Origin of the sequence: Fundicoccus sp. Sow4_F4 (assembly GCF_052116145.1) — a bacterium.
GTDB lineage: Bacteria > Bacillota > Bacilli > Lactobacillales > Aerococcaceae > Fundicoccus.
Window position 1 is genome coordinate 1 of record NZ_JBQKLQ010000007.1, and the last position, 57,671, is coordinate 57,671.

Annotated in this window: 52 protein-coding genes, 4 pseudogenes and 1 other annotated feature; of the genes and pseudogenes, 19 read left to right on the forward strand and 37 right to left on the reverse strand. The window is 38.2% G+C overall.

Annotated elements, in window-relative coordinates; all coding sequences use genetic code 11:
• Nucleotides 1-1,087: 1,087 nt before the first annotated feature.
• The 3 genes from ACTQ5J_RS10225 to ACTQ5J_RS10235 are packed head-to-tail and all read right to left on the reverse strand — an operon-like array spanning nucleotide 1,088 to nucleotide 3,498.
• On the reverse strand, nucleotides 1,088-2,431 hold the full coding sequence (locus ACTQ5J_RS10225) for a glucose-6-phosphate isomerase (RefSeq protein WP_441752695.1): 1,344 nt from the start codon (nucleotides 2,429-2,431) through the stop codon (nucleotides 1,088-1,090).
• 31 nt (nucleotides 2,432-2,462) lie between these two features.
• Nucleotides 2,463-2,864: a CvfD/Ygs/GSP13 family RNA-binding post-transcriptional regulator gene (locus tag ACTQ5J_RS10230; protein ID WP_441752697.1), complete on the reverse strand. Its 402-nt coding sequence runs from the start codon at nucleotides 2,862-2,864 to the stop codon at nucleotides 2,463-2,465.
• Between the two features lie 49 nt (nucleotides 2,865-2,913).
• Nucleotides 2,914-3,498 (reverse strand): peptidylprolyl isomerase, encoded by a 585-nt coding sequence (locus tag ACTQ5J_RS10235; RefSeq protein WP_441752699.1) that lies wholly within the window; start codon nucleotides 3,496-3,498, stop codon nucleotides 2,914-2,916.
• A gap of 162 nt (nucleotides 3,499-3,660) precedes the next feature.
• On the opposite strand from ACTQ5J_RS10235, the gene ACTQ5J_RS10240 reads away from it, so the two are divergent.
• The 3 genes from ACTQ5J_RS10240 (at nucleotide 3,661) to ACTQ5J_RS10250 (ending at nucleotide 5,945) form a co-directional block, all read left to right on the forward strand.
• A complete protein-coding gene (locus ACTQ5J_RS10240; protein WP_441752701.1) occupies nucleotides 3,661-4,176 on the forward strand; it encodes a divergent PAP2 family protein in 516 nt (171 codons plus the stop codon).
• 225 nt (nucleotides 4,177-4,401) lie between these two features.
• Entirely contained in the window at nucleotides 4,402-5,415 is a 1,014-nt protein-coding gene (locus ACTQ5J_RS10245; RefSeq protein ID WP_441752703.1) for an NAD(P)/FAD-dependent oxidoreductase, read from the forward strand.
• Nucleotides 5,416-5,417: 2 nt separating this feature from the next.
• Nucleotides 5,418-5,945 carry a phosphatidylglycerophosphatase A family protein gene (locus ACTQ5J_RS10250; RefSeq protein ID WP_441752705.1) on the forward strand — a complete coding sequence of 176 codons (528 nt, stop codon included), beginning with the start codon at nucleotides 5,418-5,420 and terminating at the stop codon, nucleotides 5,943-5,945.
• A 46-nt stretch (nucleotides 5,946-5,991) separates the two neighbouring features.
• Here the strand turns inward: ACTQ5J_RS10250 and ACTQ5J_RS10255 are convergent, their stop codons facing one another.
• The 5 genes from ACTQ5J_RS10255 to ACTQ5J_RS10275 all read right to left on the reverse strand — a co-directional run bounded on the left by ACTQ5J_RS10255 (nucleotide 5,992) and on the right by ACTQ5J_RS10275 (nucleotide 10,381).
• A complete protein-coding gene (locus ACTQ5J_RS10255; RefSeq protein ID WP_441752706.1) occupies nucleotides 5,992-6,645 on the reverse strand; it encodes a TIGR01906 family membrane protein in 654 nt (217 codons plus the stop codon).
• Nucleotide 6,646: 1 nt separating this feature from the next.
• Complete coding sequence (locus tag ACTQ5J_RS10260) at nucleotides 6,647-7,417, reverse strand: TIGR01457 family HAD-type hydrolase (RefSeq protein WP_441752708.1); 771 nt, start codon at nucleotides 7,415-7,417, stop codon at nucleotides 6,647-6,649.
• 16 nt (nucleotides 7,418-7,433) lie between these two features.
• A complete protein-coding gene (locus tag ACTQ5J_RS10265; RefSeq protein WP_441752710.1) occupies nucleotides 7,434-8,198 on the reverse strand; it encodes a YutD family protein in 765 nt (254 codons plus the stop codon).
• Nucleotides 8,199-8,201: 3 nt separating this feature from the next.
• The gene (locus tag ACTQ5J_RS10270; RefSeq protein ID WP_441752712.1) at nucleotides 8,202-9,626 is read right to left on the reverse strand and encodes a bifunctional metallophosphatase/5'-nucleotidase; all 1,425 of its coding nucleotides are present in this window, start codon (nucleotides 9,624-9,626) and stop codon (nucleotides 8,202-8,204) included.
• Between the two features lie 119 nt (nucleotides 9,627-9,745).
• Nucleotides 9,746-10,381: a hypothetical protein gene (locus ACTQ5J_RS10275; RefSeq protein ID WP_441752714.1), complete on the reverse strand. Its 636-nt coding sequence runs from the start codon at nucleotides 10,379-10,381 to the stop codon at nucleotides 9,746-9,748.
• A gap of 893 nt (nucleotides 10,382-11,274) precedes the next feature.
• Between ACTQ5J_RS10275 and ACTQ5J_RS10280 the strand changes: the two genes are divergently transcribed.
• Entirely contained in the window at nucleotides 11,275-12,120 is an 846-nt protein-coding gene (locus ACTQ5J_RS10280; RefSeq protein ID WP_441752716.1) for a DegV family protein, read from the forward strand.
• Between the two features lie 165 nt (nucleotides 12,121-12,285).
• On the opposite strand, the gene ACTQ5J_RS10285 is transcribed toward ACTQ5J_RS10280, so the two are convergent.
• The 12 genes and pseudogenes from ACTQ5J_RS10285 to ACTQ5J_RS10340 form a co-directional block, all read right to left on the reverse strand.
• The gene (locus ACTQ5J_RS10285) at nucleotides 12,286-13,431 is read right to left on the reverse strand and encodes an alpha/beta fold hydrolase (protein ID WP_441752717.1); all 1,146 of its coding nucleotides are present in this window, start codon (nucleotides 13,429-13,431) and stop codon (nucleotides 12,286-12,288) included.
• 63 nt (nucleotides 13,432-13,494) lie between these two features.
• Nucleotides 13,495-14,277 carry a hypothetical protein gene (locus ACTQ5J_RS10290; RefSeq protein WP_441752719.1) on the reverse strand — a complete coding sequence of 261 codons (783 nt, stop codon included), beginning with the start codon at nucleotides 14,275-14,277 and terminating at the stop codon, nucleotides 13,495-13,497.
• Nucleotides 14,278-14,468: 191 nt separating this feature from the next.
• Nucleotides 14,469-14,978 (reverse strand): methylated-DNA--[protein]-cysteine S-methyltransferase, encoded by a 510-nt coding sequence (locus ACTQ5J_RS10295; RefSeq protein ID WP_441752721.1) that lies wholly within the window; start codon nucleotides 14,976-14,978, stop codon nucleotides 14,469-14,471.
• Nucleotides 14,979-15,003: 25 nt separating this feature from the next.
• On the reverse strand, nucleotides 15,004-16,008 hold the full coding sequence (gene argF, locus ACTQ5J_RS10300; RefSeq protein ID WP_441752723.1) for an ornithine carbamoyltransferase: 1,005 nt from the start codon (nucleotides 16,006-16,008) through the stop codon (nucleotides 15,004-15,006).
• Nucleotides 16,009-16,028: 20 nt separating this feature from the next.
• Entirely contained in the window at nucleotides 16,029-17,228 is a 1,200-nt protein-coding gene (gene arcA / locus ACTQ5J_RS10305) for an arginine deiminase (protein ID WP_441752725.1), read from the reverse strand.
• Between the two features lie 102 nt (nucleotides 17,229-17,330).
• Complete coding sequence (gene lepB, locus ACTQ5J_RS10310) at nucleotides 17,331-17,852, reverse strand: signal peptidase I (RefSeq protein ID WP_441752727.1); 522 nt, start codon at nucleotides 17,850-17,852, stop codon at nucleotides 17,331-17,333.
• Between the two features lie 131 nt (nucleotides 17,853-17,983).
• Nucleotides 17,984-18,580 carry an alpha/beta hydrolase gene (locus ACTQ5J_RS10315; RefSeq protein WP_441752729.1) on the reverse strand — a complete coding sequence of 199 codons (597 nt, stop codon included), beginning with the start codon at nucleotides 18,578-18,580 and terminating at the stop codon, nucleotides 17,984-17,986.
• A gap of 24 nt (nucleotides 18,581-18,604) precedes the next feature.
• A pseudogene (locus ACTQ5J_RS10320) lies at nucleotides 18,605-18,826 on the reverse strand (GNAT family N-acetyltransferase); the annotation flags it as partial.
• 73 nt (nucleotides 18,827-18,899) lie between these two features.
• Complete coding sequence (locus ACTQ5J_RS10325; protein WP_441752955.1) at nucleotides 18,900-19,514, reverse strand: flavin reductase family protein; 615 nt, start codon at nucleotides 19,512-19,514, stop codon at nucleotides 18,900-18,902.
• A gap of 25 nt (nucleotides 19,515-19,539) precedes the next feature.
• Nucleotides 19,540-20,433 carry a VOC family protein gene (locus ACTQ5J_RS10330; protein WP_441752731.1) on the reverse strand — a complete coding sequence of 298 codons (894 nt, stop codon included), beginning with the start codon at nucleotides 20,431-20,433 and terminating at the stop codon, nucleotides 19,540-19,542.
• 57 nt (nucleotides 20,434-20,490) lie between these two features.
• A complete protein-coding gene (locus tag ACTQ5J_RS10335) occupies nucleotides 20,491-21,450 on the reverse strand; it encodes a VOC family protein (protein ID WP_441752733.1) in 960 nt (319 codons plus the stop codon).
• Nucleotides 21,451-21,527: 77 nt separating this feature from the next.
• Nucleotides 21,528-21,953, reverse strand: coding sequence for a MarR family winged helix-turn-helix transcriptional regulator (locus tag ACTQ5J_RS10340; protein WP_441752734.1), 426 nt, complete (start codon nucleotides 21,951-21,953; stop codon nucleotides 21,528-21,530).
• A 386-nt stretch (nucleotides 21,954-22,339) separates the two neighbouring features.
• Between ACTQ5J_RS10340 and ACTQ5J_RS10345 the strand changes: the two genes are divergently transcribed.
• The 3 genes from ACTQ5J_RS10345 (at nucleotide 22,340) to ACTQ5J_RS10355 (ending at nucleotide 25,501) form a co-directional block, all read left to right on the forward strand.
• Nucleotides 22,340-23,623 (forward strand): ABC transporter substrate-binding protein, encoded by a 1,284-nt coding sequence (locus ACTQ5J_RS10345; protein ID WP_441752736.1) that lies wholly within the window; start codon nucleotides 22,340-22,342, stop codon nucleotides 23,621-23,623.
• Between the two features lie 76 nt (nucleotides 23,624-23,699).
• Nucleotides 23,700-24,629 (forward strand): carbohydrate ABC transporter permease, encoded by a 930-nt coding sequence (locus ACTQ5J_RS10350; protein WP_441752738.1) that lies wholly within the window; start codon nucleotides 23,700-23,702, stop codon nucleotides 24,627-24,629.
• Nucleotides 24,629-25,501, forward strand: coding sequence for a carbohydrate ABC transporter permease (locus tag ACTQ5J_RS10355; protein WP_441752740.1), 873 nt, complete (start codon nucleotides 24,629-24,631; stop codon nucleotides 25,499-25,501). The genes ACTQ5J_RS10350 and ACTQ5J_RS10355 overlap by 1 nt, the downstream gene beginning before the upstream one ends.
• A 220-nt stretch (nucleotides 25,502-25,721) precedes the next feature.
• Here ACTQ5J_RS10355 and arfA read toward each other — a convergent pair.
• Nucleotides 25,722-27,219 (reverse strand): annotated as a pseudogene (gene arfA / locus ACTQ5J_RS10360) (arabinosylfuranosidase ArfA).
• Between the two features lie 285 nt (nucleotides 27,220-27,504).
• On the opposite strand from arfA, the pseudogene ACTQ5J_RS10365 reads away from it, so the two are divergent.
• Together ACTQ5J_RS10365 and ACTQ5J_RS10370 are read left to right on the forward strand one after the other, a co-directional pair.
• Nucleotides 27,505-28,382, forward strand: a pseudogene (locus ACTQ5J_RS10365) (DegV family protein).
• Nucleotides 28,383-28,582: 200 nt separating this feature from the next.
• On the forward strand, nucleotides 28,583-29,689 hold the full coding sequence (locus ACTQ5J_RS10370) for an Ldh family oxidoreductase (RefSeq protein WP_441752742.1): 1,107 nt from the start codon (nucleotides 28,583-28,585) through the stop codon (nucleotides 29,687-29,689).
• 72 nt (nucleotides 29,690-29,761) lie between these two features.
• On the opposite strand, the gene ACTQ5J_RS10375 is transcribed toward ACTQ5J_RS10370, so the two are convergent.
• Nucleotides 29,762-30,244 carry a hypothetical protein gene (locus ACTQ5J_RS10375; RefSeq protein WP_441752744.1) on the reverse strand — a complete coding sequence of 161 codons (483 nt, stop codon included), beginning with the start codon at nucleotides 30,242-30,244 and terminating at the stop codon, nucleotides 29,762-29,764.
• A 373-nt stretch (nucleotides 30,245-30,617) separates the two neighbouring features.
• On the opposite strand from ACTQ5J_RS10375, the gene ACTQ5J_RS10380 reads away from it, so the two are divergent.
• Nucleotides 30,618-31,193 carry a GNAT family N-acetyltransferase gene (locus ACTQ5J_RS10380; RefSeq protein WP_441752746.1) on the forward strand — a complete coding sequence of 192 codons (576 nt, stop codon included), beginning with the start codon at nucleotides 30,618-30,620 and terminating at the stop codon, nucleotides 31,191-31,193.
• A 182-nt stretch (nucleotides 31,194-31,375) separates the two neighbouring features.
• On the opposite strand, the gene ACTQ5J_RS10385 is transcribed toward ACTQ5J_RS10380, so the two are convergent.
• Nucleotides 31,376-31,693: a PTS cellobiose transporter subunit IIB gene (locus tag ACTQ5J_RS10385; RefSeq protein WP_441752748.1), complete on the reverse strand. Its 318-nt coding sequence runs from the start codon at nucleotides 31,691-31,693 to the stop codon at nucleotides 31,376-31,378.
• A 260-nt stretch (nucleotides 31,694-31,953) separates the two neighbouring features.
• Between ACTQ5J_RS10385 and ACTQ5J_RS10390 the strand changes: the two genes are divergently transcribed.
• Nucleotides 31,954-32,373 (forward strand): UTRA domain-containing protein, encoded by a 420-nt coding sequence (locus ACTQ5J_RS10390; RefSeq protein WP_441752750.1) that lies wholly within the window; start codon nucleotides 31,954-31,956, stop codon nucleotides 32,371-32,373.
• Nucleotides 32,374-32,702: 329 nt separating this feature from the next.
• On the opposite strand, the gene ACTQ5J_RS10395 is transcribed toward ACTQ5J_RS10390, so the two are convergent.
• Nucleotides 32,703-33,449 (reverse strand): sugar phosphate isomerase/epimerase family protein, encoded by a 747-nt coding sequence (locus ACTQ5J_RS10395; protein ID WP_441752752.1) that lies wholly within the window; start codon nucleotides 33,447-33,449, stop codon nucleotides 32,703-32,705.
• Nucleotides 33,450-33,682: 233 nt separating this feature from the next.
• On the opposite strand from ACTQ5J_RS10395, the gene manA reads away from it, so the two are divergent.
• A complete protein-coding gene (gene manA, locus ACTQ5J_RS10400) occupies nucleotides 33,683-34,636 on the forward strand; it encodes a mannose-6-phosphate isomerase, class I (RefSeq protein ID WP_441752754.1) in 954 nt (317 codons plus the stop codon).
• 64 nt (nucleotides 34,637-34,700) lie between these two features.
• Here the strand turns inward: manA and ACTQ5J_RS10405 are convergent, their stop codons facing one another.
• The 4 genes from ACTQ5J_RS10405 to ACTQ5J_RS10420 form a co-directional block, all read right to left on the reverse strand.
• Nucleotides 34,701-35,915, reverse strand: coding sequence for an MFS transporter (locus tag ACTQ5J_RS10405; protein WP_441752756.1), 1,215 nt, complete (start codon nucleotides 35,913-35,915; stop codon nucleotides 34,701-34,703).
• Nucleotides 35,916-36,129: 214 nt separating this feature from the next.
• Nucleotides 36,130-36,930, reverse strand: a complete 801-nt coding sequence (locus ACTQ5J_RS10410; RefSeq protein WP_441752758.1) for an APH(3') family aminoglycoside O-phosphotransferase — start codon at nucleotides 36,928-36,930, stop codon at nucleotides 36,130-36,132.
• A 4-nt stretch (nucleotides 36,931-36,934) separates the two neighbouring features.
• Nucleotides 36,935-37,570, reverse strand: a complete 636-nt coding sequence (locus ACTQ5J_RS10415; protein WP_441752760.1) for a GyrI-like domain-containing protein — start codon at nucleotides 37,568-37,570, stop codon at nucleotides 36,935-36,937.
• A 10-nt stretch (nucleotides 37,571-37,580) separates the two neighbouring features.
• Entirely contained in the window at nucleotides 37,581-39,116 is a 1,536-nt protein-coding gene (locus ACTQ5J_RS10420; RefSeq protein WP_441752761.1) for a DUF1295 domain-containing protein, read from the reverse strand.
• A 403-nt stretch (nucleotides 39,117-39,519) separates the two neighbouring features.
• Nucleotides 39,520-39,772: a binding site (T-box leader), on the forward strand.
• A 59-nt stretch (nucleotides 39,773-39,831) separates the two neighbouring features.
• Between ACTQ5J_RS10420 and ACTQ5J_RS10425 the strand changes: the two genes are divergently transcribed.
• The gene (locus ACTQ5J_RS10425; RefSeq protein WP_441752763.1) at nucleotides 39,832-41,034 is read left to right on the forward strand and encodes an argininosuccinate synthase; all 1,203 of its coding nucleotides are present in this window, start codon (nucleotides 39,832-39,834) and stop codon (nucleotides 41,032-41,034) included.
• Nucleotides 41,035-42,369, forward strand: a complete 1,335-nt coding sequence (gene argH, locus ACTQ5J_RS10430; protein ID WP_441752765.1) for an argininosuccinate lyase — start codon at nucleotides 41,035-41,037, stop codon at nucleotides 42,367-42,369.
• Nucleotides 42,370-42,508: 139 nt separating this feature from the next.
• Here the strand turns inward: argH and ACTQ5J_RS10435 are convergent, their stop codons facing one another.
• From ACTQ5J_RS10435 to ACTQ5J_RS10460, 6 genes are all read right to left on the reverse strand, one after another.
• Complete coding sequence (locus ACTQ5J_RS10435) at nucleotides 42,509-43,081, reverse strand: xanthine phosphoribosyltransferase (protein WP_441752767.1); 573 nt, start codon at nucleotides 43,079-43,081, stop codon at nucleotides 42,509-42,511.
• Nucleotides 43,082-43,325: 244 nt separating this feature from the next.
• Nucleotides 43,326-43,520: a RidA family protein gene (locus ACTQ5J_RS10440; RefSeq protein ID WP_441752769.1), complete on the reverse strand. Its 195-nt coding sequence runs from the start codon at nucleotides 43,518-43,520 to the stop codon at nucleotides 43,326-43,328.
• 430 nt (nucleotides 43,521-43,950) lie between these two features.
• Nucleotides 43,951-44,988, reverse strand: a complete 1,038-nt coding sequence (locus ACTQ5J_RS10445; RefSeq protein ID WP_441752771.1) for a Gfo/Idh/MocA family protein — start codon at nucleotides 44,986-44,988, stop codon at nucleotides 43,951-43,953.
• 50 nt (nucleotides 44,989-45,038) lie between these two features.
• Nucleotides 45,039-46,007: a sugar phosphate isomerase/epimerase family protein gene (locus ACTQ5J_RS10450; RefSeq protein ID WP_441752772.1), complete on the reverse strand. Its 969-nt coding sequence runs from the start codon at nucleotides 46,005-46,007 to the stop codon at nucleotides 45,039-45,041.
• Nucleotides 46,008-46,038: 31 nt separating this feature from the next.
• Nucleotides 46,039-46,749 carry a ThuA domain-containing protein gene (locus ACTQ5J_RS10455; RefSeq protein WP_441752774.1) on the reverse strand — a complete coding sequence of 237 codons (711 nt, stop codon included), beginning with the start codon at nucleotides 46,747-46,749 and terminating at the stop codon, nucleotides 46,039-46,041.
• A 25-nt stretch (nucleotides 46,750-46,774) separates the two neighbouring features.
• Entirely contained in the window at nucleotides 46,775-47,851 is a 1,077-nt protein-coding gene (locus ACTQ5J_RS10460; protein WP_441752776.1) for a Gfo/Idh/MocA family protein, read from the reverse strand.
• 486 nt (nucleotides 47,852-48,337) lie between these two features.
• Here ACTQ5J_RS10460 and ACTQ5J_RS10465 point away from each other — a divergent pair, with 486 nt between their 5' ends.
• From ACTQ5J_RS10465 to ACTQ5J_RS10475, 3 genes and pseudogenes are all read left to right on the forward strand, one after another.
• Nucleotides 48,338-48,520 (forward strand): hypothetical protein, encoded by a 183-nt coding sequence (locus ACTQ5J_RS10465; protein ID WP_441752777.1) that lies wholly within the window; start codon nucleotides 48,338-48,340, stop codon nucleotides 48,518-48,520.
• Nucleotides 48,521-48,844: 324 nt separating this feature from the next.
• Complete coding sequence (locus ACTQ5J_RS10470; protein ID WP_441752779.1) at nucleotides 48,845-49,153, forward strand: hypothetical protein; 309 nt, start codon at nucleotides 48,845-48,847, stop codon at nucleotides 49,151-49,153.
• A 34-nt stretch (nucleotides 49,154-49,187) separates the two neighbouring features.
• Nucleotides 49,188-49,875: pseudogene (locus ACTQ5J_RS10475) on the forward strand (transposase); the annotation flags it as partial.
• 150 nt (nucleotides 49,876-50,025) lie between these two features.
• Here the strand turns inward: ACTQ5J_RS10475 and ACTQ5J_RS10480 are convergent.
• Genes ACTQ5J_RS10480 through ACTQ5J_RS10490 form a run of 3 tightly spaced genes read right to left on the reverse strand, consistent with a single transcriptional unit; the run spans nucleotide 50,026 to nucleotide 53,971 of the window.
• Nucleotides 50,026-50,892, reverse strand: coding sequence for an AraC family transcriptional regulator (locus tag ACTQ5J_RS10480; protein ID WP_441752781.1), 867 nt, complete (start codon nucleotides 50,890-50,892; stop codon nucleotides 50,026-50,028).
• Nucleotides 50,893-50,943: 51 nt separating this feature from the next.
• Nucleotides 50,944-53,301 (reverse strand): DNA internalization-related competence protein ComEC/Rec2, encoded by a 2,358-nt coding sequence (locus tag ACTQ5J_RS10485; protein ID WP_441752782.1) that lies wholly within the window; start codon nucleotides 53,299-53,301, stop codon nucleotides 50,944-50,946.
• A gap of 1 nt (nucleotide 53,302) precedes the next feature.
• Nucleotides 53,303-53,971 carry a helix-hairpin-helix domain-containing protein gene (locus ACTQ5J_RS10490; RefSeq protein ID WP_441752783.1) on the reverse strand — a complete coding sequence of 223 codons (669 nt, stop codon included), beginning with the start codon at nucleotides 53,969-53,971 and terminating at the stop codon, nucleotides 53,303-53,305.
• A gap of 333 nt (nucleotides 53,972-54,304) precedes the next feature.
• Between ACTQ5J_RS10490 and ACTQ5J_RS10495 the strand changes: the two genes are divergently transcribed.
• Entirely contained in the window at nucleotides 54,305-55,846 is a 1,542-nt protein-coding gene (locus tag ACTQ5J_RS10495) for an ATP-binding cassette domain-containing protein (protein ID WP_441752784.1), read from the forward strand.
• Between the two features lie 297 nt (nucleotides 55,847-56,143).
• Entirely contained in the window at nucleotides 56,144-57,526 is a 1,383-nt protein-coding gene (locus tag ACTQ5J_RS10500; protein ID WP_441752786.1) for a L,D-transpeptidase family protein, read from the forward strand.
• Nucleotides 57,527-57,671 lie beyond the last annotated feature (145 nt).

Here is a 57,671-nt window from a genome sequence, read left to right on the forward strand (position 1 = left end):
GGTCATCCAGTGTCTCGAAATTTATTCGGTTGTGTTTATCAGCCGTAGCCAATAAACTCTTACACATCTTGGTGTTTATCTTTGTTTAGTTTTCAATGAGCTTTGTGTCAGTTGCGAATGTTTTGTTTCGCTGTGACAACTTTTATATAATAACATGAGTTGTTTTAAGTTGTCAACACTTTTTAAAAAATGTTTTCGTCTTAATGTTTCATATTTTTTGTTTGCTTGTTGAAATGCTTCCTCAACAAGGTCTTAATCTTAACATTTACTTAATAATTATGTCAAGTGATTTTTTTAATTTTATTTAATTCTTTTCTTGTCGTAGTGGGCTTTGTTTTTCTATGCCCTCGTGACGACAAGGAATAATATAACACGAGTCTCTATTTCATGTCAACCTTTATTTCAATTTTGTTTAAATATGTTTTTGAAATAGAAATCAATAAAAGAGAGCCTCTGAATTTCAGAGACTCCCTCCGATTAAATAGACGATCAATTGTGTGACTCAAATAGTCAATATTACCCGAACCTTCACTCTGTCTCATCTATTTAACTTCCGTGAAAATACGTTCATATAGTAGTACTGATTTTATTACTGTAATGCTACGGAGTTTTTCATTTGTTAATTCAAATCTGTCTGTTCATTTCTATTACATGTTTTTGCTTTCCTTTTCATTAGAAAGTAAATCATTTGAAATTTCAAAGCGTGACATTCTAAATCTAACTTACTACTTATATATATATCCGTCAGTACTACTTAGTATTTTCACTACTACACGAAGAAGTATTCTACCTCTCCTGCATATTTATAATACCATGTAAGCGTTAACAAGGCAAGGTTTTTTCTTCATTAACTATCAGTTTAATGAATTCTTTAAACTTAAGTGAGTGTCATCTATTTATTTCCACTCTATTGATATTGATTGACTGCACTAGATTAAGTTCGCCTATCTCTTTGAAATTGATGCAATCAAAAAATCCACACTACCAAGAACATGCGCATTTTTTTAACATCTACTACTTTATTGGAGATTAAACAGTTTTTGATAAATAAAAAAAGAGTCGGAAATTCCGACTCTTATCCATAGCTTTATAAGCGTTCGTTTAATTCTGCTGCTAACTCTTCAAATCCTGGTTTACCTAATAAAGCAAACATGTTGCGTTTGTAATCTTCTACACCTGGTTGATCAAATGGATTTACTCCGTTTAAGTAACCAGAAATTGTCACTGCTTTTTCAAAGAAGTAGATTAATTGTCCTAGAGAATGCTCATCTAGCGCTGGGATGTTAACTAATAAGTTTGGTACATTTCCATCCGTATGTGCTAATAAAGTCCCTTGGAATGCTTTTTTATTGACGAATTCAATAGTCTCCCCTTCTAAGTACTGTAAGCCGTCCAAATCTTCTTTCATAGAAGGAATAGAAAGTTCATGGCGAGATTTCTCTACATTTATCACTGTTTCAAACAAATTACGAGTCCCGTCTTGAATACTTTGTCCAATTGAATGTAAATCAGTCGAGAAGTTAGCGCTCGCTGGGAAAATCCCTTTGCTATCTTTACCTTCTGATTCACCAAATAATTGTTTCCACCACTCCCCGAAATACTGAAGTGCTGGTTCATAGTTTGCAAGAATTTCGACATCTCGCCCTTTACGATATAACATAGTACGTAAAGCAGCATATTGATAGGCTTCGTTTTCCTCTACTTTTGATGAACTATAATTATTCATGGCAAAAGCAGCACCTTCCATTAATTTATCAATGTCGCCTCCGGCTACAGCAATTGGTAATAAGCCTACCGCTGTTAAGACTGTAAATCTTCCACCAACACCATCTGGAATAACGAATGATTCGTAACCTTCAGCGTCTGCTTCGCCTTTTAATGCACCACGAGCTTTATCTGTAGTAGCATAAATACGTTTTACAGCTTCTTCGTGACCATACTTTGCAATGAGTTTTTCTTTAAAGACTCTGAATGCAATCGCTGGTTCTGTAGTTGTTCCGGATTTAGAAATCATATTCACTGAGAAATCACGATCGCCAATTAATTCAACTAAATCATTTAAATAAGTCGAACTGATACTGTTTCCAGCAAAGAAAACTTGTGGGTTTCCTTTTTGACCTTTATGGATGTTATAGAAAGAGTTGTTTAAAAATTCAATTGCTGCACGCGCACCTAGATACGATCCACCAATTCCAATAACAACTAAAACTTCTGAATCTTGACGAATCTTTTCTGAAGCTGCTTTAATAGCTGCAAATTCTTCTTTATCATAATTTTCTGGTAAGTCTACCCAATCAGTATAATCACTACCCGCACCAGTTTTGTCATGTAATTGCTTGTGCGCTAGTTCAATGTAAGGTGCTAATTGTGTTAATTCATGTTCACGATAAAATGGTGTTGCTTTTGAATAATCAAATGTCAATTTTTCCATTTTTCCCACTCCTTAATAACTTCTATTATAATTAAACTCTAACTTTATCAGTAAAATCATCTTGCTCTATCTCTTTAAGAGCTTCGTCAATCCATTGCGGCATCTTTTTGGCTAGGCTACTAAATCCGATGTTAGGTGCGTAACGCTTGCGGCGTCTTTTTGAACGCGCAGGATACGGCGGTATATTTAATTTTTGCAGAACACGCATTGACAAACTTATTTTATTAGTGAATTCATCGATATCGATAATCATTACTTTAAGTTTTTGGCCAATTTTGACAAATCCATCAATTTCCGTCATATAGCCGTGACGGCATTCTGAAATGTGAATCAGACCTTGTTCGTTTTCTGATAAACTTATAAAAACGCCATAATTTTGTATTCCTGTTACTTCGCCTTCAATAATGTCGCCAATTTTAAATTTTGTAGTCATTATTGATACTCCTTTGATGTCCTTGTAGTGCTACTATTTATCGCTGGAATTACTTAACGGTAATACTTTCGATTATAATATCTTCTTTGGGTTTATCCATGAAGCCTGTTTCACTGTTTTGGATTGCTTCAACAATGTTCATTCCATTTAACACGTGGCCAAAGACAGTATGTTTTTGGTCTAACCAAGGGGTGCCGCCTTTTTCGGAATAAGCTTCAATAATAGGCTCTGGAAAACCAGCTCCTTTTAATTGGCTTAACATTTGTGCTGGTACATTTGGTGCCGTAACAATAAAGAATTGACTTCCATTTGTGTTAGGTCCAGCATTGGCCATTGATAATGCTCCGTATAGGTTGAATAAGTTTGGAGTAAATTCATCTTCAAAAGATTCACCATAAATGCTTTCGCCACCCATACCTGAACCTGTCGGATCGCCACCTTGAATCATAAAGTCTTTAATAATACGGTGGAAAATAATTCCATCGTAGTATCCTTGTTTTGCAAGTCCAACGAAGTTTGCTACTGTTTTAGGGACTAAGTCTTCAAACAAGACTAACTCAATGTCCCCTTTATTAGTATGTAATACGACTTTTCTTTCAACACTCGATAAATTTAATTGCGGAAATTGTTCCATTTTGTTGTATGCTCCTATTCTCTAATTTAATGGGTTCATTCAAAAATAAACACTCATTAGTAGTTTACACTAAATGTTAAAAGATTTTAATAGTTATCGCCCTTTATTTTTGATATGATTAATTTAATAAATAAAATCTATGAAAAAGGATAATGATTCTAGATGAACTTACCATTATTAACTGCTTTAATAGCAATCTTCTTCACCCAACTAATCAAATATCCCATTTCTCTTTTTTTTAATAAAAAAGGTGCAAAAATTGATATTGTGACTTCCACTGGTGGTATGCCGAGTTCTCATTCGGCTGCTGTAACCAGCTTAATCACAGCACTTATTTTTGAATATGGTTTCTCTTCCCCTCATGTAGCCATTGCGACAATTTTCGGGGTCATTATTATGTTTGATTCAATGGGTGTACGTCGCCAAAGTGGAGAACAAGGAATTGTTCTCGATATACTAATCCGTCGTCATTTAGCAGAAACTGGTCAGCTAGTTGAAATGAACGACTCTTCATATTTCAATACGAATGAGGATAACCCTGTTTTGAATCAATACCATATAGAAGATTACGAACACATGATCATCAAAAAATACCTTGGACATAAACCAACGGAAGTCATTGGTGGTATTATGACTGGTGGTGTCGTAGCTTTTGTTTGTCGTATGCTGTTTGCTTAAACTTTGTATACCTTATCTATAGTAACCTACTGCGGTTTTTCAGTAGGTTTTTATTTTTTTCAATTTTGCTTTTCAATCGTCCTTTCTGTATTTTTTTAAGAGTGATTTCTTTCATCTATAAATGGAGCCACCTTTCTTAAAACACTTCTTGATTTGCAGCCAACAGAAATGTTGCTATAATCAAGGCAGAAGGATTTTGTAATAATTGATAGAAAGAGTGATTCCTTGAATCCTAATGAAAATATGTATGATATCACAATTATCGGTGGTGGCCCTGTCGGTTTATTCGCAGCTTTTTATGCGGGTATGCGCCAAGCTAAGGTTAAGGTCATTGATAGTTTAGAAAATCTAGGTGGACAGCCTGCACACCTTTACTCTGAAAAATATATTTATGATATTCCTGCTTACCCTGCCATTACAGGCGAAGCATTAACCAATAATCTAATTGAACAATTGGAGCGTTTCGATACGACCTTTTGCTTGGGAGAAGAGGCCTTAAGTGTCGTAAGATTTGAACCTGAAATTGATGTGCCCTATTTTGAAATTGAAACATCCATAGGTAAGCATTTCTCGCGTTCGATTATTATTGCGGCAGGTAATGGCGCTTTCCAACCTCGTAAATTAAATGTGGATAACGCCACTCAGTTTGAAAACGGTAATTTACATTATTATGTTAATAATTTAGAAAAGTTTCGTGATCGTGTGGTGGCGATTTGTGGCGGTGGTGATTCAGCTGTCGATTGGGCACTTACTTTAGAGCCTATCGCTAAGAAAGTTTACATCGTCCATCGCAGAAATAAATTTCGTGCCCTCGAACATAGTGTGTCGCTCTTAAAAAGCTCCTCTGTCGAAATTTTGACGCCTTATGTTCCATTGGAATTACAAGGTGAGGGTCAAATAATTGACAAGGTTATACTAAACGAGAGTCGTACAGATAATGTACTCGCTTTAGACGTTGATGATTTCATTGTCAATTATGGTTTCTCAACTTCAATTGGCAAAATAAAGACTTGGGGTTTGGATACTGAACGCAATGCAATTAAAGTCAATCAACAACTTGAAACAAATATTCCAGGAATTTATGCGATCGGTGATATTGCTGATTATGTTGGGAAAGTAAAAATTATTGCCTCTGGTTTTGGCGAAGCGCCACAAGCAGTCAATAATGCGTTGCTATATATTGATCCAGAAAATGTTACACCGTCGATTCACAGTACAAGCCTATTCGAAGGAGAATGATTATGAGTCCAAATGAAAAATTACTGAAAAAGAATATTTTACGCGAGCATGCTGTCTCACTTTTAAACAAGCGAGGCGTTGAAATTACCGATATCGCTGATATTGTCTTTGAATTACAGAAAGTTTACGTTGATGATTTAACACATGAATTTTGCGTTCACAATATCAATAAAGTTTTGGATAAACGTGAAGTCCAAAACGCTGTAATTACAGGGATTGAATTAGATATTGCGGCTGAAGATGGACATTTGTCTCCTGTCTTGAGCGATTTATTACTTCGTGATGAAGGTTTATATGGTATTGATGAAATTCTTTGCCTTAGTATTGTTAATGTCTATGGATCAATCGGACTGACTAACTTTGGTTATGTCGACAAATTGAAACCAGGGATTATTGGCAAGTTAAACGATGAGAAAAGCAATAATTGTAACACATTTATCGATGACATAGTGGGTGCCTTAGCTGCTGCAGCTGCTAGTCGAATTGCACACTCACAGCCTCAGGTCGAAGATCTAAGCACTGAAAAGTAATTATTTTAAATATTTAACAAAAAAAGGTGGAGCACATTATGTGTCTCTACCTTTTTTGTCGTCTTTTGGGTTTGTTTTCATATAGAGCAAACACTCTGAAAACATAAATAATTAGTTCATATAATAAAATGGCTATGACGAAGAATAACATAAAGAGCCCTTCAGGTAAGACAGTGATTACTGGGTCTGTTACCGGACTAAATAGCCATAAATCATTTCGAAATAATAACTCATGGAATAAAATGAACACTTTGTCAAAGGCAATCACAATAAAGAAAAGTAAAATTAATGGGAAGCTAACCGCTAATAAGAACCAGCGTTCCATCCATGCTTGTTGCTTGGTTTTATGTAGCCAGAAAATAGTAGCGATAGACACCAATAAGCCAATCACTGCTAGTACAAAGCACATTAGAAAAAGAAATTTCACTTCTTCAAAGTGAAACAAACCACCTTCAGAACTACTGAAATACTTCATCTCTAGTGTCTCAACTGCTGGATTCGTCAAATAGCCTAACAGTGTATGATAGTTATCCATTAATTGTTCGCTCGTTAGGCCAGATATCGTTGTTAAATCAAAGCCTTCAATTGCTAATCGGTAAACTAGAGGAGATGCAAATACTACTCCAGTTACTGCCATCGCTAACGCTGTGAGAATAAAACTTAGCGTGGCTAAAAATTGCTTCGTATAAAAAATAATCATACTAAAACACCCACTCAGATAAATTTTCTAATACATAGGTAGGCTGTATTGGTAAACTTGGGACATCGTCTCGACGGGTCACCCCCGTCAATACCAATAAGGTATCCACCCCTGCATTAATACCAGCCAAGATATCTGTTTCATATTTATCGCCAATCAATAAAACGTCTGTTGTCTTTAAGTTTAATTCTTCTAAAGCTGCTTTAACGATTAGAGCGTTCGGCTTGCCCATTACTAACCCCTTTTTGCCAGAGGCTACTTCTAAGAATGCTGTTAAAGCGCCTGAACTTGGCATAATCCCTTTTTCAGTTGGTATTGTTTGATCCGCGTTAGTCACCAAAAATTCGGCTCCATCACGAATTGCCGTCGCTGCTAAAGCAAGCTCTTCATAAGTTGCTTGACGATTTAAACCTTGAACAACCACATCAGCTTTTGTATCAAGCGTTAATTGAAAGCCCGCTTCTTCCACTTGTTGATGTAACGCCAGTTCTCCTACAACATGCACTACTTTCCCTAAACAATTCTCCTTCATATAGGCGATAAGAGCTTGTGTCGAAGTGTAGACATTTTCTGAACCAATTGGCAGCTCATAATTTTCACGTAAGTTTTCAACGATTTCTTGGGTTGTTCGAGTCGCATTGTTTGTTAAAAACAGGAATGCTTGGTCCCGTTTCTTCAATTCACGGATAAACTGTTCCGCTGACGGAATTCGTCTTGTCCCGTAATATAACGTCCCATCTAAATCAATTAAATACCCCTTATATTGCTTCAATCGCTCACTCCTAAATTTAGTTCTCCACTTTGGGATTTGCTTTCTTCTTAATAACGAAGGCTTTTTTATTGACTGTTTGCGACTGCCCTTTAGTCTGCTTCGTCTTTTCAGTCGTCGGTTTAGCTTCAGTTGCTTTGATTACATTGTTTCCTACTTTAGTAGGCAATGCTTTACGAGCAGATTGGTTCACTTGATTTCGAATTTGAAATTCCTCTTTTATCTCTGTCGTTTGTGGCATCGATGCATTACGTCCTCTCTGCTGACGTTTTCGTCGACGATTCTTCTGATTAAAAGAAGGCGCTTTTGTCGCAACAATTGGCTCATTTGAACTTGCAACATCTGCTAGAGGGACTGTATTCGTTTTAGTTCGTGATACATATTGTTGATATTTTTCAAGTGCTGAATCTTTCGCAATCACAAAATACTGACAGCCAAAATTACAGTACTCTTTTAAATAATCATCTAAAAAATTAATGGTTTGGTCACGTGGCACTTTTCTCTGATTCACTTGGTAAAAACCTCTTAGGCGTAACTGCTCATAGCCCCAATCACCCACGATAAAATCAAACTTATCAAAAAAATCTTGGTAACGTTGTTCAAAGGCATCAATTTTAAAGCCTTCGCGATAGTTAGTCACGATTTGGTAGCTTTGATTTTTAATTTGAATATGATCATCATCAATTTGATGTATGTCTTTTGTTATTTCTGTTGTCTCATTGGCAATGTCTGTTAAGATTGCTTCAAGTTGACCAGACATACTATTTTCTATTTGTTTAGACATCTTTTAGTCCTTTCTTGTATCTGTTAATGGATATTTTTTTCGTATATAATCCCCTACAACATGACGAAGAAATTCTGGGAATAATAATTGAGGTGAACCATAACTCGCAATTGTAGGGAAAAATGGAAGGAACCAGTAATGATCAACTGCCGCCACACGGTAGGTCTGGCGTTTATCGAGTGCTTCTTCGCCAGCATACCACTGACGGGATTCTTCTTGATAAGTTAAGCCTTTCAAGACAAATTCGCCAAAGATTTTCCCACGAAAACCCATCCCACTAATTAAACGGTATCGTAAGTCATCCTCTTGACTCAATAGTTCATCTATTAGTTCAAGCAAATGCTCGCCAGAAAATGTCATCACAAGCAAATGCATAGAATGTGGTAAAGCTTCATGCAAGTCATTCTCTGTCACAAGGCCAGCAGGTAAATCTGATAAAAACAGACCCGAACTCAACACGCCAATGCTTGTATTCGTTGAATCACAAATAGCATCGAGTGCGAGTTGGATAAAAGAATGAGTCCCTTGCGTCTGTCCTGCAGTCATATAATGTGGTAAATGTGCGATTGGTTGTTTTTGTAAAAACTGTCGCCCTTGTGCTTCAAAACTATCCGAAATAGGGATTTCGGTTAAGTCTCTCAATTGCTCGATAGATGTCACACGACACTCAATTTTCCAGCGCCGCTTGCTCTTTTCCCACATTGCTTGTCGATTATTTGGGAGCAGTTCTAACTCAATATGTCCGACATAATGTCCATATTTACCAGCGGCAGCTAAGGTCGAATGATGAACTTCTTCACCCTCATGTAACACATGATGAGTATGACCCCCAATAATCAAATCAAGCTGGGGGAATTTTTGAGCTAATAGGCGATCATCCTTTAAGCCCAAATGAGATAAGACAATAATTAAGTCAACTGCCTGATTCGACCGTTGAATATTTCTTAATTGTTGTTCCAAGGCATCAAACGGATCTACTAAATCATATTGATTCAGCGTATAAGTTGCATAAGGTGCCGTCAAGCCTATAAACGCGATTCGATGTCCTTCGATTTCACGATAGATTAATGGACTAGCCCAACGAGGGTAGTCATAAGTTCGACTGTCCAATAAGTTCGCAAGCGTTACTTCAAATTCTGCATGAGAGTATAAATAGTCTAATTGATTATTTGTAAAGTTTAAGCCCTCGTTATTACCTATCGTTACAACATCATAAGCCGCCTCATTAAATAAATCGACCATGACCATACCTTGACTCGCTTCAACCATTGGATGAACGGTATCTAAAGCATCACCAATATCGACCAATAAAAAGGGCTCATGTTTTTGAGTGAAATAGGCTTGTTGAAGTTTAAGATACTCACGGATGATAGGCCAATTTTCTAAGTGCCCATGTAGATCATTCGTATGAAGAATATTAAGTTTCATCACATTCGCCCCTTTCTATAAGTTTATTATATCAGAATTTCCAGGCAATTCACTAACATTGAAAAATCAAATTGGGCCCTACTCACATTTGTGAATAGAGCCCAGGTAATTCATGTCGATTAAGCTGTTGGTGCTGGAATTAAACTTCCAAGAACGATTAATAAAATAATAACTAAAATCCCAACGCCAGCTAGAGGCAAGATATATTTGTTCGGAATTTTAGGAATTGGATACGTGATTACAAAACCTGCACCTAAACCGATGAAAACGATTGCCCAAATATATTGGAAAATCTGCAACTCCATCACATAACCTAATAAAGAGACTAAAGGTAAAGCAATAGCGGCAACTTGTAGAGGTAAACCTTTATAAGCGTTTTCTGGTAATTCCCCTAGAAATCTTTCAGAACGATTGAAATGTGCTAAACGAATGGCAACTGCTAATAAGTAAAGAGCCATAATGAAAACGCCCGCTACTGATTGAAAGGTTAATTGTACAAGTAAAGCTGATGGCAATAGACCATATACAACCATATCTGCTAAAACGTCTAATTCTAATGCGAAAGAAACTTGTGCTTCATCTCTTTCAAAAGTTGCTCCCAATCGGTAAGTAAAAATACCAATAATTGCCGCTATAATCAACGACACTAGCGCATATTGAGTCTCACTAATAAAAGCAAAGCCGACACCCACTGCACCGAAGAATAATCTGAGTAAAATAATTACATTTGATTGATGTAGATTTCCTAGGAACATTTACTCCACCCTTTCTCTATATAACTTGCTTTTTATATTCACACCTTTATTCTACTCTGTTTTAACCGCTTTACGCAAGCGTTTCACGCTCTTTTCCACATCTTTAACACAACTGTAATTAATAATTGGTTAGAATTCGATATAAACCATGTTATTTTTATTTTCACTAACTTTTATAATTTAACAAAGCCGCTGACTATGCCTCCCTCTATTGAAAGAGTTTATCCACATCAGCCAACCTTTAAACCAATTAGGTATCACTGCCTGACTTATGCGAACTATCGGCTTAAAATCCGTAACGAATCGCAGCTGGATAAGTCATGGTATTGACGTATTGACAGACTTCTCCCAGGTGATCCTACTGGTTGGATGGTAACCCTAGAAGTGGGCGTTGACAGTGCCTGATCATTAAGCAAATGATAGAAAGACTGAATGTCCGCTTGATTGACCTGCATGAACACGCATTTACTAAACAACTGTTTAGCGTCGAATGTTGTGTCATAAATACTTTACCCACTTTTGCCGGTATCTCAATAGCACAATTGAAGGAACACCTAATCAAAAATGCTCGCATTAACCTACTTACTACTGAAGAATACTTAACAGTTTACTAAGTCACATCGCAAGATAGTGACAGAAACAAGCAAAACAAACACGAATATTTGGACCAAATAGACTATTTAGCTGCCCTATTAAACAAAGAAACATTAGAATAATCATTATGCACTAAGTGTGTAACAAAGATATTTACTGCACTCCAATCCCTTTACTCAGCAAATGCACAAAGTTCAAATGCTTTCTAGCTATAAATTATGTGTTATAATAGAAGTGTACATAGGATATACATGATTAATGTGTATTTAAATAAATAAATTTTAATTGAGGTGCTATATATGAAATGGAAAATTGTCACTGATTCAGGTTCTGATCTCAGACAAATTGATAACTTAAACGAAGACGTAGCATTCGAGTCTGTTCCTTTAATGTTAAACATTGGAAATAAAGTATACGTCGATGATGAAAAAATCGATATTTCAACTTTAATGGATGCAATGGAGGGAGAGTCGGCTGCCGCTTCTAGTGCTTGTCCTGCACCAAATGCTTATGCTGAAACTTATAAGGGCGCAGAAAATGTAATCGCCTTTACACTTTCGTCCAACTTATCTGGTAGTTATAATAGTGCGTCTTTAGGACGCGATTTAATTTTAGAACAACATCCCGAGGCTAATATTTTTGTTTTTGACTCACTATCTGCTGGTTCTGAGATTAATATGCTCATTCGCAAAGCAGTTGAGTTAGCCAATAAAGGCGTCACCTTTGATGAAATGGTTGCAGAATTAAAAGCATACCATGAACATACGACCGTCTCTTTCTTACTAGAATCAGTTGATAACTTAGTAAAAAATGGACGTGTTAATAAGATTGTTGGACAAATGATTGGCTTACTAGGTATCCGTTTAGTTGGACGCCGAACGGAAGAAGGTAAAATCGAACTTGCCCATAAATCTAAAGGAACTAAACGCGCAATGCGTACCCTTTTTGATGAAATCATTTCTAAAGGCTATCAAGGTGGCACAATGGAAATCTCACACGCAATGAATGAAGAAGGCGCTGAGACATTTAAAGCCTCTGTTCTCGAGCGCTTCCCCAATGCAGATATTACAGTTATTGGCATGAGTGGTCTATGTAGTTTCTATGCCCAACGTAAAGGGTTGATTATCGGTTACGTCACTAAATAGCCATTAACCAACTGGAGATCCTATCTCCAGTTTTTTGGGGGAAAACAAGTTTCCCTTATGAAGGTTTTCGATTTTCAATCAAAGATGTCGTGCCCTTACACTGACGCCTCTTCGTTGCTTAACAATATAATAGCCAAAACGAGGACCTGATAAGGCCCTCGTTTTTTATACACTATAGATAAAACCGATTAATTTATTTACGTATGATTTCAAAGCGTTGTCGTGATCTAAATAAGTTTGGTGTTTGCTCTCTGGGATTAAAACGCGTTCAACATTAGGTAAATAATAACCTGCAGTAAAAATCCCCTCTTTTTGGACTACATTATCCTCTCCTGCTCGAATCAACAACACAGGTATGTTTACTTGATTTAAACGATCTGGTTTTAAAATCTCATGAGTCGTATCAAATGCTGTCTTAAGCCAATTCAAACTCCCCCCTTGCGTTGGTAAAGTATGGTTCGTCAAATTCACTTTATGAAAATATTCTTCACGAATCTGTGAATTAGAAATCGCTTCTTCTGGTGTTTCATTATAAACTGTATGACGACTTGGCTCAAAGGCTTCCGTAGTTGGGATATAATGACGACCATAGCCCAGTTTTGTCATCAGTTTAGTATACAAATACGTAAAGGACTGGGGATACCTGCCTGTATCAATCATAAACATTGGCGTATTAAGAATCGCTCCATCCACTTCATTGGCATATTGTTCAATGTAAGATGTGGTGACTGCTCCCCCCATTGAATGACTGAAGATAATTAACTTTTGCCCTTTGAGTAAGATGGGGCGAGCAACTTGATCAATGACTGCTTTAAGATCTAGGACATATTCATTGAAGTTTTGAGAATCTATTTGCGTCTGTTGAGGTGTTAATTTAGAGGCACCGTGGCCTCTTTGATCATAAATTATCACTTGGATCTTGCTTTGTAACAAGTAATAAATAATTTCTTGAAACTTTTCTTTATATTCATTAAAACCATGAACAATCGTAACCGTCGCTACCGCGTCATCAAGAACATAAGCGTCATACGCTAATGTATAGTCTCCACGCTTTAGCTCTCCCTTTTGGACTCGCTTTGATAAATAAGGTACTACCTTCTCATTCATTTCAATTGTATAGTTGGCTTCCATTACCCAATCCAGAGCCAATTCATTACTCATAGCCTCATCTTTAGTGACTTTTAGAATGTGTTCATCTGGTTCATCAACTATTAATGGATACTTTCTTTGATAGTAAGTGTGATATAAGCCTGCACTAGCAAGTCCTAAGCTTGCAATTTTTGATAATGTTTTAACTGTTTTTTTCGGCATGTCAAAATCCCCTTTGATTAAAACTCTATAGTATGAACCAATGCTTTATTCTGTGATCGCTTTCTACTCAATTTGAGTATCTAATAATAAGACAACTACAAGACGAACATAAGACGCATTTTCCATTTGGTAATCACTTGGCTCAGCATGAACCCATGCATAAATCCCATGATAATTTTGATACAGCTCTGTTTCTAAACTCTCTTGAAAGACTCCATATATATAATCAGCTAAAATCTCACTATTTTCCCAAGTTTCCAAATGAATATCTTCTGCGGCTATATATAATTCATACAAATTTTCTCCCAAGCGATATTGTGGTTCGATAATCTCAGGAAACAAACTATAAAAGGAGAAGCCGTCAACTGTACTAGAAGACAAATAGTGATAAGTGCCTAGTTCTAAGGCTCTTGCTCGCGAGCCATCCGCAAGATAGCTTGCGACCGAACTATTAGTTGAACCATACTCCATTCGAAACTCGTTAATCTTATTTGTTAAAAAGTCGTTCACTTCTTCGGCATTAAAATTTTGATTAAATCTCTGCGCTCTTTCTATGGCTAATTGATAATTTGGATGTGCCTTCACCTCGTCAGAAATCCGCTGTGGTTGTGTGTTGCCCGGAAAAGATATCATCTCAGACGATGTTCCAGTAGGTTGGTCAAGTTCTATATTCCCTTGCATTCCTAAGACACTTTGTAAAATCACATTCACGGATTCAATAGTTGATAAATTTTCATCTGCAAATGTCGCATCAATCAGTGGACGATTATATAAATAGGTAACACCTAATATTAGCAAGATAAAAGTCAATTTAAAATAAAAACTTAGCGGTACTTTACGCTTCATAAACCCAATCCTTTTACTTATTTTATCCTGATTCAGCTATGAATTTCAGATAAATTCTTCTCTATTATTTTAACACATACATATGAAAAAAAGATGAACTAAATAAAAGCTTATTGCTTACGCACCACAAGACCATTGCTTGCTGTAGATAAAAACAGCACTTAGCTTTTTATGCTAAGTACCGTCTATCTTTATCGTTTAAACGTCATTTTCTCTATTGCTAATAATGTACGTTTCATCTCTAGTCCCCCGTTATAACCACCTAAGCGTCCATCTTTAGTCAATACTCGGTGACAGGGTACTATAATCGATAGGGGATTTTTCCCAATAGCTGATCCGACTGCTCGAACAGCCTGTCGGCGGCCAATAGCTTGAGCCACTTCTGAATAACTTGTCGACATGCCGTAAGGTATTGTTAACAAGTGATTCCAAACCGCTTGTTGAAAGCTAGTTCCCCATTGAAAATCTATGGGACAAGTAAACGTTTCTCGCTTTCCACTTAAATAATCCTCTAACTGATCAACAGCATATTGCGTTTTGTTGGCGTCAACGATCCATTCAAAGCGTATTTTACTTTCTAGTAATGCCTGCACTTTCTCGAATGGTTCCGCAAAAGATCCGATATAAACGATGCCTTCATCACTGACAACTACAGGAATTGAGTAGTGTTTACTCCGGTGGACATATAGCTTTTTCTGCATTTTAACTCATCTTCTTTCTACGCTTTTAAAAAGATAAAGGCATAAACAGATTCCCATTCGTTGCTGCCATAACGGCTTTAGCAGTATGGAGTCTGTTCTCAGCTTGAGCAAATTGTCTAGCGTGTTTCCCTTTGAAAACTTCATCCGTGACCTCCATCTCGCCTATCCCAAACTTTTTTAAAGCCATTTGAGAGATCACTGTCTCATTATTGTGGAATGCTGGAAGACAGTGCATAAAGATTGCCTGGTCGTTTGTTAAATCCATTAATGCTTGAGTGACTTGGTAAGGTTTCAACAAATTAATTCGTTCTTCAAATTGCTCTTCCTCCCCCATCGACACCCAGACATCTGTATAAATGATATCTGCTTGATCCACTGCCAGACTAACATCTTCTGTAATCTGAATATGTGCACCTGAATTAAGAGAAAGTTGCTTAGCTTCATCTATCACATCCTGATTTGGAAACAGTAAACTCGGTGCAGCAATCGACACATTGACTCCTAGTAAAGCTCCCGTCACTAAGAGGCTTCGTGCAACGTTGTTACGTCCATCTCCGACATAAACTAATTTTAAGCCAGCTAATTTTCCAAACTCTTCTTTAATCGTCATATAATCAGCCAACATTTGCATGGGATGCCATAAGTCCGTCATCCCATTCCATACTGGAACGCCAGCGTGTTCTGCCATCGCTTCAATAAATTCCTGGCTAGATACTCTATATTCTATCCCATCAAACATACTACCAAATACTTTGGCAGTATCTTCAACCGTCTCTTTCTTGCCTAATTGAATATCATTAGGTCCAAGAAACTCAACCTTTGCACCTAAATCATTCGCCGCTACGACAAAAGAAGCGCGTGTCCGCGTCGATGTCTTATCGAATAATAAGGCAATATTCTGTCCTTTTAAATACTCATGAGGGATTCGTTCTTTTTTTAGACGTTTTAAATGAATAGAAAAATCAATTAGGTATTCTATTTCTTCACGACTAAATTCTTGAATTTTTATAAAATTTCGACCTTGGAACACGTGATCACTACTTTCTTAATTTAATCTCTCCAAATTGGCATACTCATACATCTGGGGCCGCCCCGACCTCTTACTAATTCACTTCCTTTTAGAACATGTAACTTAATTCCTGCTTCTCTCAGTTTCTGATTGGTGACTACATTTCGGTGATAAACGACCACTTCACCTGGGGCAATCGCTAAAGTATTTGAGCCATCACTCCACTGTTCTCGTGCTGCCACCACTTCGTCTCCGCCACCACCTCGAATCAGCGTTATTTTTTCAACACCTAAAGCTTCTGCTAAAACAACGGCCGCACCTTTATTAGTTACTTCTTCAACGTCGTCCCCCTGTGTTTCCTCAATGATAAATAATTTCATATCGCGTTCTATTTCTGGATGAATCACAAATTTATCATAATCCAACATTGTAAAGACTGTATCCAAATGCATAAACTGACGCTTGGCACTAATTTCAAAAATAATGATTTTACTAAACTGCGTCTCTTTAAATAGTGTATTCGCTAAGAGTTGGATAGCACTCAATTCCGTTCTTTGTGAGACTCCAATTGCTAAGACAGTTTCTGATAAAACAAGTATGTCTCCACCTTCAATACTTGCTTCCTTCGCTCGGTCATAATACACAGGAACCTGGTGATTACCGAAAGTTGGATGATGACGAAAAATCATTTCACCATATAAAGTTTCTCGCCTACGCGTGACAGAAAACATTCGATTAATTGTCACCCCTTGCGCCATTGTTGCGAATGGATCGCGTGTGAAATACAAATTAGGCATCGGATTTACAAGAAAGGAAAAGCACTCTGTTGGGGTAACCTCTGGGAATATCTCAGCACGTTTATAGCCTTCAATCGTTTTAGAAACGATGGCTTGTGTGTCTTTTAAAGAAAGTAAATGATTACGAATTAAATGAAGCGTCTCTTTATCCTCAATGGTCGTTTCTTCTAGCCATTGATCAACAAATGCTTCTGTTGCATTGGCAGCTTCTAGTGCTTCAACGACCAATTGATCCAAATATAAAACCTCTACACCATTCTCTTTTAATATAGCCGCAAACTGATCGTGCTCTGTTTGAGCATCTTCTAAAAATGGAATATCATCGAACAATAACTCTTCCAAATAGTCCGGCACTAAGTTTTCTAATTCTTTACCAGGACGGTATAAAATGACACTTTTTAATTTACCTATTTCTGACTTAACATTTATCTGTGACTGTTTCATCAAAACACCCTTTCTGACTTACCGGCATGAAGCTGATTAAATTCATCATATCATAGTCATTTCCTGGGTAAAAACAATAAGAATTTAAAAACCTAATAGAATCTACCTAATAACTCTCATTTGATCTAAGGGCCAGTAACTAAAAAATAATTCTGCATAAATGTCTGCTTCTTCAATCAAACCTAATTCTCGACTATCTGTTGAATTGCGGCGATTATCTCCTAATACAAAATAATACCCTTCAGGAATGATCTCTTTCACTTCAAAGTCATTAGTGAAGGAATGGATGTATTCTTCTTTCTTTAATTCCAAATAAGGTTCAGCATAAGCAATATTATTGATATAAAGTTGGTCACCTTCGTATTTTATTTGATCACCTGGTACTCCAATCACACGCTTGACATAATCTTTTGCTTCATTTGGTGCATTGAAAATCACAACATCGAACCGTTCAATGTTAAAATGTTGGAAACCCACTACTCGATTTTGGTCTTGAAGCGTGTAATCCATAGAGGCTCCTTCAACAATAAAATTTGCGAAAAAGAATTGACGCGCAATTAATAGGAATAGAATTAAGCCAAACATTAGTTTATACTCGTCTAACACTCTTAATATTTTTTGCATATCTAGGCTCTTTTACTTTATAGGCGTTTCATTCATAGAACAATTATATTCTATCATAAAATTAGAATTAAATGAGAGATTAATTAGTCTTATTCGCGAAAAAACACTCTGCTCGAAAGCAGAGTGTGTGTTTATTTATTCGCTAACCATTGTCTACCTGCAGATATAACGTGTGGATTGATTTCATGGCTTTTTACCCAAATGCCTTCTATTGAAGCGTTTCGCTCATTGAAAATCTCAATCACACGTTGACTTTCAAAAAGCGGAACAATTGGATCACTTTCTCCCATAGAAAGAAAGATTCTTACATCCTTTAGGTCATAAACCTTATCAAGTTCAACTGGATACATCGGCGCGAGTAACATCGCCTGTTTAAACAGGTTATTTTTACGTAATAACATGTTAATCGCAATGTTTGAGCCATTAGAAAAACCTAATAAAATCACGTCTTCCATAGAGAAGTTATATTTTTCACCTAATTCTTCTATGAATGCTAATAATTCTTGGCCTCTGACTTCTAGATCTGCTAAATCATAAATGCCTTCAGCCGTACGTTTAAAGTACCGGTTCATACCATTTTCATTGACTGTTCCTCGAATACCAATTACACCGTATTCAGAGTTCAATGCTTCAGCGACAGGAATTAAGTTATACTCGTCGCCACCTGTCCCATGTAATGTGATAAAGATTGGTTGACCTTCTTTACCTGGTTTGTAAATATACTCCATTATTAATTACCTCCTTACTGTTAGTTAGGCTAAGACATCTCCATATTTGTCTGGAAACTTAGCCATTCTTGCTTTTACGAATGGGCATAATGGAATCACCTTCAACTGATTTTCACGAGCGTATTCGACGACTGCATCCAATAATTGATCGCCAACTCCTTGTCCACGAAATTCGTCTCCAACACTCGTATGATCAACAATTATTTGCGAGTGACCTGTCGGTACAAAGGACATTTTAGCGCGTGTGTTTTCTTCATCGTTACCGACATAATCATATTTAGGCCTTTTTTAATTTGTTTAGTCATTTTTTCGTCTCCTTTTAAGAAGGTCGGATTAGTTCAAATACTTCTCCTAAACCTGCATAATCATTACCCGCTAAGCGACTGACAGGGGCTAAGACGTCAGCATCAACATAGCCTGTTTGTGGATCATAAACCGTTTCATCTAAGGAATAATGTACTACTTTTAATAATAACAAATCCGTAGTCACTTGCTCGTCTTCTTCAATGACCACATGATCATATAATTCTGTTTCGAAACGAACTTTTGCTTCTTTGATTCCTGGCACAGCAATTATTTGTGAACTTTTCAGGGTAAAGTTTGTTAATTCTAACTCACTTTCTTCTGGACCTAAAGCTGCAGAGGTTTTATTTGCTTCTTCTACATTGGATTGACTAACTATATGAACAACCGCTTGACGATTCATGAGAATATTCCTGGCAGTATCCTTCATCTCCCCTTCAACTCGTTGAACTGAAACAGAAACAATTGGCGGTCGATAAGTTACGATGTTAAAGTAGCTGAATGGTGCGATATTCACAATGCCTTCTTTCGACTGACTGGATACTAAAGCAATCGGACGTGGAATAACTGAGCCAACCATGATCTTATACTTTTCTTTTGCAGTTAGTTGTTCCGGTTTAAAGTTTAACAGTTTACTTCCTCCTCTATACACTTAATTAAGCATGTAATTCTGGTAAAGCCGCTTCGTAAGTTGCTCGATGAGCTTCATACCATGGTGGCAACATTAAACTAGAGCCTGCTTCTTCTTTCGTTTCATCAATGAAGAAGCCAGGGGTATCTGTCGCATATTCAAAGACGACGTCTCCTTTTTCTTTTAAATAAATCGCATCAAAATAGTGTCTTGATTTTATTTCTGTGACTCCGTAGCCTTCACGAGCAAGCCTGTCTTGCCATTGGCGATGACTTTCTTTATCTGGAACACTCCATGCAATATGATGGACTGTCCCTACTCCCCAACGTCCGTCGCGCAAGGCTTCACGTGGAATAATAATATGGTGTCTTTCTTCACCAATTGTCTCAAAGTGATAATAGTAATCGGTAGTCCCTGCTTCAACCAGTCCCATATCAGTCGTTAAGGTGTTAGCTGTTAGATCTGGCTGGCTAGATAATAAAACGGAGCCGTGGAAACCAATAATTTTAGTCGATTCTGCAGTTTCTTCTCCTTCAATAAGTGCTAAAGCAAGACCATGACGGTCAGTAAATTCAAGGGTCGGTTGATTAAATAAACCAGTCAATCGTGTATGTGTGTCATGTTTTTCTAAATGGCTTTGCCACTCATCAAGCGAATCTTTCGGGATTCTAAAAGCAATTCGCCCCACTTGACCACTTCCTACACGTCCATCATGTGCATTAACCCAGTTAAAAAAGGTCATAATTGTTCCTGGATTTGCATCGTCGTCTCCGAAGTATAGATGATATACCCCTGGATCATCAAAATTTACGGTTCGTTTGACAAATTTTAGTCCTAAGACATCTCTGTAAAACTCTAAGGTTGTTTGGGGATGACCGACGATTGCTGAAATATGATGTATTCTTTTAATGGCTTCCATACTCTATGTTCCTTTCTATATAACGAGTCTATTGACGACTTTTAGTTCAAGTCGTTTTTAATGTGGTCTAGTTGTATCAAATGGGCGGATCGTTGCTTCAATTTCTTCACGCTGTCCTTCTAAGAATGGAGGTAAAGATAAGCTTTCTCCTAATGTCTCATAAGGTTCGTCACCCATGAAGCCTGGTCCATCTGTCGAAAGTTCAATTAGAATATGTCCAACACGAACATAAAGAGCTTCGAAGAAGAAGCGATCGACCCAACCTGAGTGTCTCAGACCAAGTTCATTATATTTCGCTTCCCAAACTTTAATGGCTTCACGATCTGCTACACGGAAGGCTACATGGTGAACTTGTCCATAACCTTGTTGACTTTGAGGGCCATTTTCGTCACGACGTAAAATCAGTTGTCCCCCGTTACCACCCAGTCCTTGTTCCAGAACAACCACATCATTTTCAGTAATGATCGTTTTCATGTCGTAAATCACTTCCATAAGATTTTTAAAATCATCGAAATAACTTACCGTTATTTCAATAGGTCCTAAGCCGTGAATCGCATATTCAACAGGTATCGGTCCATTCTTCCAAGCATGACCTGCTTCAACCCCCTCATCATTTTCATCTGAGAATAGTTGATAAGTTTGGCCATCTTCTTCCTCAAATGGCAGTACTTTCTTACCAAATAATTCTTGGATGCCATCATGTTTTACACCAAACTCATCGAAGCGTTTTAAGTAATAGTCTAAAGCCGCATCGGATGGTACTCTTAAACCAATTCGACTAATCGAGTTGGTCCCGTTTAATCCACGTGGATTGTTTGGAAAATCAAAAAATGTTAAGTCGGTACCAGGTGAACCAAAGTCATCCGCAAAAAATGTATGGTAAGTATGAATGTCGTCTTGGTTGACTGTTTTCTTTACCAGTCGCATTCCTAATACATCCGTTATAAATTTGTAATTTCTTTCGGCATCGTTTGTCATTGCTGTGACGTGGTGAATTCCAATTAAGTTGTGTGTCATTATTTTTTCCTACTTTCATTTAAGTTTTTAGTATAAGTGCCTTTGTCTCGAAATCGAGGTATTTACTCAACTTAAAATTAGCCGTGACGGCTAATTTTAGCTAGAGTTGCTTGGAGCGCTCTTAGTTCTTCATCTGATAAACTCGCAAATCGATCAGCGATATGTTCTGCATGTTTCGGGAAAAGGCCATCCATCACTTCTTTACCTGCTGGAGTGATAGTTGCATAGGTCACACGTCGATCTTTCGAATCCGGTCGTCTTTCAATTAAACCTTTATTACACAGTTTATCGACAACATATGTTGTACTACTACTTGCGATTAAAATTCTTTCGCCTATTCTTTGAATCGGTTGTTCGCCACGATTGTATAGTAATTCTAAAACGGCAAATTCTGTTACGTTTAATCCAATTGTCGAAGCATCTGCTCTAGCAATCTGACTTAAAGCATTATTTGTACGCATAATAGCAATAAATAAATTTAACGATTCTTTTGTACGATCCATCTTAATATCCCCCTTTCAAGAAAATTATTTTTCTCTCAATTTCGAAATGATTATATCTCGAATTTTAACGATTGTCAACTCATTTCGATCTTTTTCGATAATCCAAATGTTATTCTCTCGAATTCAAACTAATTATATCTCGATTTTGAACTAATATCAAGAGAATTATCACTTACCCAATTATGTCTTTTTTAAAGCCTGAAAGTTTCCAAAGTGTCAAAGTCGGCCATTCAGTATGATATCGCTTCAAATGTTAATGATCCTTAAACGAGCCACATTTTGTTAGCGGTAACAATATTTACGAAAACGATTGCATAATTCTATCGTTAAGTTATAATATAGTTGTAAATGGTTAAGTAGTAAAAACATTTTAAGGAGGAATTTTAATGTCAAAATGGTTTAGTAAGTTGACGAAAGTCGCTTTATCAGCAGGTTTGTTAGCAACAATGGGTGGGTCTACAGTTCAAGCCGCTTCAGATGATGCCAATGCATTCACTCTTTATTCAAATAAAAGTGAAACGCAAGAAGCCTTAACTTCGTACGCTGCAACTTGGGGCGAAGCAAATGGTGTCGATGTTACTATCAAAGTATGTTCAGGTGCTTGTTCATTAGGTGACCAATTGAAAGCAGACTTTACAGCTGGTGAAGGTCCAGATGTTTTCGTTATTGAAGGACAAAGTGGTTACGACTTATGGGCTGATATGTTACAACCAATTTCTGGTGATTGGGTAGATCAAACTGAATTTGAATACATTCAAAATGACGAAGTTTATGGTTTCCCAGTTTCTGTTGAAGGCTATGGATTGGCTTATAACGCTGACTTATTAGCTGAAGCTGGCATTGATCCTGAAACATTAAATTCTTTCGAAGCTTTAGAAGCAGCTTTTGCTGATTTAGATGCTCGTAAAGATGAATTAGGTTTAACTTCTGTAGTAGCTAATGCTACCATGGAAGGTGAAACTTGGATTATGGGGAACCATGACTTTAACGCATTCTTAGGTAACGGCTTAGCTAACGGTGACCGTACGGTAACTGAACAAGTTGTTGCCGGTGAAACTGATGCTGATCGTATGGCTGGCTATGCTGACTGGGTTGAATTATTATTCAACTACACAGACCCACAAATGTTAACAGTAGGAACACAAGATGACATGGATATTGCATTTGCATCTGGTCAAACTGCCTTCTTACACCAAGGTAACTGGAAAGACCCTAACTTAGCAGAATTAGAAGCTGACTTTGCAATGGGCTTCATTCCTTACCAAACATCACGTGAAGAAGCTGCAGATGGTCTATTTATCGGTGCTCCTTCTTACTACGTAGTTAACAAAGATACAGGCGCTTTAGACTCAATCAACAAATTCTTTGAAGATATGGTTGCTACTCCTGAAGGACAAGACTACATGGTTAATCAAGCAAATATGATTTCACCATTCTCTTCTACTGAAGAAACACCCTCTGCACCATTATCAGGTTTCTTAGCTGAATGGATTGCAGCAGAGAAAACAGTTTACTCATTTGACAACACTTACTTCATGCCAGATGGTTTTGGTATGAATAACTTAGGGCCAATCTACGGACAATTTGCTCAAGGAAATATTGATAAAGCTCAATTCATCGAGTTAATGACTACTGAAATAGCTAAAGTTCCTGAATTATTGGGTAACTAAGCAACTCGGTCAATGAAAAGCAGCTAACTGGGCAACCTAGTTCAGCTGCTTTTTACCTTTAGAGAGGAAGAATTTTATGGCAACAAAAGCTCCTAAAAAATTCAATCGAAATACTCGTGAAACACGAAATTTCGCGTTCTTAGTTGCTCCGGCAGTGTTTGTGTTTTTACTCGTGATTGCGATCCCTTTTATCTTAGGTGTATATTATTCATTCACCGATTGGGGGGGGATTACACAATCCAACACAAACTTTGTTGGCTTCGCTAATTATATTCAAAGTTTTACTGATACAAGGTTTCAATATTCATTAATGATCACTATCGTGTTCGCTATTATCAATGTTATTGTTATTAATTTAGTCTCCTTCGGACTCGCATTAATGGTATCTAGTGCGATTAAAGGTCGAAATTTTTATCGTGCTGGTTTCTTCCTACCAAACTTAATTGGTGGGCTCGTGCTCGGTTATATCTGGCAATTTATCTATAATCAAGTATTCCCAGCTGTCGGTAGTACGATTGGTAGCGAATGGCTCATGACTAATTTGTTTTTAGGTAAACCAAACTTAGCTATGTCAGCTCTAGTCATTACGAATACTTGGCAGTATGCCGGTTATATTATGATGATTTATTTCGCTGGTCTCCAAAGCGTTCCAGAATCTTTATACGAATCTGCCTCATTAGATGGCGCTAATGGTTGGCATAAATTAATTCATATCACGATTCCAATGGTTATGTCATCATTTACAGTCTCACTATTCTTAACTATTAATAACTCGTTTAAAATTTTCGATGTGAATGTTTCTTTAACGGGTGGTGGCCCTTCTATCATGTGGCAAGGACAAGCTATTAAAGGAACTGAATTTATCACGATGAACATCTATAATACCGCTTCTGTTGAGAACCAATTAGCGCGTGGTCAAGCTCGAGCCGTTATTCTTTTCATGATATTAGTGGTCATTAGTTTGACTCAAACTACTTTAACTAAAAGACGGGAGGTTGAAATGTAATGAAAGCAAAAAAACGTGGCTTATTCGTCCTAGAGGTTGTTGCCATTCTGGCCTTCATTCTTTTCATTAGTCCTTTTTTCCTGATCATCATTAACTCAGCAAAATCCTCAAGAGAAATCCTGTTAAATCCACTAACGTTACCACAAGATTGGAGCGTTTTTATTGATAATATTGTGTCGATTTGGAATAATCCTTCCATCAATTATGCGCAAAGTTTTATTTCCTCGATTATCATCACGGTCGTATCTTTGTTAGTGATTACCTTAGTCGCTTCCTTGGCTGCATGGGGTTTAGTAAGGCGTAAATCAAAAATGTCTACCATCATCTTTTTAATGTTCGTTGCTTCGATGGTTATTCCATTCCAAGTAGTGATGTATCCATTAATCTCATGGTTTAGATTTTTACAGGAAAATGTCACTCAACCTCTGTTCAATTTTAACTTATTACGATCCTATTGGGGTGTTTTCCTCGCTTATGCCGGTTTCGGTATGGGAATGTCAGTCTTTATGTTTCACGGTTTTATCAAGTCAGTTCCAATTGAAATTGAAGAAGCAGCAGAAATTGATGGCGCAAATAAAATGCAAACATTTTTCTTTGTTGTGTTGCCATTATTAAAACCAATTACTGTAACAATCTTAATATTAAATGGAATTTGGATTTGGAATGATTACTTACTGCCTTTACTATTACTTGGTGTTGGAAATGATATTCAAACACTACCAATCGCAGTTGCCAACTTCGCAGGTTCGTATACTAAGCAATGGGACATGATTTTAACATCCTCTCTAATGGTCATTGCGCCTGTTATTATCCTCTTCATTTTTGCTCAAAAGCATATTATGAAAGGTATGGTTGACGGCGCGATTAAATAGCGTCTGATGATCCATAATAATAAGTGACCGGATGAATAAACTCTTTCCTTCTTTGTATAACATACTAACTATCCAAATTCGACTTCGTCTGTTTAACAAAACAAATTGAGTCTATAAAAACGCCTCACTTTATCGCCAACTAATAAATGGCTTTAAAGGAGGCGTTTTCTTTATCAGCAGGAAATGATTTCAATAATGCAAACGAACGCATTTAATTATTTCAGCTGATAGCCAATCGAATGACGTTCCAAGACAATGGTTCCAGTGTCGCAAAAACCTTATCTGCTTTCAATTCGATTGCTTCACTTAAGGTGGGATACACTCGTTCATTGTCTTTATCATTTACCTCTTTAATACCAAAGCCACTCATTTGACTAAATTCAACAACTGAGGTCACTTTGATTTCACTTAAGTTTGCTTCAAAATTTATAGCTTCTCCTTGCGATCGATTCACGGCAAAAATCACTAATTCTCGTGCGTCTTCATTTAATACAGCAATTGACTCTAAGTACGGAACATCCTCAAAGTCTTTGGAGGTATAAGATTCCACATCAATGTGTTGCATTAATGCAACGCCTCGACCGTGATTTGATACTTGCTTAAATGGATAGAAGATTGTTTGTTTCCAAGCCTTCCCTTCTTTTTCGGTCATAATCGGTGCGATTACATTGACTAATTGAGCCAAGCCGCAATTTTCACTCGGTCACTGTTTTTTATTAACGTGATGAGTAAACATCCCACAAGTAAAGCATCCTCAAAATTATAAACATCTTATAAAATTGGCGGTGCCACTTGCCAAGGCGCAGTATTTGTCGTTTCCTCATTTGAATGATACCAAACATTCCACTCATCGAAGGACAGATTAATGGTCTTCTTACTTCGCTTTTTGGCTTTAATATAATCAGCAATGGCTGTGACACTTTTAATGAAAAAGTCCATATCAAAAGACTTGGCTAAATAATTACCTAGGTCATTTTCTTCGTTTCCATAGTAACGATGCAGTGAAATATAATCGATATAATCATAAGCATGATCCAACACTTCCGCTTCCCAAGATGCAAAGGTAGGCATGTCAGAACCTGAACTCCCACATAAAACTAACTCAATTGAACCGTCGACATGTTTCATAAGTTTTCCAGCTTGAGCGGCTATTTTTCCGTAATCTTCAGCCGATTTTTGACCAATTTGCCATGGTACATCCATCTCATTACCCAAACTCCATGTTTTAATTGCAAAAGGCTCTTCACGACTATTAGTTTTTCTTAAATCGCTCAATGTTGTGCCACCTGGGAAATTACAATACTCAATGAGTCGCCTCGCATCATCAATACTGCCTGTCCCTAAATTCACTGCCATATTCACTTGTGAGCCAACTTCCTGTGCCCACTCAATAAATTCATGTAGTCCAACCTCATTCGTCTCTATTGTTAGCCAAGCCAAATCCAAACGACGTGGGCGTTTTTCACGGGGCCCAATGCCATCTTCCCATTGATAGCCAGATAGAAAATTACCTCTTGGATAACGTAAGAGTGGCACATTTAATTCTGATACGAGCGCCTTTACATCATTACGGAATCCATTCTCATCGGCAGTTTCATGCCCCGATTCATAAATCCCCTCATAAACTGAGCGCCCCATATGCTCAACAAATGAACCGTAAAGCCTTCATCAATTTTGGAAATTCTGTAATGACTTGAAATCCTCATCTTTGCATCCATACAACATCTCCTTTTTTCTATTTACCCTGTCTATAATTCAAAGTTCATACAGACCAAATATAAATGTTAACCATAAAGTCGAAATGATTTCTTCTATAAAATGTCTACTAATATCTTTATCATACGAAACTTCAGAAAGCGTTGTCAATGGCGATGTCATAATTCTTTGTCTCTAATATTATTCCTTGATTATTTACACCCAATATCACGTCAAAAATTACTTTTATTCATAAATCATATTAAGCTAAATCATAATTAGTACATACATTGGAAAGGAAGAAATGCATGAAAGTAGCTATAATTGTCGACAGCACCGCCGGCTTATCTATAGAAACGGCTGCCAATCCTAATATATTTCAACTGTATTTGAGTACGATTTTTGAAGATGGCACGGTGTTTGTCGATACCGTTGAAGAAAACCTAACTCAGAAGTTTTATGATCGAATGGATACTGAAAGTGAATTACCAAAATCATCTCAGCCTGAACCGAAACAAGTCTACGACTTACTCGAGCGCATCATTGACGAGGGTATGATACGGTCTTTGGTTTATTCTTATCTGATAAAATCAGTGGGACTTATCAAACAGTGAAGTCGTTATCTAGAGAGTATGAAGATAGATTAAACATTCACCTCATTGATACAAAAGTCACTTCCTTTGTATTGGAAGCTATGACACTTAATCTTGTGGAATTACTCAATCGTGGCTTAAAGCCAAGTGAGATTACCGAGCAGCTGAATGACTTATTAACTCAATCAGTCTTTTACTTTGCACCTGAGACACTGACTAACCGCGTGAAAGGTGGCCGCTTAAGTTCCCTTAGTGGCTTATTAGGAAATTTATTAAGTATTAAACCTCAGATAACAGTGAGCCAAGCAACTAACGGGGAAGTCCATGTGACGGAAAAAGTTCGCTCAATGAAAAAAGCCATCAATCGATTATTCTTCTTAGCCAGCGAAGCAATTGATCAGTATCCCAATCATGCTTACATTACAATTGGTCACACGGGTGCGCCGATGGATGCTCAAACATTATGCGATCGTATTCTAGAACAATATCCACGTTGTTCTGTACGAGTTGGTTTTATTACGCCTGTGTTAGGGACTCATGGCAGTCGTGGGGCCATTTCGATCAATGTTGCACCGCTTCTAGAAAGTATTTAAAAATTTGCATTCTATTATTTACACGCCAGAACAAGTGTTTCATCATCACTTGTTCTGGCGTTATTTTTGACTTAATTAAGTGGAGAAAGGTTTGAGAAATATTTGAGATAACTTTCACGATTTGTTCTTGTTTTTAAGTATCTAATATGCTACCTTTACACTATAGGAAGCGGTTACAAATTTTAATAGGAGGAATTTAGATGAGTCAAACATTTACTGTTGAGTGGCAATGGATTACCGACTTTGTCAATAAAGTCTTTATGAGCTATGGAATACCGGAAGAAGACGCAAAAATATGTACAGATGTACTACTCGCATCTGATCGTAAAGGAATCGAATCGCACGGGGTCAACCGTTTTAAACCAATTTATCTCGATCGTATTAGAGATGGCATTCAATCTCCTGAAACGACATTCGAAGTGATTCGAGAAACAGCTACAACTGCCGTGGTTGATGGTCATGATGGTATGGGGCAAGTCATTGCTTATAAAGCAATGCAAATGGCAATAGATAAAGCAAAAGAATTTGGTATGGGAATGGTCGCTGTAAGAAACTCAACTCATTATGGCATTGCAGGCTACTATACAGAGATGGCTGCTGAGGCTGGCTGTATTGGTATGACTGGTACAAATGCACGTCCTTCAATTGCACCGACTTTTGGCGTTGAAAACATGCTAGGAACGAATCCTTTAACTTTAGGCTTCCCAACGGATGAAGAGTTTCCCTTTTCATTAGATTGTGCCACTTCCATCAGTCAGCGCGGTAAAATCGAATACTATGCTCGTGTTGGCCAAGATACACCGGCTGGCATGGTAATTGGGCGAGATGGCCAGGCAATGACCGATTCACCAGCTATTCTAGAGGCGCTAGTGAATGGCGAGGCAGCTTTGGCTCCTTTAGGCGGGATTGGTGAGGAGTTAGCTGGTTATAAAGGTTATGGTTTTGCTACCTTCGTTGAAGTTTTATCTGCTGCTTTACAACAAGGCAATTTCTTGAAAATGTTGACGGGAATTGGTGAGAATGGTGAAAAGCAGAAATTTCATCTCGGGCATTTCTTTATCGCGATTGATACTGAAGCATTTATGGGCTTAGAAAGCTTTAAAAAAACAGCTGGTGAAATATTACGTGCCCTACGTGCTTCTGAAATTGCACCAGGAGAAAAACGCATTTACACTGCTGGTGAAAAGGAATATCTAATTTGGCAAGAACGTAAGGAAAAAGGGTTACCTTTAAACGAAGCCGTTCAAAAAGAATTAATGGCGATTCGTGACGATTTAGGTTGGGAAGATAAACTCCCCTTCGAATAAAATATTATCATTTATTAAAAAAACAGCGCCCACCTTGTAATGCTAAGTGGACGCTGTTTAAAATTGTTCCCCTTATTGGTAAACCGATTGATAATACTTTCCTGGCAAAGTCCCTGCTTCATTCATCAAGACGACGACGCCTTCAATTTCTACCTCTTCACCTAAAGCTTTTGTCATATACTTGATTCCAGTCATCGCAATTTCGTGTTCCTCAAAGGGTGATCCTGTAATATTAATCCCATTTAAATACCATGAGCCTTTACTACAGATAGCTTCTTCAGGATATTTAATAATCGTTGAAACGACTAACTTCGAAGGGAAAATCAACAAAGTATCTACTTCAAACTCCATATTGTGTATTTGGAAAAATTGATTCGTTACTAATTCGTACTCTATCTCATGGTTAGAGAACTCTTTTTTAAACATCTTGTCGTACTCAAGTTGACCTTCATAGCGAGCTTCAAGAAGTTGTAATCTCAATTGACAATCTTCACATATCTTACGATGTTCTTTCTTCTCTAATAATACCTCATGTTCCATTGTTTTATTACGCATATTTTTTCCTCCAAAATTGTTATTGTGAGATTTTTCTCTCTATCTATAAATACGCAAAAAAGGACGAAATATGCTTTTTTATTTGAACTTTTCCTATACCAATATCTCATAGTTTACAACGCATTTAATAACTTAAAGTAATGATTACTTAGAGTGTTATCTAACAACCTTTTACTTTCTCGCTGTTAAATGACTAACAAAATGATTGACTCAGTTAAAGTTTAGCAATCAGATGACAAATTGAATGATTTACTTAAATACTACCTGAAATTTACACTAAATTAATGTTTATGTATTGCTAATTTTCTAAACTTATTTATAATAATTTGAGGACAATTGTATTTGATAGTTATCTGAATAAGGGGGGATTATTATGGTGTTTACCATGACAACAACAACAACAACAGTTATAAGAGAAGCAATGCTTAGTGACGCAACAAAAATCCAGGAGATTTACATGCCGTATATATTGGAGACACCCTATAATCTTGATACTCTAATCCCTACGCTCGACGCTTTGCAAACAAGAATTCATCATGCATCAACCAAGTACCCTTTTCTTGTGGCAGAGCATAATCAAGAAGTGATTGGCTTTATCTATGCTAGTAGTTTTTATGAATACGGATTCAAAGATGCTTGCTTATTGAGTATCTATGTTTCGAATAATACTGACGTACGTGGTGTGGGAAAATTACTGTATGATCACCTAGAAGCACTACTTATTTCAAATGGTATGCATTACATTGTTTCTTCTATTGTAGAAGATAATACGCGCAGTATTAAATTTCATCAAAAACAACACTTTATTGAATTTGTTCGCTTTCCAGAATTAGTGACGAAACATAATCGCTTCTACACTATTGTATGGATGGCGAAATCTTTAGAACCAGCCTTAGAATATATTTATTTACCTAGCGTGGTTAATGAACAAGAACTGATTAGTCGCTAAAAATAAAAAAACAAGCACGCTCCCTTCTCAAAAATGCTAAAGGGGCGTGCTCGTTTAACGTTCATTCAATTTATTTATTACCTGTTCATTAGGTAGCTTTAATCTAATGTATTATTCAAACAGTCATTGATAGTCTATACTATAGACACAACTAAATTATACCGGCCTAATGTGTCACTTATCTAATGCTGAATGCTCTCGATAAACGCACATAAAATTTCGGTACCTTTTCCATTTGCTACGTAAGCTTGAGCAGGAAGGATTTCAATCGCTTTTCCCCGCTTAAGGGCTGATTTAGAAAGTTCATCAAAATATTGACGCGTCTGCGGACTCACAAGATATAAATCATACTCATCACTTGCGATAGATTTAATACCAGCCATTACACTTGAGGATTTAACAATCGTTTCGATTGTTTGGTTATGAAAATGCTCTGTAGCCTTCTTCGCAATTAAAGAAGAAGATATTCCAGCAGCACAAATAATAAGAATTTTTTTCATCTCGAACTCCTTTGCTTGGCTCGTGCCCAAAGGTTGAGCAACGAGCAGTATAAATTAAAATATGCTATGATTCTATTATACTTTATTCATATTAATATGGTAGCACTAAATAAAAAATAATGGATGTAGATAATAAGGTGGACTGATATAATGCCAAAACACCGAGAGATAGCCAATGCTATTCAATAATATATTTTAGAAAAACAATTAAAACCAATCAACAACTCCCTATCATGGTTGATCTGATGGAACATTTCAACGTGAGTAATAGTACGATTATTAAAGCTCTTGAGTCATTAGATATTAAAGGGATGATTTATCAAAGACGTGGGAGTGAGGCATTTGTAAGAGCGCCTAAAATACCTTCATATATCAACTTAGTGCATCAATCAGGAACCGATAAAGAAAAACAGGACTTTACTATTTCTCAAAACGTCATTGGTGTGACTATGATTCAAGCCGTTGAGGAGATTTCTCACAACCTTTTAATAGATGAAGGGAACTCTGTTTTTAGAGTTAAGCGTGTCTCCAGCATAAATAGACAAAATTCTGTATATGAGACATCTTATTATAATGCCAGTGTCGTTCCTTATTTAGATGATGAGGTTGCTCAACAGTCTATTTTTGAATATCTGAAAAGCAAATTAAAGTTTAAATTTGCTTTTACTGATACGCTTTAAAACCAACTAAACCTACTAAACACGTTGCAAAGTACTTAGAACTAAACAATCCTGATAAAATCCTTCCACTTTGAAGATGTTTATCATTTATCCGATGGCTCACCGATTGTTTATTCGAATAGGTACTATAGTCCCGACAGAACCAAATTTTATAGTTATGGAAATCGTATTGAACCATAAGTGGCTCATTACCAAATAAAAAAGAGTTCGCATCCAGTTAAGGGCTTTAGCATCCTTGCTCGAGACGAACTCTTTTTATTACGGGGCATTTTACTGTAAAAAGCTGTCTGTGTGATGAGGACAGTACGATTCTTGTTTTAGTGTATGATTTATAAAAGTGCTTTTAAATTTGTGTAATTAATAGCCGCACTTTCCATCGGTGTCAGTGTTTGGAATGCTTCTTGCTCGACGATTAACCATTCTAGACCTTGTCTGTGCGCAAAGTCGATATAGTTTTTAAGTGGTAAGATTCCAGAACTAATCTCTGTACTTTCGAAGCCATCCTCTGTTTCTTTCATTTCTTTAATATGAAGTAATTCAACTTTATCTGCATGATTTTCCAACCATTTGATAACTTCGCGATCAGCATATTTTAACCAGTAAGTATCGACTTCTAATAAGAGATTTGGTAAGGCTTTAGTCATTTCGTCAATGACATCTACGCCTTCAATTGTAGTAAATTCATGAGCATGATTATGATAGAGTAATTTAAATTCATCCTTTGGTAATTTCTCTTGGATTTCACGCAAGCTTTCAAAATGCGCTTGCCACTCTTCTAGAGTCTCCCCTTCCATAAATGGTATGACAAGTCTTGTGTTGCCAATTTTTCTTTCATAAGCGATCGTTTCTTCAAAGTTATTTTTAAAAGCTTCGTAAGGTATATGAGATCCAGCTACCTCTAAGTTTAACTCGTTTAATAAGGCTTTTAGCTCTTCAGCTTCCATGCCATAATAACCAGCAAACTCCACGCCTTCGTAACCCATTTCTGAAACTTTTCTTAATGTACCAGGAAAATCTTTCTCACAATCATCCTGGATGCTCCATAGTTGTAAAGCAATGTTCATTTGTTTTGTCATTCAAGTACTCTCCTTTAAAATATTTACTGTTCATTTTCTGCTTAGAATTTTGCCGCCAACGGAATGTAAGCGCTAAAATGAATAGTTAAGATAATTATAACGTAAATGTTCTATAGTGTCTTCATTAACTGTCTAAATTTAGCTTATCGTATGAATGTTGGCTATTGTCGCCTACTCTATGATAAAATAACTTTATAGTTATTCAATTTTTTAACAGAAAGCAGGCGATTTTTTTGCAACCAATCTTTTTAAAACCTGTCCTACAGGAGAAAATTTGGGGCGGCTCTAAGCTCCAAACACAGTTTAATTTAGATCTGCCAAATGATTCAATTGGTGAAGCGTGGTGCATTAGTGCGCATCCCCATGGTGTTTCGACTGTCACGACACCTTCTGAGTATCAAGGCTTAGGTTTAGATGAGCTGTATGAGAACCATCCCGAACTGTTCGGTGAAAATCATCCAACACCTTTCCCCTTATTGATTAAAATTTTGGATGCGAACGATGACCTCTCCGTGCAAGTGCATCCCGATGATAGTTATGCAAATGAACATGAAGGTGAAGGCGAATTAGGTAAAACAGAATGTTGGTATATTATTTCGGCTGAACCTGGTGCGTCCATTGTGTATGGTCACCACGCACACAGTCGTGATGAGTTTGAAGCGATGGTTGAAGCTGGAAATTGGGATGGCTTATTACGTCGCATTGAAGTTAAATCAGGAGATTTCTTCTATGTTCCTCATGGAACGATTCATGCGATTGGCGCTGGCATTGTGATTTTGGAAACTCAGCAAAATTCAGATACAACTTACCGTGTTTATGATTATGACCGCCGCGATAATAAAGGTAACCTACGTGACTTACATATAGCACAATCTGCGGATGTCACTCATTTCCCACATCAAGATGCTGATACGACTGTAACGATTCAAAAAGATCAACAATCTGCGGAAACTCACTTACTTTCTAATGAATTTTTCAGTGTTTATAAATGGCAAACAGCAGGTAAATTAACAATTGATTTAGCAAAAGATTATTACTTAGCAACCGTTGTTGATGGATCAGGCGAATTGATTATCGATGGTCAAGGCTATTCATTAAATCTTGCGGATTCATTTATTTTGCCTCATGGTGTAGATAAAATTGAACTGTCAGGAACAATGACAATTATCGCTTCTAATCCAGAATAATAAAAAAACCAACGAGACCCATCACGATAGTGAAGTGAGTTGTCGTTGGTTTTTATCATTTAATTTATTTAATTGCGTGTGCTTTGCGTTTTTGAGGATAGATTAAACCAAAGAAATAAGCAATAACACCTAAAAGACTCATGATGATACAGAAAAACAGGCCGTATTTCACATCGTAGCGATTAATCAACCAACCTCCAATTAAACTCCCAAAAACACTTCCTAGTGTATGAGCCGTCGTCACAAGCGATTGCCCTTTTACTTTATCTTCAGCAGCCATTTCTTGGTTCACATAATATACGGAAGACACAATATAAAGTCCGAAAGATAGAATTTGAAACACCTGTGCAAGATAGACGCCACCTACGGTCATGGCTGTAAAGGTTAAAGTTGTTTTCACAAAAAAGAAAATCCCTGTGACCATCATTAAAACTCTGCTTGGTACGTAACGATTAATTCGCGTAAAGAAAATCATGATCGGCATTTCTGAAATAGCTGCTAAGGCGATTGCATTCCCCATGTTTTCAGTATTGCCCCCTACGTTTTCGACAATTTGGAGCATAAACAAATTGATAAAATTATGACCGACAAAGAAACAAAAAGAACCAAAAACAATGTACTTGAAGTGAGCGTATTTCTTGAAGAATGACACTTCACTGGCTTTTAAAGCGACTTCCACTGTATTTAATTTGACATTGTCGATGTGATGATTAAATAAGGCTTGTAAGTAATGTTTAAATAAATGACGCAACATAAATAAATATAAACTGTAACCAATAATGGCCATCATTAAAATACTGTTATGTCCCATTCGAGTTATTAAAATCCCTAAAATAGTCGAAGTTAAGGCAAAAGAGGCACTTTCGACCGCTCGGCAAACGCCATAATTCAGTTTAAAACCGTTATTCATCAAGAAGACACCCGTGGCACTCATGAAGGGCATTAAGGTGGCTTGGAGCATTAAAACCAGTGTATACATAATGGCAACGAGCAAGAAAATTTTCTGGCTAAAAAACAGGCCTATTAATAAAGCTAAACTAGGAATAACAATCATGACATTCACATGCACCAGATTCAATCGAACGCTTCGGTCCACTTTACCTCCTAGCCAGGGTTGAATAAAACTAGCTAATAAATTGGCTAAAGATGTGACCATTCCAATTTGAAACTCATCAAAACCATTCGCTACTAAAAAGACGACACTATAAGCTGAAATTGAGCCGATTATGATATCATAACTTCCCATTAAACCTGCAAAGCTAACATTTATTTTTTTCACATGCCACCACCTCATTCGATCATAGTCATTAAAAGTATCATATCATGTTATCAGGTAAATAGTTCACTATTTTTTGGATAATCTGTCTAAATTTTATCTTACTATTAGTTTGCTCGAAGTAAAAAAAACACGCCCTTTTGTCTCAGCAGAAACTGCCTTGGCAGAATCAGCTGACACATAAAAAAGGCGTATTTTTAGTCTTGATTGCTAATAGTTAAAAGAATTCATCCAACAAAATATAGTACTTTAGTTTCTCCCAATCGGGTTCTAGCTCCAAATAAGAAAATAATTCAGCTGGATCAGCATGTGTTATCGGCTGATTATCGTAGACTCCAGCAAAATTATGCGATAGGCTACGATAAACTAACGCGATGTCACGGTATTTATCCGCAATGCCGGCTCTACCAAGGTCGATATAGCCGCTGACTCTTGTTAAATCATCACTGAAGAAAATACTTGGCAGGCAAAAATCACCGTGTGAGAAAACTAAGTCTTCTTGAGGTTGTTGGTCTTCAAGCCACTTTAATAAGGCTTTGGGATCTTTAAAACCATTCGGTCCGAAAGTTTCTTTTTCCGCTTGAAGTATATCTACCCTATTTTGCAATAGGTTGGTTCTGGCTTGTTCTAACGTTTGGCTAAGTCTTTGGTCACTGGGACATGTAGTGATATCCAGAGACCAGAGTTGTTTTAAGGCTTGAGCGAGGGCTTGCATGAGTTGTCGCGCGTCTTTTCTAGCGCTTGGCGCTGCTGCCGAGAGGCTGTTTAGGCGTTCCATTAAGACAAAAACGTGGGACTCATTTTTGGCAACCTCAATGATACTTGGCACTGGCAATTTGCCTGGTAACCAGTCTTGTAACATGAAGGCCTCATTCAGTGCTTCGGCTGACAGAGTTGAAATCTTCAGTGCGTATTTTTCAGTCAATAAAATGGTTGAATCGGATAAACCAACGTCATCCAGTGTAAAGTATTGGTCTCGTAAATATTGGCGGATTTGTTGTGGCATGACAAAAGGCATCTTGTCACCTCTTTTCTCGAACACGCAACCTTAAGGTCGTTTTATACTTTTCAGGAGGAACGCGGCGCGGATCACTGAGATAAATTTCTCTATGTACGTATTCATCCATTATCCACTGTCTTTCAAGCCCTTGCTCAGCCATAAAGGCCTCCAGCAAGTCGAAACTCGCTGCTTCATCGTCATAAGGCCCATGGTGCATGATCTGAGCAACCTGACCTTCTGTGTACGTTTCAAAAGCAACTTCTTTTATCAAGGGATGACCTGATTTTTTTAGTGCTTCTTCTTTGGCAAGTTGAAAGTCCTCTTGTGTCACTTGAGCCGGTTGTCGAATCATCAGTTTGTATACAAACAAGTCTTTGTTCAAGGGTCCAAGGGGATCATAGTCTTCTTGCGTCCATAGGCCCTCGAGCGGGTAAACAGTATACTCAAAGGCTGCTCCTGCCAATTCGCCTCGCTTGAGTTTGAAGCGTAAATTGTAGGCTATCGGATAAAGTGCCGCAATTCTTTGAGCATAATCGTCTTGATTAGGATTACCTTTGCCTGTAATTGTGATGAACTTCATCTCAGGAATCTCAAGTAGTGTCGGTTTTATTTTAGCTAGATAGAGCTCTTTTTCAGCTTTGCGCCATTCATGTTTCATATGGCTACTCCTAGTTATATGAATTCTTTTGTAAATCGTCATTTCCGTCTGCTTCAGGCTCAGCTTCAAGCATGTCCGCCACGATTTCTTCAGAAACTTCTTCTTTGGCGGTCTCGAGTGAGTCGTCTACAGGTGTTAAAGCGTCTACCAACTCGCCATTGATTGCTTCAGTCGGAATAGCTGTCTCTTCTATTGACAGGTCTGCTGCCACAGAGGCTTCAGTTGTGTCTGTTGTGTCGTCACCGAGCGTGTCTTCATCTGCTAAAATTGCTTCGAACAAGTCATCGTCCTCAGTCGCCATGCGATCTTCTTCCAATTCATAGCTAGCCCTTACGCCGGTTTGATCAGACAATGACTCGTCCTCAGATAATTCTCCTGATACTTTTGTGTCAGCTAATTCTGTTTCGTAAGTGACGGTTGTTTCATCATCCAAGCTTAGTTCCGATTCCGTGACAGAGGCTAATTCCTCGGTTGGAATCTCTTCTTTGAACCAGTCTTGCTCGCTCGCGTCTGCTTCGCTTGTCGTATCGCTTGCGAAATTCGAGGATAGTGTAGCTGCCGCTGTGGTAGTGGTACTGGCTGCAGCTTCTTCTCCTAATTCTGAATCAGTCAATTGGCTTGTGCCATCTTCAAGCGTCGTTTCGTCTTTTTTACGCGAATCTTTTGCTTTTTTAGCGGCAGATGATACTGCACCTGCAGAAGCTTTCGTCATTTTCGACACACCGCGTCCTAAGCCTCTTCCTAAACTTGAAAGAGCTCGCCCAATTTGAGCGGAGAATGGTAAGAACTGTGAGGTTTTTCGAGTATAATCTTGTAACTCGTCACGCTCTTGATATTTCAATTCACTACTTGAGCGGCTTGCTAGGTAGATGGCAAATAATGTCATCATGATAGGACTTAAGATGCCCAATAAATTGTTCCAATCTACGATTGAAATGAAGTAAATTCCCCACCAGACAATCGCCGTTCCAAAATAATGAGGATGTCGGGAGATGCGCCATAAGCCTTTTGTTAACATTTGGCCTTCATTTTCTGGTTTACTTAGGAATTTTTTTAATTGGACTTCTGAACCAATTTCAAACAACATGCCGAGTGCCCATAGAGCCACCCCCACATACTGCCACCAACTAAGCGTTTCTTGCGAGTCCAAAAAGCCAATGCTTAAAATCATTGAGACAACATAATACACAAGTAACGGGGCAATAACCAAAACAATTACAGCTTTTAAGCCAGAAAGTTTGCCTTCCCATGCTTGGCGTAATCGTTGGTAACGACTACTCTCCGGTTGATTCCAATAGAGTGTATACAAGTGAAAGGCCAATCTCAGTCCCCAAATTGTCACTGTTAAGACGAGTAAACGACGGTAAATAGATTGCGCGCCGAAAAGTAAAAAACTAGTCCAAACAACGAATACTAGTGATAACGGCCACCCTATTTCAAGTAAAGAATAATTCTTTTTTCTAAAGGCGTAGAAAGACCAGCCTAGTATAAACACTAATAGTACTAAGGCATTATAAGTAAACAATGTACTGACTCCGGATATCATAAAATCTCCTCCTAAATATTTTCGTTTGAACACATTTTTAGCGCTTTCTTATAACTCATTTTAGCACTTCTAACTTTTTAAGTAAAAATAATTCCTCTTCTATTTGGAAATCACGCAGAAGAGAAATGACTTTAATTTTCTAAAAAACTGAGGGCCGCCCCTTGCCCAATTTAGGGCTTCCTCTTATTTAATCAGACAGCTGACCAACATAGATCAATTGGGCGATTAATATGAGACTGTTACTTAACTTGATTTTGGTGGACCCAACTTTAACTTCTTGGGCGGATTCACGGTCAGTTTTATGAATAAACGCTTAGGTTATTTGAGTAAAATGAAATTATTCTCATTTTTGTGTTGACATTCCCTTCCAACCAGTCTAATATACTAATCATAATTTAATATTAAAATATCGATGATGAAGAGAGTAAGTTCGAAGTAACTCACAGCGAGTTGGGATAGAGTGGAAGCCCAATGTGTAACTAACAACCGAAACGCACTTCTGAGATGGAGAGACAAAATTTGAGTAGTCTCTTCCGCCTTCAAGCGTTAAGACAATGAGTTGGATTCGCCTTATTAATTATTTAATTATTTAATTATTTAATTGGGCCGATCAAATAGAGTGGTACCGCGAGCATATAATATGACCCGTCTCTTAGTTAAGAGGCGGTTTTTTTGTATTTAAAAATAGATAAAGAAGATAAGGGAGCGTTATAAAATGGTAAAAGAAAAAATAGTTCTAGCATATTCTGGTGGTTTGGACACGTCGATTACAATTCCATGGTTAAAAGATAATTATGATAGTGAGATTATTGCAGTCTGTGTGGATGTGGGTCAAAAAGAAGATTGGGATCTAGTCGAACAAAAAGCGTTGGCTTCGGGTGCAGCAAAATTTTATAATCCGCATGTGAGTGATGAATTTGCGGCTGATTTTATTTATCCAGCAGTGGCGGGCAATGTTAAATATCAAGGGACCTATTTATTAGGGACTGCCTTAGCTCGTCCATTAATTGCCAAAAAGCTAGTTGAAATCGCCCATGCTGAGGGGGCTTCAGCCATCTGTCATGGTTGTACAGGCAAAGGCAATGATCAAGTTCGTTTCGAAATGGGAATTGCGGCTTTTGATAGCGAGATGACCATCATAGCGCCCTGGAGAATCTGGGATATTAAATCACGGGAGGATGCGATTGATTATGCTACCTTAAAAGGCGTGCCAATCACATCAACCAAAGAAAAGATTTACTCAGAGGACGAAAACTTAATGCATATTTCTCATGAAGGTGGCAATATTGAAGCACCTGAAAATGCCGTCAATTATGCAGATATTTTACATATTACAGCGGCACTTGAAGATACACCCAATGAAGCTGAAATTGTGACGATTGAATTTGCCCAAGGTAATGCGATTGCCGTCAATGGTGTGTCCATGACGCCTTTCGAGGTAGTTGCTGAATTAAATGCTTTAGGCGGCAAACACGGCATTGGCGTGTTAGACTGGATAGAAGACCGGACGATTGGTATGAAATCGCGTGGTATTTATGAAACGCCTGGGGCGACCATTTTGATGGAAGCTCATCAACGATTAGAAAGTTTAACGCTAACCAAGGAAACAATTAAAATCAAACAACATATTTCGATGGAATATGCTGAATTAATTTACAATGGCCAATGGTACTCCCAAGCTAACGAAGCCATTCAAGCTTTTATCACCAAAACCCAAGAAACAGTTAGCGGAACAGTGGCTTTAAAACTATTCAAAGGAAACCTATTGCCGCATGGTTTATCATCGCCTTATGCCCTATTCGACCAAGATGTCAGTGGCTTTGGTGAAGACGATTTATTCACACATCATGATGCACAAGGCTACATCAATGTTATTACGTTACCTACAAAAATTCAGAAAAGAAAAGGATTGATTTAAATGGCACAACTTTGGGGCGGACGTTTTCAGAACACAGCATCTGAACTGATGCAGTCTTTCAATGAATCTTTCTCCTTAGATAAACGTTTGTGGCACGAAGATATTACGGCTAGTATTGCACATGTCACGATGTTAGGTGAAGCTCACATCCTTACCACTGAAGAAAGCACGGCTTTGGTGAAGGCTTTAAACAGCCTTCACACTGACATTGAAGCTGATCCTGCGATTCTTTCTGGCCCTCATGAAGATATTCACAGCTTTGTTGAAGCCAAAATGATTGAAGAATTAGGTACAGTTGGTAAAAAGATGCACACTGCCCGCAGTCGAAACGACCAAGTCGCAACCGATATGAAGCTCTATGTGAAGCAAAGCTTAACTCATTTAGCCTCTCTCATCCAACAGATGATGGAGACTTTCACTAGTAAAGGCGCGTCACTAGCAGATGTATTAATGCCAGCCTATACCCACTTGCAAAGAGCTCAAATCGTGCCCTTCTCCTATGTGCTAGATGCTTATGTGGCGATGTTCGAACGCGATTACGCCAAAATTAACAGCGCCTTAGCTTCAATGGACGAGAGTCCACTAGGTGCTGGTGCTTTAGCTGGCACAACCTATGCGATTAACCGTGAGCGCACGGCTGAACTCTTAGGCTTTAGCGGTGGCCCACAAAGAAACTATCTCGACAGCGTTAGTTCACGTGACTTTATTATCGACGCCCTCGAATGCTTTGCCAGTACGATGATGCATATGAGTCGTTTTGCCGAAGATTTTATCATCTACTCTTCGCAAGAATTTGGCTTTGTAGAGTCTTCGGATTCCTTTGCGACCGGCAGTAGTATGATGCCACAGAAGAAGAATCCAGATGCATTAGAACTGGTTCGTGGTAAATCGGCTAAAGTCATTAGTCTTCTTAATGCTATGTACACGACCATGAAGGGTCTACCTTTGAGCTACAACAAAGATATGCAAGAAGATAAGGCCATTTACTTCGAGGCTCTAGATACAACCGTTGCTTGCGTGCAAATTCTAACGGGTGTGGTTGAAGAGTTGCAGGTGAACAAAGATCGTCTGCAAGCGACGATTCATGAAGGCTATCTTAACGCAACAGAATTAGCTGATTACCTCGTTAGAAAAGGTATTGCCTTTCGTGAAGCGCATGAAATCGTCGGTGCAATGGTTCTACATGCCATCAATGAAGATAAGCAACTTCATGAACTATCGCTTGCTAGCATGTTGACTTTCTCACCAGAAATCACTGAGGACATCTTCGATGCACTGAATCCTGAAACGATTCTCAATCAAGGCATCAAAGCAAATATGTGGCATAAAAACTAATCCACCATCAAAATAGGACCCCAATCAGTCTGGCAACGCCAACTAATTGGGGGCTTATTTTGACTGCTATAAATTACCTTAAACTCTTTCATGTAAAACAACTCTCTTGCATCCTGCAAAAGAGTTCATCGTTTACTTTCTAAAGGAAGGTTACTTTGCCGTCTTCTAAAGACTGAATACGACAAATTGAAAATACATCAATGCCCTTATCTTCTAATAATTGTCTGCCTGGTTGAAATGACTTTTCAATACAGATGCCCACTCCTACTGTTTGAGCCCCTGCTTGTTCAACTAAATCGACTAAACCTAGGGCTGCTTGACCATTCGCTAAAAAATCGTCGATGATTAATACCTTGTCAGAAGCTGATAAGTAATCCTTCGAAATTAGTACATTACTTGTCACATTTTTCGTATAACTATGAACCGGTGTCACATATTGATCTTGTTTGATTAAAGTTGAAGGTAATGCTTTCTTAGCGAACAGCATCGGCACTCCAAAATGATGGGCGACTAATAAAGCCGGTGCAATACCTGATGCTTCAATCGTAAACACTTTAGTTACTTTTTCATCTTTAAAATAGTGATAAAATTCTTTCTCAATTTCTTCAATGACCACTGGATCAATTTGGTGGTTTAAAAAGGAATCCACTTTTAACACATTGTTCGGAAAAACTTCTCCATGTTCAATAATCATTTCTTTCAAATAACTCATCTTTACACTCCTAATCACGCTCAAGTATTCTTATTATAAGTGACTGTCGATGATTTACAATTGAATTGCGTATGAAATGCTACGAGGTAAAGTCCAACGTTCGACTTTCAGTGTGTTGAGTCAAACGTAATATTTGAAACTTATTCTTTACTTGCGATGACCTCATTATAACTAAGCCGACCATTGGTAAAGCACTGACTTGGAATGCACTACGTGCCGGATAAGCTTGCGAAAACTGTTCAGCTTAAATCGTGTTTACGGCTGCAAAGTTATTGATGTCAGTTAGAAACACCGTCACTTTAATAACATTTTTTAAAGTTAATTTCGCTTCTGATAGGAGATAGTTGATGTTTTTTAAAGCTTGGCGTGTTTGAACTTCCACTTCTTCTATTGCGCTTGTTACTTGATTGCTTCCAAGTTGGCCAGATAAGAATACCATTTGACCTGTAGCGATTGCTTGTGAATATGGTCCAGCGGCTTCTGGTGCATTGGTTGATTTGATTTCTTCATGATAATGCTCCTGTCTATTGAATTTTTTAGCATAGTGATGCTTCTTTAGGCTTGTTCTTTATCGCAGATAACACCTCTCTTCTGAAAATACTGAGTGTAGTCTAATTTTTGGTATGTAGACATAGAAGCATAATTTTTTAGCATTTGCTTTTGCTTGATTCATTTTGGTAAGCCCGATATTGAAATATGATTATAAATTTCGTGGGCTCGCGAAAGTCGCCAGGATGTCTGGGCCATGTTTCACATCATGGCTCAAGTCGCGACGATGTAAGCTTACACAGATTTTTTTAATAGTCTCTTCCGCTATAATATACAAAAAACTTGCTACAAAACCTCTTTGGTTTTGTAGCAAGTCTCGTTTATTTCACTTTTGCTGCTTCAAAAATATCTTCAATTAATTGCATAACACGGCGAACTTCTGTATTCTTCACAATTGGCTCAGCATTGTCGCGAACAACATGATAAAAGTTGCGGTAGAAGTCATCGTATTCAGCTTCAGCTTCTGGAAACTCAAGAAATTCAGTTGCCTCTTCAGATGGCGGAGCCATTGTTTTCGTTAAGCCAACGCCTGCTTGAATTGGTGTCGGTGCCGCTATATCAGTACGACCTGTCGCACGAACGATTTCTCCATTTAAGTTCCAATCGTGAATTGTCGCACTTCCTTCGACGCCTTGAATGTACCATCTTGGTAAAGTGGTAAAGTTTGTTGTTCCAACTTCAACCACAGCACGCACGTCGTTTTCAAATGTAATGTACGCTAGGAAACCGTCATCAACTTCGTCACCTAGTACATAACTCAAGTCAGCATGAACGTTTTTGACTTCACTATCAACCATCCATAATAACTGATCGAGTAAGTGAACGCCCCAGTCTAACAACATACCGCCACCGTGAGCTTCTAGATGACGCCAGTCGCCTGGAATTCCGTTGGCGCCTTGGACACGTGATTCTATTTTAAATAAATCGCCGATGGTTTTATCTTGATATAAACGGCGAATAGTTAGAAAATCTGGATCCCAACGACGATTTTGATGAACCATAAATACGCGACCAGTCTCTTCAGCCACCGCTAGAATTTCGTCCAGCTCAGCCACATTCATTGTCACTGGTTTTTCACAAACCACATGTTTACCGGCACGTAAAGCCGCAACCGCTAAATCTTTATGAGAATCGTTAGGTGTAGCGATTAATACCGCATCCACTGATTCATCTGCCAAGACAGCTTCATAACTTTCATAAGCCTTATGACCTAATGTCTCAGCCGCCAATTGACGGTTTGAATCAATATCGTAAGCTCCCACTACTTTTAACAAACCTTTTTCGTGTGGAATTAAAGAGTTGGCATGGTATGCCCCCATTCCCCCATACCCCACAACGACAAAATTAATTACTGACATAAAATCCCCCTAAACAGATTTATTCCTAATAGTGACTTGTAAAAAAAACGTTATGCCCACCACATCTCAGCAGGTTTATCGTTAATCATGATTGAACGTAAGTTAGTAATCGCACGATTTAGGCCTTCATCAATTGACATGATTGGGTCTTCGTGTTCAATACTTAACACATAATCATAACCATAAATACGTAACGCTGAAATCATATCTGACCAGTCTTGTAAACTATGTCCACAACCTACTGAACGGAAAGTCCAAGCACGAGTCTTAACATCAGAGTAAGGTTGCATGTCAGTTAAACCATACATATTAATATTATCTTGGTCTAAGTAAGTATCTTTAGCGTGGAAGTGATTAATTGCTCCCGCTTCACCTAAAATCTTGATGGCAGCAACAGGATCAATGCCTTGCCACCATAAGTGAGAAGGGTCAAAGTTACAACCAATCGCCTCTCCAGCACCGTCACGTAATTTCAACATTGTATAAGGTGTGTGAGCTAGAAAGCCTCCGTGTAATTCGATGCCAATCTTAACACCCGCAGCTGTTGCGTCCGTGTTAATACTTTTCCAGTAAGGTATTAATTTCTTATCCCACTGATAGTTATAGTTATCATCGTACTCTGTTGGCCAAGGTAACACAGGCCAGTTCACTTGTGTATCAGTAGCGTTACCGCCAGATACACCCGAGAAGCCGTTAACTACTGGTACATTCATTAATGACGCTAATTTAATTGTTTTGCGTAATAATTCATCCGCTTCTGTTGCGACTGATTGAATCGGTGAAATGGGATTGTTGTGTGCACTTAAAGCTGAAATTTCTAAACCTTTGTCTGCTAATTTCGCTAAATATTCACCACGTGCATCGCTACTTGCTAATAATTTATCAATATCCAAGTGAGCGTTACCTGGTGAACCACCTGTTCCAATTTCAACCGTTTGTAGTCCCTTGCATGCAACAACGTCAATCATCTCTTCAAAACTTAAGTTATTGAATAATGGTGTAAATACGCCTAGTTTCATTCAAATCCCTCTTTCTAATAATAGTTTCGTGCTATTTCTCCAAACTTTCAAAATGACCATAACGCGGATAATGGTTTTCTGTTGGAGAACTCCAGTTAATTGCATTCTTAATCACGCGTTGGACATCTTTGTTATAGTAACTTGGATAAGTTTCATGACCTGGTTGGAAGTAGAAAATCTTTCCATTTCCACGACGATAAGTCATTCCACTACGGAAGACTTCCCCACCTGGGAACCAGCTAACAAAAATCAATTCGTCTGGAGCTGGCACATCAAAGTGCTCACCATACATTTCTTCTTGCTCCAATTCAAAGTATTCGTTTACACCTTCCGCTATAGGATGGCTTGGGTTAACATTCCAGACACGTGTGTGTCGGCCGTCTTCACGCCATTTTAAGTCACAAGATGTTCCCATCAATTTTTTGAATATTTTAGAAAAATGAGCCGAATGAAGGACTACTAAGCCCATTCCTTCAAGGACACGTTTTTGTACTCGTTCAACAATCTCATCGGATACTTCATCATGAGCCATGTGTCCCCACCAAATCAAGACATCTGTTTCGTTTAATACATCATCTGTTAAGCCATGTTCAGCTTCGTCTAAAGTAGCTGTTTTCACTTGAAAGTGATCTTCTTTTAGGAAGGCTGCAATTTGACCGTGAATCCCCTCTGGATATGTTTCTTGTACGACTTTATCCGTCTTTTCATGACGGTATTCGTTCCATACTGTTACTTGAATCATTACTTTCTCCTTTCAAGCACATTTACTATGCTAAATGAACTGGTGCTCCTGTTTGAGCCGATTTATAAATCGCTTCTAAAATTTCAGTTACTACTAAAGCTTCTTCAGGTTTTACAACTGGTTCAGTGTCATTAACGATTGCATCAATCCAAGATTGTGCTTCTAATAGTTCTGGGTCAGTGTCTGCCCCTTCAAAGAAGTCAACGCCTCCTGGGTTCAGTACAATTTTCTTATCAAATAAAGTCCCGTGCTCTTCACCATTAATTCTTAAGCCATCTTCCATATCGGCTCCACCTTTAGAACCCATTAAAGTAGTCTTAGCTTCTTTAACATCTAAAGTATTCAATGCCCAACTAGATTCTAAGAATATTGTTGCACCGTTTTCCATCACAACAAAGCCAAATGCCGAATCTTCGACCGTAAATTCATCTGGATTCCAAGGACCAAATGCATTAGCAGCATTGCGATTGTCAGCTAATTTACGGTAAGTATTGCCTACTACGTATTTCGGTTTGTAGTTATTCATCATCCATAATGTTAAATCTAAGGCATGGGTCCCGATATCGATTAAGGGTCCGCCACCTTGTGCTTCTTCATCTAAGAATACTCCCCAAGTAGGCACTGCACGACGACGAACAGCATGAGCTTTCGCAAAGTAAATCTCACCTAATTCACCATTAGATGCCACTGTATGTAAGAATTTAGAATCTTGACGGAAACGATTTTGGTAACCAATCGTCAATTTTTTTCCAGTACGTTTTGATACTTCAATCATTTCGCGTGCTTCTTCAGTTGTTTTAGCCATGGGCTTTTCACACATAACATGACTGTCTGCTTCCATAGCGGCAATCGACAATTCAGCATGTGTATCATTTGGTGTACACACGTGGACAACATCTAATTCAACTTCGGCTAACATTTCACGATAATCTACATAAACTTGTGCATCTTGAGTTCCGAACATTTCTTTGGCTTCTACTGCTCGTTCGATGATTAAATCACAAAAGGCAACAATTTCTACCCCTTCAACTTTAGCTAAAGCCGGCATATGTTTCTTTGTTCCGATGCCACCGCATCCAATTACAGCAATTCTTAATGTCATTTTAATAACTCCTTGTTATCGTTTTCTTAATCTTATTATATCGAATACGTTTTCAAGAATCTTCCTAGTTCTTTTGCAAAAGTTCCCGAATATTGCCCTCGATTCAAAAATAGGCCGTTAGATCGTTCGGCTAGTTAATGAAACCACATCAAAAGTAACTTCAACAATAAAGTAGGTCAAAAAGGCTTCTACACCCTACTCTTAAAGAAATATCTAAACCACTCATAAAATATAACTGGTGATCAGTCGATCCTTGCTCATGATATTCTAGGACGGAATCTTTATCATACTTATTGGGAGGAAATAAGCATTTGAAGCACAGAATCCTCCCCGTCTACAAGGTCTATCAGCTCTTGTCGTCTAAAATGTAAAAAAAATGATTGCTATAATTTATAAAAGGGCTTTATGGAGTGGTTTTCATGTGTTTAAAGCGATTCGAATGCTTATAAGGTATTTTATTCATATTGTTTAATTAAACGTGTGTAATTGAATGAAAAACGAATGCTTTTTGAAATCATTGAAAGAAATAATCAATTAATCGAAATCATCAAAGCTTTAATAATTGATAATCTAGAAAAAGAAGTATTAAGAAATGAAGAAGAAAAATATTTTATTGCACGAATAAACATGGGAAGAATTAGATCAATTGAGAAAAGAAGAACATTTTAATTCTTATCGAGAAGTGATTAAATGTTTAAAGGATGATTATAAGTAAGAGGGAAATGCTAATAATATGTCAAATATTATTGGAAATTTTGTTCCGATGAAAATTATGGATGAGTTAAAAGAACCATTACACTTTTTAAAACTAAGATCAGCGTACACCAGCAAGAACACAGAAATTCTACTAGATATTGTCAATAACATGCTCCTTAAAAAGGTGTTGTTTTGACAGCGTTTTTGTCGATTTTTAATTATAATTAAGGTGTAAAAAAAGACGAACAGACCTTCTCTTCTGCTCGTCCGAATAATTCCCATGAAAGGACTTATAAAATGTATAGTAATTATAACATGAAGCAATTTAAATTGGATATATCATTGGATTATATTCCAGAAAAGCATCCTATCACTCATTTTTTTAATAGTTTAGTCGATTCGTTGGAGATTCATCATCCTTATGAATTTGGTAGACCTAGAGAATACAGTCTGGCTGCGGTTCTTAAATTATTGCTGTTTGCTTATACGCCTGGCGTCTTTACGAGTCGGAAAGTCAATGTCTTTGTTCAGGAAAACATGCCGGCACGCTGGTTAACTCAAGACGTCTTGCTGAGGCTAATAAGTATAGCTTCGTTTGGAAAATGAATACGGTTCGCTTTGATGAAAGTAACCAGGATAAAATCTTCAACTAGCGACAAGTAATTAGTATGCGCTCGCTTATTCAATTTACTCCAATCCAACAGACACACGCACGATTCAACCTTTTTTAACGACACATGAAAGGCTCATACATTCAAAGAACTACTTAAGCATGGATGCGGGATACGGGTCTGAAGCTGATTATCGTTTCTTAGAAGATTGTTTTCCGAACATAACCGCACTGATTCCTTATGGCACGATGTTAAAAGAACAGACAAAAAAGTGGTTAACAGATGAAAAGAAAATCATGAACTGGCAATATGATGAATCTGAAGATTATTATATCGATCCCCAAGGCGTGCGATTTAATTTTTCCGCTTACCGTCAACGAACAGATAAATATGGTATGAGCCGTGACTTTAAAGAGTACAAAGCCGAGCGCTATACGCCAGATAATCGAGAGATTCCGGAAGCTCTGACAGAAAAGGGCTATGTGCGAAAGATTATGGCCAATCCATCTTGGGAGTATTTAAAGCCAAACAACGCACGTATTTCTCTACCCCGAATGCCAAGCCGTGTTTCAGCGCAGAAAAATAGATGTTGAAACAAGCTTTGGTTTTCTCAAGGGTTCTTTAGGGTTCACCCGCTGCCACGTAAGAGGCAAAGAAAAAGTCAGTCAGGAGATTGGCATCGCTTTAATGGCATGTAACCTCGATAAGTTATCACTGAATGCTCAAAAGAATAAAGTAATTAAAGAAAAACAAAAGATCTAGCGATTAAGAAGATGATTATCTTCTCTTCGTCAGATCTTTTGTTTTCTATCTTCTTATAAAAAGGAACTTTTGACACAGCACCAGCTGATTGCTTATCCTGTTTTGTTAAGATTTGAATGTTTTTTGGTATTGGAGTGGCGACTGACCGACAGCTTCTTTAAAGACATGATGAAAAGTTTTAACGCTCGAGAAACCGGCTCTTTCGGCTACCTCAACCATCGGAATTTTTTCGTTGGCTAAAATGAATTTAGCTTCGTTGATCCGGTATTCTGACAAAAATTGGCCAAAGGTTTGACCAGTATTCTTCTTAAAGAAACGCGTGAAATAATAAGGACTGAAGCCAACAATTCTCGCAATATCTTCGATTGTAATTGATTCTTGATAGCTAGACTCGATATGCGCGAATACCTTATTCAAACGTTCTAGCGTATCCTTATATTGAATGGCCGAGAAATCCAAACTGTTTGCCTCAAGTTCTCGTTCAGGCAACTGCTGGAAAAAATCGCCAATCATCTGATGAAGTTTGCCCAAAATCAAGTAGTTGACACCAATAGGTCTTTCCTGATCAATACGGTAAAGTTCAATCAATAAATCACGCGTGCTCTCCACAAGTTCCTCTGGCCAATGACGACTATGAGGTTGTCCATTTTCAAACAACTGCATCAACGTTTTTTCCGACTCACGCAAAACCGCCTCATCAAACACCTGTAAATCAAACTGGTAAACAAGACGTTCACTGTCTGGTGATGCTAGAAAATAATGTGATTCGCCACTCGCAAAAAACATTATTTCACCTTCTGCCAAATCGACTTGATCATTGTTGACCCCAATTCGCACACTGCCATGAACAGCATAAATAAACTCAATTTCCTTATGGAAATGTGGATAAACAACGGTTAGGCCATCATTTTGTAATGTTCTAAATTTGATTGGATGTTTAAATTCTGGAATTTCTACGTAACGACTACTCATACTCTAAGACCCCGTTCTATTCTTTTCTTCATTCAATATAGTACCATATTATCAAGGTGGCTCAAGGGCTGTTTCTACTCGGTAACCCCACCAAGGATGATAAGTCAACCGAATAGCCCCCACTTCATTGGTCGCCAAAACCACCAAATCAAAAGCTACTAAACGCTCGACCACCTCGTCATGCGGATGGCCATAGCGATTATTCACCCCCGCAGAAATCAAAGCCAAACGCGCATCAAATTGCGCCAAAGAAGCCTCTGAACTACTCGTGTCGCTCCCGTGATGTCCAACTTTAATCACATCTGCCTGTAAATTAGGATATTCTTCGATTAAACGCTGTTCGCCTGCTACTGACAAATCTCCCAGATTAACGAAACGCAAATCGCCCAACTGAAACACCGTCACCAAAGACGAATCATTAGACGCCTCCTCATGAAAATAAGTTGCACCTTTTTTCAAAGCCAGCACCGAAAAGTCACTACCGCCAATCTGAACCGCCTGGCCCAATTCCAAAACCGCTACTTGAACACGCTCAGGTAGTGAAGCAGATACTTTCTGCCACAAATTACTTTGAAGCGTGTAGGGACTAATGACAAGATGATCGATACCAAGCGCTTGACTCAAGCCTAATAAATTTGCCATATGATCGGCATCCGGATGAGTAATCACTACTCCTGTTAAACGGCGAACCCCCAAAGCCTTTAAAGCCGGCAACAAGTCCTTCTGGGCTGACGCTCCATCCAACATCACGCCTCCTTCACTAAACAACAAACGCCCACCCGTATCAACCAACCAAGCTGCTTGACTAAAAGCCGGCCGATACAATAAGGCATCCCCTTGTCCCACATCCAACACAACCACCGAACTCTCGATGCGACTATAAGGTAAAACACCCAACACCCATACATAAGAAAGCCCTAACACACTATAAGCCAAAGCCCTTCTTTCTCTTAGAAAAAAAAGCCACACTGTCGCTCCAGTCATTAGTAGAAAAAACTGACTCGCACTGGGTATTCCTACAGTCACTCGCGTCCATGCTAACCAACCAGTAGGTGCGGTGAATTGCCACAGCCAATCAAAACCTATAGAGAGTGCTTCAAGTAGCGAAACTAAACTTGACCAAGAAGCCAAACTAAATAAAACTAATGTTGTCATACACATCGCTGGCATGATCAATCGGTCAAAGATTAAACCAAAAGCAATCACTATGACTAATTGAAACATATTCCATTCTGCATTCATGCTGATAATTAACGGCCAAGAGAATACCATGCAAGCAAAAGTTAATTCAGCCGAATACTTAAACTCATGCGTTTGATAGCACGAGTTTGCTTGATAAAATTGAATCACACCACTCATCAAGAAACTCAACCTGAAGGCTGCCGATTGAAAAAGCATCGGATCAAACAGCAACATAATAATTCCGACCAAGGCCAGTTGATCGAAGGAACTAAATGGCCACTCAAATTGCCGGCACAAACGCCTTCCATAAAAGGTGCCTAACGAGCGAATGACCCCGGCCGGCCATTGGACCAACCATGCATAAAAGACCAATATTACCAACAATAAAAACTCGGCGATTTCAACAATAATCCCTATGCGTAATAATAGATACCCTAGTAAACGTCGGATGTAATTTAGATGAAAGCCACTGATTGCGAAATAATGGATAATGCCCATTGCCAGTAAGTCTTGACGGTAATCCTGAAACGCTTTTGAATTTAAATTAAACAGCAGTTTATTGTGTAAACCAACCCAAGCAAGGTCTTGATACTGACGTAAAGCCTTCGTTAATCGAGCCCTCAGATTGGCTTGCCAGACAGAAAAATGTTTAGAAGGACTGGTTTGAATACTGTCGATTTTTGAAATTGTCAATGTCCAAGCGACCCCTTGCGTCAACAAATATTCTTGGTAGTCAAAGACGCCAAAATTCCTCGCACCTTCCGGAGGACTTAAACGACCGGTCACTTGCCAAATCGTTGCACTATCTTGAAGGGAAGACAGCTCGGCTGGAATATCAGCCGACTCTTCAAACCAATAATTAAATTGGACATCAACTGCTTGATCCACTGCCCACAATCGAGCTGTGCCCGTCAAACAATCATCGTCTAAACGTATATCCGTCGGTAAAAGTTGAAATTGATAATCTTGTTCACTTTCAGTTTTGAAAGGCAAAGCTTGCAAAGCCAACAAGTGATTCTGCCGACTTTGATAATGAACAAATAATAGTAGTGACAAAGCAAGCGTCCAGAAGAGCGTCGAACTTTTAAGACAGATGATGCGTAACAGTAAGACTATTAATATAAAGGCTAAGAATACTGAACCGGAATGCAAATACTCTAAACCTAATACGAGCCATACAAAGGTAAAGAGCCACTGGCAATACTGTCGATTAAATAATGCCCTCATATTAATCCACCGTAATGAGCGAGGCTAATTGTTCATAAGTTTTCTGCCCAATGCCGCTCACTTCCATAATCGCTTCAGGACTCGCAAATGAGCCACGTTCGCTTCGATATTGTATAATGGCTTCGGCTTTTTTGGGCCCAATGCCTGGTAAAGTCATCAGTTCTCCCACCGTGGCTTGATTGATATTAATCAGTCCACCTGACGTATTAGTAGAGGCTTCGACTAGTTCTGGTCCACTGACCATCGGTAATTCGGCTGGATTTACTTCTGTCATTTGGCTTGCTTCTACTTCCTCCATACTGTAAATATATATCAGCAGTTGATCGGAGAGTAGTAGCGATTGATTCAAGTGCTGCGTGGCTGCTTCTGGTAACAGTCCTCCTGCCATTTCAATGACATCAAACAAACGACTTCCAATTGGTAAAGCATAGACATTTGGATAGCGAACAGCACCTTTCAGATCAACATAAATCGTTTGGCTTTCTTCTGGTTTTTTATTCTCCAACTCGTCATCGAGGGCTGTTTCCTCCTGACTAGTGACTGTTTTGCTCAAGTGAATGGGTTCCAAAACTAATGCCTCCCCACTTTGACTTGATTGATACCACAAAAATAATACAAGTAGTAACATGATTGAAGGTAAACCAATTAAATAAATGCGTAGATTCTTCAAAGAAATCCCTCCTTTTATATAAATACGCAAAAACTATGAAAATATGTGTATGAAAATAAAATATTTGAATTTAATCAAACGACTTGTTATAATGATGACAAATCAAAGAGGGGCTGTGTGTTCATGTACACTTTCTAATTAAATCTAAACTTCAAGTGCAAGCACAACTATCACTAGGTAGGCTTCTTTGGAGTGGTTTAATTAGAAAGGATTGGACTGATTAGCAGTAGCGACCAAAGTGCCGCATGCTCTCTTAGTCTACTCTCTATTCCAAAACCGCTCTGGCTGAAGCCTGGGCGGTTTTTGTGCATTCAATCTGAAAGGAGTGCGCTTATGTTACAAATTAAACACCTGACTATGACACATCAACTGGACTTAAAAGAGATTGTGCGTGATCTTAGTTTCACGGTCAATCCAGGCGATAAAGTCGCTATTATTGGCGAAGAAGGCAATGGTAAATCGACCCTCTTAAAATGGATTAACAAGGATTCTTCGATCGAAAATTATATTCACGTCGAAGGAGAATACGTCAATCACTTTAGTCGAACGGCTTACCTACCTCAGATGTTACCCAAAGAGTTAAATACATTGACCTTAGATCAATTCTTTTTCGGCCAAGCTGAAGCCAATGCATTAGACTATGCAGAACTATACTCATTAGTTGGCCAAATAGGCCTAGATGCGGACCGTTTAACGAGTGAGCAAACACTTGGCAGTCTGTCAGGCGGTGAGAAAATTAAAGTTCAGCTATTAAAATTATTAGCTATGCAAGCTGATTTGCTTCTATTGGATGAACCTTCCAATGACTTAGACTTAGAGACGGTCAATTGGCTGGAACACTTTATTAAAAGCACCCCACTGACCATTCTCTTTATCTCACATGATGAAGCTTTACTAAGAGCCACCGCTAACAAAATATTACATATCGAACTACTACGTCACAAAACAGTGCCTGTCGCCACCTTTGCCAATTTGGATTATGGCGCTTACGTTGAAGAAACGCGATTAAAATTCGACTCTCAAAGTCGAATTGCCAGTAAGCAGCGGGAAGAATATGACAAACGCATGGCCAAACAAAGACGCATTGAAAGTAGTGTTCATGATGCTCAAAATGCAATCTCTCGCCAAGATCCTGGAGGTGCTCGTTTATTAAAGAAAAAAATGCATGCCGTTAAATCAATGGGCAGGCGCTTTGAAAGAGAAAAAGAGAATTTCGATGACATCCCGATTAAAGAAGATCCGATTCTGGTGAAGTTTTCTAATACGGAACCTCTTGCGAATGGTAAAACCGTTCTCCATTTAGAAAACAAGCAAGTAAGATTAAACGATCGAATACTAGCCCATTCGATAAATTTACTGGTCAGAGGCCCTCAAAAAATCGGTATTATCGGCCAGAACGGTGTGGGAAAAAGTACCTTTCTCAAACAGTTGTGGCTAGACTTGAAAGATCGACTAGACATTAAAGCGGGTTATATGCCACAAAATTATCGAGACTTCTTGCCTGAAACGCAAACACCAATTGAGTTCTTGAGTGAGACGGGAGATGTTGAAGAATTAACGCAAGTCATGACTTATTTAGGCAGCATGCGTTTCACATCTGATGAGATGCATCACCCTGTCTCCGCATTATCCGGTGGGCAACAGGCTAAGTTATTTCTTTTGAAAATTGATTTAGCTGGCCAAAATGTGCTTTTACTCGATGAACCAACACGTAATTTCTCACCTTTGTCGCAACCGGAATTGCGCGATTTGTTTCAAACATTTGAAGGCGCCCTCTTAACTATTTCGCATGATCGTCAATTTTTAAAGGAGGTTTGCGACTTAGTGTATGAACTGACGCCGAATGGTTTAGTTCGCAAGGCTGACTTTGAATAGGTGCTTCTTCTTGAGCTACTTTGGCTAGGAGGTGGGTCGGGACTAGATGTTTGTAGTCTTCAATCATATGATGGGGCTTATTTTTTAATCCATTTAATTATTGTTTAAATGTTGTTCTAGGTGGGACTTTATCACCAAAAATGGTTGCATTAGTGGCGTTTTTTCGTTAACATTCAAACATAGATGATATTTTATTAAAAAAGTCATTATTTCTTCACATTTATGTGGTAAATTATAAGATAATATTAAGTGGTTGAAGATTCTATTAAATTTGAAAGAGAATGGGTGGCGAAGTAGTTGAAGAAAGGTCTTATCATTACAGGGGTAACTTTACTCGGTCTTGGGGCAGCTTACTTAACGGGTGTGGGCTATTACTCGAATCGTTTTGTTGCTAATACAACGTTTGGGACGGTGGATATTAGTAATTTGACGTTGGTAAAAGCACAGGAGAAGCTTGAGACGGATTTGAATGAGCGTGAGGTTGTTCTGATGGAGAATAATCAGGAAGTGGCGCGGATTAAAATGAGCGATCTCAAGAGTGAGTTTAATACAGAGTCTAATTTAGAGACTGTTTATCAATCTCAAGACCCCTCTGTTTGGGTAACGAGTTATTTCGAGGAAGAGGCTTTTGATGATGTATTGACGGATCAAGTGGCGATTACCCCTTCGAATATCGAAACCGTTCTGGCTGAGAGCGGTTTAAGTAATGCTGAGCGTGAGGCTGCTGTCAATGCAGTTATCAATTATAATGACGATGAGGGTTATTTTATTGAAGATGGGCACATGGGTACTCAGATTGATTTTGATAAATTAGGTGCATCGATTGTTCATGCGGTTCAGTCAAACGAGTCGACGGTTGATCTAGAAGATGTTTATGCTGAGCCTGTGATTGATGGTGAAAGCGAAGTTGTGACGTCTGTTATGGATACGATTGATGATTTTTCTGATATTCAATTAACGTTGCAAATTGCGGGTGAAGATATAACCCTTGCGAAAGAGACGATTGAAAGTTGGATTCATTTTGACAACAACAACCAGTTGGTCGTTGATTACGATTTAGTTTATGATTATGTGAGTGCTTTAAACGATGAGTACGCGACTTACAACAAAGAGCGCCTATTTATGAGTACCTTACAAGGCGAAGTAACCGTTCCACCTGGTATTCTTGGTTGGGGTATTGATGTGGAATCTGAGACTCAATCGATTATCGATGATTTATATGCGGGCGTTGATGTAACGCGTGAGCCTGCTACTTTCAGTTCTGGAGGTAATGGGAACTCTGCAAATGAAATTGGTGGTACGTATGTGGAAATCGATTTAACGTATCAGATGATGTATCTATACGTTGACGGTGAGATGGTTTTAGGAACGGATATCGTATCTGGCCAAATCGGTGCTGAAACGGTTCCCGGCGCTAACGCGGTTAATGAGATGTTGACGGACACGAAACTTCGTGGTTACAACCAGTTTAGAGAGACTGAATATGCCACACCTGTTAGTTATTGGATTCGTTTCGATAATCAAGCACAAGGCATTCACGATGCCTCTTGGCAAGGAGCTTATGGTGGCGATGTTTGGACTTACGCTGGTTCATTAGGCTGTATCAACACGCCTTACTGGGCAGTTGAAACAATTTACAACAGTGTGACTTACGGAACTCCAGTCTTAGTATTCTATTAAAATTCTTTTGACTCACAAAAAAAACATGCAGACCGTGCTGAGGCAGTTGCATGGTTTTTTTGTTGGTTATTTATGGGTGGTACTGAAGCATTTTACGGAACCCTACTTTTCACGTTTAAAGCAAAAAAAGACTGGGTTGTGAAGC

Excerpts from the sequence above, each read along its gene's own strand:
- ACTQ5J_RS10225 (WP_441752695.1), bottom strand. The coding sequence starts at position 2,431 with ATGGAAAAATTGACATTTGATTATTCAAAAGCAACACCATTTTATCGT.
- ACTQ5J_RS10230 (WP_441752697.1), bottom strand. The coding sequence starts at position 2,864 with ATGACTACAAAATTTAAAATTGGCGACATTATTGAAGGCGAAGTAACA.
- ACTQ5J_RS10235 (WP_441752699.1), bottom strand. The coding sequence starts at position 3,498 with ATGGAACAATTTCCGCAATTAAATTTATCGAGTGTTGAAAGAAAAGTC.
- ACTQ5J_RS10240 (WP_441752701.1), top strand. The coding sequence starts at position 3,661 with ATGAACTTACCATTATTAACTGCTTTAATAGCAATCTTCTTCACCCAA.
- ACTQ5J_RS10250 (WP_441752705.1), top strand. The coding sequence starts at position 5,418 with ATGAGTCCAAATGAAAAATTACTGAAAAAGAATATTTTACGCGAGCAT.
- ACTQ5J_RS10255 (WP_441752706.1), bottom strand. The coding sequence starts at position 6,645 with ATGATTATTTTTTATACGAAGCAATTTTTAGCCACGCTAAGTTTTATT.
- ACTQ5J_RS10265 (WP_441752710.1), bottom strand. The coding sequence starts at position 8,198 with ATGTCTAAACAAATAGAAAATAGTATGTCTGGTCAACTTGAAGCAATC.
- ACTQ5J_RS10270 (WP_441752712.1), bottom strand. The coding sequence starts at position 9,626 with ATGAAACTTAATATTCTTCATACGAATGATCTACATGGGCACTTAGAA.
- ACTQ5J_RS10275 (WP_441752714.1), bottom strand. The coding sequence starts at position 10,381 with ATGTTCCTAGGAAATCTACATCAATCAAATGTAATTATTTTACTCAGA.
- ACTQ5J_RS10280 (WP_441752716.1), top strand. The coding sequence starts at position 11,275 with ATGAAATGGAAAATTGTCACTGATTCAGGTTCTGATCTCAGACAAATT.
- ACTQ5J_RS10285 (WP_441752717.1), bottom strand. The coding sequence starts at position 13,431 with ATGCCGAAAAAAACAGTTAAAACATTATCAAAAATTGCAAGCTTAGGA.
- ACTQ5J_RS10290 (WP_441752719.1), bottom strand. The coding sequence starts at position 14,277 with ATGAAGCGTAAAGTACCGCTAAGTTTTTATTTTAAATTGACTTTTATC.
- ACTQ5J_RS10295 (WP_441752721.1), bottom strand. The coding sequence starts at position 14,978 with ATGCAGAAAAAGCTATATGTCCACCGGAGTAAACACTACTCAATTCCT.
- arcA (WP_441752725.1), bottom strand. The coding sequence starts at position 17,228 with ATGAAACAGTCACAGATAAATGTTAAGTCAGAAATAGGTAAATTAAAA.
- lepB (WP_441752727.1), bottom strand. The coding sequence starts at position 17,852 with ATGCAAAAAATATTAAGAGTGTTAGACGAGTATAAACTAATGTTTGGC.
- ACTQ5J_RS10315 (WP_441752729.1), bottom strand. The coding sequence starts at position 18,580 with ATGGAGTATATTTACAAACCAGGTAAAGAAGGTCAACCAATCTTTATC.
- ACTQ5J_RS10330 (WP_441752731.1), bottom strand. The coding sequence starts at position 20,433 with ATGGAAGCCATTAAAAGAATACATCATATTTCAGCAATCGTCGGTCAT.
- ACTQ5J_RS10335 (WP_441752733.1), bottom strand. The coding sequence starts at position 21,450 with ATGACACACAACTTAATTGGAATTCACCACGTCACAGCAATGACAAAC.
- ACTQ5J_RS10340 (WP_441752734.1), bottom strand. The coding sequence starts at position 21,953 with ATGGATCGTACAAAAGAATCGTTAAATTTATTTATTGCTATTATGCGT.
- ACTQ5J_RS10345 (WP_441752736.1), top strand. The coding sequence starts at position 22,340 with ATGTCAAAATGGTTTAGTAAGTTGACGAAAGTCGCTTTATCAGCAGGT.
- ACTQ5J_RS10350 (WP_441752738.1), top strand. The coding sequence starts at position 23,700 with ATGGCAACAAAAGCTCCTAAAAAATTCAATCGAAATACTCGTGAAACA.
- ACTQ5J_RS10355 (WP_441752740.1), top strand. The coding sequence starts at position 24,629 with ATGAAAGCAAAAAAACGTGGCTTATTCGTCCTAGAGGTTGTTGCCATT.
- ACTQ5J_RS10370 (WP_441752742.1), top strand. The coding sequence starts at position 28,583 with ATGAGTCAAACATTTACTGTTGAGTGGCAATGGATTACCGACTTTGTC.
- ACTQ5J_RS10375 (WP_441752744.1), bottom strand. The coding sequence starts at position 30,244 with ATGCGTAATAAAACAATGGAACATGAGGTATTATTAGAGAAGAAAGAA.
- ACTQ5J_RS10380 (WP_441752746.1), top strand. The coding sequence starts at position 30,618 with ATGGTGTTTACCATGACAACAACAACAACAACAGTTATAAGAGAAGCA.
- ACTQ5J_RS10385 (WP_441752748.1), bottom strand. The coding sequence starts at position 31,693 with ATGAAAAAAATTCTTATTATTTGTGCTGCTGGAATATCTTCTTCTTTA.
- ACTQ5J_RS10395 (WP_441752752.1), bottom strand. The coding sequence starts at position 33,449 with ATGACAAAACAAATGAACATTGCTTTACAACTATGGAGCATCCAGGAT.
- ACTQ5J_RS10410 (WP_441752758.1), bottom strand. The coding sequence starts at position 36,930 with ATGCCTTTTGTCATGCCACAACAAATCCGCCAATATTTACGAGACCAA.
- ACTQ5J_RS10415 (WP_441752760.1), bottom strand. The coding sequence starts at position 37,570 with ATGAAACATGAATGGCGCAAAGCTGAAAAAGAGCTCTATCTAGCTAAA.
- ACTQ5J_RS10420 (WP_441752761.1), bottom strand. The coding sequence starts at position 39,116 with ATGATATCCGGAGTCAGTACATTGTTTACTTATAATGCCTTAGTACTA.
- ACTQ5J_RS10425 (WP_441752763.1), top strand. The coding sequence starts at position 39,832 with ATGGTAAAAGAAAAAATAGTTCTAGCATATTCTGGTGGTTTGGACACG.
- argH (WP_441752765.1), top strand. The coding sequence starts at position 41,035 with ATGGCACAACTTTGGGGCGGACGTTTTCAGAACACAGCATCTGAACTG.
- ACTQ5J_RS10435 (WP_441752767.1), bottom strand. The coding sequence starts at position 43,081 with ATGAGTTATTTGAAAGAAATGATTATTGAACATGGAGAAGTTTTTCCG.
- ACTQ5J_RS10440 (WP_441752769.1), bottom strand. The coding sequence starts at position 43,520 with ATGGTATTCTTATCTGGCCAACTTGGAAGCAATCAAGTAACAAGCGCA.
- ACTQ5J_RS10445 (WP_441752771.1), bottom strand. The coding sequence starts at position 44,988 with ATGTCAGTAATTAATTTTGTCGTTGTGGGGTATGGGGGAATGGGGGCA.
- ACTQ5J_RS10450 (WP_441752772.1), bottom strand. The coding sequence starts at position 46,007 with ATGAAACTAGGCGTATTTACACCATTATTCAATAACTTAAGTTTTGAA.
- ACTQ5J_RS10455 (WP_441752774.1), bottom strand. The coding sequence starts at position 46,749 with ATGATTCAAGTAACAGTATGGAACGAATACCGTCATGAAAAGACGGAT.
- ACTQ5J_RS10460 (WP_441752776.1), bottom strand. The coding sequence starts at position 47,851 with ATGACATTAAGAATTGCTGTAATTGGATGCGGTGGCATCGGAACAAAG.
- ACTQ5J_RS10470 (WP_441752779.1), top strand. The coding sequence starts at position 48,845 with ATGTATAGTAATTATAACATGAAGCAATTTAAATTGGATATATCATTG.
- ACTQ5J_RS10480 (WP_441752781.1), bottom strand. The coding sequence starts at position 50,892 with ATGAGTAGTCGTTACGTAGAAATTCCAGAATTTAAACATCCAATCAAA.
- ACTQ5J_RS10485 (WP_441752782.1), bottom strand. The coding sequence starts at position 53,301 with ATGAGGGCATTATTTAATCGACAGTATTGCCAGTGGCTCTTTACCTTT.
- ACTQ5J_RS10495 (WP_441752784.1), top strand. The coding sequence starts at position 54,305 with ATGTTACAAATTAAACACCTGACTATGACACATCAACTGGACTTAAAA.